Genomic DNA, 57671 nt, shown 5'->3' on the forward strand with positions numbered 1-57671 from the left:
ATCGAATTAAATAGATTGTAACGCGAAGCAGTCTCAGGTCCATATACACGTTGCAATTTAACCAATGTGTTGATCGGTACCATGTCACCTAATCTGTTTTTTACAAAGATTCCGTCCATGGAAGTTGGTTCGCTGCGGTCTTTTGCATCTGCTTGGACCATAACGCGGTAGTATTTTCCAAATCGATTGAAGTCTGATGCCTGTGCACTACCGAAGTAGGCCTGCATGGTCTGCAAGATGCTTTTGGTACTTACACCAAGTTGCTCGGCTTTGATATCATCCACCTGCAATTCATACTGCGGATAATCCGCTTTGAATGTCGTAAAGGCCATCATGATTTCAGGACGTTTCATCAGTTCACCGATAAAGCCTTGACCAATAGTGCTGAATTTACCAAGTTGTCCTCCGGTTCTATCCTGAAGAACCATATCAAGACCATCCACGTTACTAAATCCGGGAACCGTAGGGAAGGTAAATACGAAAAAATTTGCACCTTTGATATTTGCCAAACGTTGGTTCACATCGGCCATGATTGCATTAATATCCTTGATGTTACCGCGTTCTTCATGAGGTTTCAACAAAATAAATGCAACACCCGCGGAAGGACTGGTTGATTGTGTTAAGATATTAAAACCAGCCAAAATGTTTAGTGTCTTGGTAAAGTCAGCATGTTGGAGCTGTTTTTCAGCTTCAGCCAATGCACCCGAAGTACGATCCAAAGAGGCACCGGCAGGCATGGATAATGATACGGCGATAAAACCTTGATCTTCGGAAGGGATAAATCCGGTTGGTGTACGACGAATCATAAAAATCGTCAACAACAAGGTGATCCCCAATCCTGCAAAAGCTACCCATTTGTAACGGATCAAAAAGCGTAAACTGCCTAAGTAATTCTTTGTGAGTCGGTCAAAACCAACATTAAATCCTGTAAAGAAACGTTCTTTGAAATTAAGTTTCTTGGCGCCGTCGTGGCCATGGTGTGTAGGCTTTAAAAATAGAGCACAAAGCGCCGGACTTAAAGTCAAGGCATTGATGGCCGAAATTACAATGGCTATGGCCAGGGTAAAGGCAAATTGTCGATAGAAAACTCCCGTCGAACCTTCCATAAACCCAATAGGAAGAAACACTGCGGACATAACCAGGGTAATGGAGATGATAGCTCCAGTAATCTCACTCATGGCGGAGGTGGTCGCTAATTTGGGCGGAAGATTATTATGCTCCATTTTGGCGTGTACCGCCTCCACCACCACGATGGCATCATCCACGACGATACCGATTGCCAGTACGAGTGCAAATAATGTCAGCAGATTGATGGAGAAACCAAAAAGCTGCATAAAGAAAAATGTTCCTACAATCGCCACAGGCACAGCGATGGCCGGTATCAACGTGGATCTAAAATCCTGAAGGAATAGGAAAACAACTAAAAAGACCAGAATAAAAGCTTCGATCAAGGTATGTTTAACTTGATCAATAGATTGATCGAGCGCATCTTTGGTATTATATAAAACAAGATACTTCACACCCTTTGGAAAGCTTAAAGAAGCTTTTTCCATAAATTCCTGGATGGCAATCTGGATTTCATTCGCATTGGACCCAGCTAATTGCATGACGCCAATATTGAGCCCGGCTTTACCATTGATACGTGTATGGCTCGCGTAGGTGTATGACCCTAATTCAATGCGGGCGACATCTTTAAGTTTTAAGACCGAACCATCTGTATTTGATCGGATAATGATATTCTCGTAATCGCTGGCTTGGTTAAGCTTACCTTTATATTTGATGACAAATTCAAAGGCTTCGCGACTACTTTCGCCAAATTTTCCAGGAGCGGCTTCAACGTTTTTATCTTGGATAGCGGCCATCACTTCCTCCGGAGTTAATTTGTAGGCGGCCATTTGGTTTGGATTAAGCCATACGCGCATGGAATAATCTTTACTACCCCCAAAAGCCAGTGCTTGGCCCACTCCGGGGATACGTTTAAGTTCTGGAATAATATTGATCTGCGCATAATTGGTAATAAAGGTTTGATCATATTTACCCTCGTCCTCAGTATATAGATCCAATACCATGATCAAGCTATTTTGCTGTTTGGCGGTTGTAATCCCGGCCTGAACAACTTCGGCCGGGAGCTGGCTCGTGGCTTGTGCCACCCGGTTCTGTACATTGACAGCAGCCTGATCAGGATCAGTGCCCAGCTTAAAATATACCGTAATCATCAATGATCCGTCATTACTGGCGGTAGAGCTCATATAGCTCATGTTTTCGACCCCATTGATAGACTCTTCCAGCGAAGGAGCAACAGCACGAAGTACTGTTTCGGCATTTGCGCCTGGATATAATGCGGTGACCTGTACCGCAGGCGGGGCGATGTCCGGAAATTGCTGTAAGGGCAGCTTTAGGATACCGATTACTCCCAATATCACAAGTAATATGGAAATTACGGTAGCAAGTACAGGCCTTTCTATAAATTTCTTAAGCATAAGTTTGTCGTTATAATATTAATTGATGCTGTCTTTTGATAAAGGTTGTGGTGTGATTTTTTGGCCGTCTTGCAGTAAATCAATACCCTTATAAACAATGCGGTCTCCTGCATTTATTCCTTTACTTACAAGATAGTTTGAACCACTTTTTCCGATGACAGTAATAGGCTGCTGTACAACTTTATTTTCTTTTCCGACCGTATACACAAAGATCTTGTCTTGCATTTCAAGTGTAGCAAGTTGTGGCACCAATAGAGCCTGATCGTATTTCTTTTGTAGTCTGACACGGCCTGTATTTCCATTGCGTAACACTCCTTCGGGATTACTGAAAGTCGCACGTAACGTAATCGCACCAGTGTTTTTGTCAAACTGACCATCCACCATATCTATTTTTCCTTTTTGATCATAAATAGTCTGATCAGAAAGCACTAAGCTGATTGGGGGAAGGTTGTTTAATTTTTGTTGCAGGTTACTACCTTCCGTATTGTTTTTGAAGGCAATAAAATCATTTTCTCCCAATGAAAAATAGACGTGGAGATCTCTGACATTTGAAAGTGCTGTCAAGGGTTGTGTATCAGTTGGGCCTACTAAACTTCCTTGTTTGCGTTGCAGCCTTCCGATATATCCATCGGTTGAAGCGCGGATCAAGGTATAGCCCACATTGATTTTTGCGGTCTCTACAGCAGATATTGCCAATTGCACATTTGCCTTAGCAGCATTTCGCGCACTGATCGCTGTTTTTAATTGAAAATCAGTCAGGACTTTGGTATTTACCAACTTTGTTTTCTTTTCAACTTCCAGTTCTGCATTTTCCAATGCAGCTTTCGCAGCTAATAAGTTGGCCTTAGCTTGATTCAATTGCTCTTGGTAAGGGCGGTCATTAATTTTAAAAAGCGCCTGACCTTTACTGACCTTCGCACCCTCATCGACATAGATCTGTTCCAAAATGCCCTCAACCTGGGGTCTGATTTCAATATTGGCAGAAGCTTCGATTGTTGCCGGATATTCCTGATAGATGGTCTCCTGGCCATTTTCGATGCTGACAACAGGTAGGCTAACTAGTGGCGGATCATTAGGCTTGCTTGTTCCTGTCGAACAGCTGTATAACAAAATTGCACTAAGCACATATGCAGTCTTTACGATATTAATTCGTTTAACACTGTTAAGTGCAGGAATGTAAATCTTCTTAAGACTTGGTGATACATTTGTTTTCATGTGATATTAAAAATTGAAGTTTTGGTGTATTTAACGGTGTTAGATTTTTTAACGTTGTATTTTTTGATGCAAAAAAAATTAGTCAGTAAGTGAACGTGTAATTCCGTAGATCGCATCTTTTAGTACCTCCTGGTTGGTATTGTCTCCGTTACCTTGATTAACTAAATTGATGGATATGAGGCCATGTATAATAGACCAGTATGTGAAATATTTTCTACAGATCAAGTCTTCTGACGGACTTTTATCTTTCATGATCTCACGAATTACGTCACTGATCAATCTGCCATGAGATTCAGCACACTTATACGTTTTTTCAAACCCACAGCAAGCTGTACCTACCCCAAACATGAGTTGGTATAATTCGCGCTCTTCAAATGCAAAATCCCAGTAACTGAACCACATTGCTTCCAATTGTTTCTCCAAGTCGGTTTGAGTTGATTTGGCTTGTCTGACTTTTTTTGCAAGTAAGAGATAACCTTGGTTGGCAAGTTCGTTTAAAATTGCATCTTTGTTTGCAAAATACTCATAAATCATGGGGGCGGTATATTCGATGATATCCGCAATTTTGCGCATACTCAATGCCTGCCATCCCTCTTCTTTTACGATTTGAAGAGCGGCATCGAGAATATTTGTTCTATTCTCATCCTTAAGGCGTTGTATGCGTTCTTTACTACCCATGCTTAATGCATAAATGATTTAACAGTGTTAAACAAAATTCTAACTTTTTATTTTATTTAATGACATTTGAAAGTCATTAAATAAAAATGTCGCTTAAATATTCTCAAATAGCCCCTTTGTTGTGAATATTGCGGGCTATTAGGATCTGTTTTATCCGGCTTCTCTCTTTGTCCGACAATGGAATTGCCTTTTCTAGTATGGTCAGGATGTCTGAGCTTTTCTCTGTTTGTAATAGGAGATCCAAGAAACCTAAATAGGTACGGATCAGGTCGGTTTTGACACCAAAGAAGATGCGCGGATCTATGATGTAGATTTCTTGCACCAATGCGAGCAATGTTTCTTTTCTTTTTTTATCGTTGTCTGTTTGCCCGTAATCGGGTAGAAAACCTTTCTTTTCCAATTCACGGAGTTTGACAGCAACCGCATTTTCCCGAACGTATTTTTTCTGTTTGCGATCCAGAAAATCGCGCAATTCAGCTAACAGATTACGGTACACAACTTGTTTCTCTTTGCCAGTGAAGAGATTAAGGTCCGTTGAATTGCTAATATCTTCTTGTTCAAAATCGTCAAAAAAATCGGATGTTACATAAACCGAGTGATGAAAATCTATCGCATTATTGTTAAAGCTACTGAGTACTTTGGCAATTTCTCTTTTATCGCTATTGCGCAAATAATAGTAATAGCGGTCCCCGATCTGTTGGTTCCAACGAATGTAATTGACCTGAAACGTGTAGGAAGGTCCGTCTTCCGGACTATATAAAGTCCATGACAGTAGATCCGTTTCTTGAATCAGATGATCATATATTAATATTGTGCCGTTGATTCGTATGGTGTAATCTAAATCGCGGTTAAGGTATAGAAACCAGCCAAATTCCTGCGCCATGAAATCTATAAATTCTTTTGATTCTAAATGGGATGAATTTAGCCCGAAAACGCCCTCCAATCTCACTCGGGTACCTGTCTGTTGATTTTCTACCAGGATACTTTCGCTAACGTCATATTGTTCTTTGCTGTCTCTATCAATTTGGATGCGGTATGTTTTTAAGACTCCTTCTTCTTTTACAATTGTATTCCAGATCGCTCTTGTTGCAAACAATGAAAATGAAAATCTGCCTTTACCTTTCTTTCCTCTTGTATAGGAACTTCGCTTGATACTATTTTTCTTTACTGAATCCAGAAAATTACCAAATGAATAGGGTAGTGTATCGAAAATGATGCCCTCACCATTATCGTTGATGCTAATGCAGTTTATATAACCGAGTTCATTGCTATCAATTGCAATATCGACTTCGGTAGCTCTTGCGTCAAAGCCGTTCCATATATATTCAGCAATGACCAGTTTCGGATCTTTAGGTAAACCAGCGGATTCTATACTCAGGTTGGTTATCTGCGTGTTTTTTTTCATGGCTATAGCAATTCTTGTAATTAAAATTTAAGGTGTTAAAAATAACAGGTTTCACAAATAGATTGTTTACTTCGTATTAGCTCTTTTACTTCTAAACTTTTTTATCGAGTAAGTTAATGCATAAGAGATTCCGAAATAGATGATAAGGTTCAGAAGAAGATATATGCCGTTGAAATATGTTCTGTCCGGTGGTTCTGGGTAACGCTTTCCTCCCAAATATGTATAAAATGGAAAGGGGAAACCAATCGCATCGTTACCATCCGAGGGGCTGTCAAATCTCGAAAATAGAATGGTTATGATTACCGTTAAAATAAAAAAAATGAGCCAAGTTGCTCTGGAAAACTTTGGAAACATACGCGTAAAGACAATTGTTGTTATAAATAAAAATACAATATCTTATGAATATTTGATGCATGTACTTTTCAATAGGTTTTGGTCTATCTTTTTTCAACCTTTTGTAAACTGAATGAAGTGTGTTTTCAATTTCTTTTGCATAAGAAAACGATTATAATTTAAAAGCGTTAGTTTTGATTGAGAAAATAATAAAGGCATTATATTAAAAAGTAGATTATGCTTATAAAAACATTGAAAAGTCTTTTTTATAGAGATCTGAATAGATTGAAAACAGAAATTGCATCTTATGCACAAGAAGAGAATATCTGGATTGTTGATCATGGTATTGCGAATTCAGGGGGAAATTTATGTTTACATTTAATTGGCAATTTACAAACTTATATTGGAGCGGAGATCGGAAAAACAGGCTATATTAGAAATAGGGAGGCTGAGTTTACCCTGCGGGATATTCCAAGATCGGTACTTTTAGATGGTATAGACAATACCATTAGTGTTGTTGATCTGGCTTTGGATAAGCTTAATCAGGACGACCTTGCCGCAATATATCCCCTATTAGTGTTTGAGGAGAAGACAACAACGGAATATTTGTTGGTGCATTTAACGACACATTTAACCTACCATTTAGGGCAGATCAATTATCATCGTCGCCTGTTGGATCTATAATAAATATTTAACGATGGAATCGGATTTAAAAAAGACATTAAATAAAAATCTTGTTGGTAAAGGGCTCCGAAATACGAGCGTAGACTTGTCTGTTTTAAAATACTTTAGGCAATATGCCAAAACTTATGCCGAGATTCATAATGGCATTGTTGTACTAAGTGATTTAACGGCGAATTGGAGCTTTACCTTTATGGGGGCAATAGCGGAGCGTCTACACCTGTCTTCTCCTGATAGAAAAATGGAGATCAATAGTATTTGGGAAGACTTTCTCTTATCACGCGTACATCCTGAAGATCTGGCTGTCAAACATAGGCTTGAACTGCAGTTCCTTGATATGGTTAAGACCATAGGTCCCAAAGAACGTTTTCAATACCAGGCAAATAGTGTACTCCGTGTGGAGGGGAAAGATGGGAAGAATATGTTGATGTCACATCAGATCGTCTATTTGGATACCCCCGGTAAAGAGTTTCCCCAGCTGGCATTGTGCTGTTATACCTTATTGCCCGACAAAGAAGATCAACATGGGAACAATAACTATATCTTTAATCAGGTCAGCGGTGAGGTCTATTTACTCCATAAACAAGATGTCAAGGATGCCATGAGCCAACGTGAGAAGGAGGTATTGAAGTGTGTAAGAGGGGGGATGATCAGTAAGGACATTGCTGAAAAGTTAGGTCTGAGTATCAATACTATTAACCGGCATCGGCAAAACATTCTACAAAAACTGCGGGTTCGCAATCTGCACGAAGCGATCAGTGTATACGATAAAATGTATAAGCAAGAAGATGATTCTCAATAATATCAAGTCTGTAAAAAGCAACTCTTTTGACAGACTTGATCATTATGATCAATCGGAACTATTTTCTTTTAACCATTTTGTTCGACGCTGGTCGGGAAGATGCTTGATGCTAAAGTGTTCAAAATTAGCCTGGAAGCCATCACCATCAGGTGATGCACCCATCATCCCAATTAATACGGGGTGGTTGTCTTGTAGCCATGCATTTCTCATCATCGTATATTGCTTGTCATCAAAGGAATAAAAGAATTCTACTGCATCAAGTCTCCGGATAGCCTTTATCCATATAAAAGGGATTTCTTTTTCTACCGGTATAATGCTCCAATCACTGGTCCGATGTGTGACAACAGTGCTTAGGTTATACTTTCCATCGACAAATTCTATTCCTGCTTTTATATAATTTTCATGATCTATCCGTAGCATAAGACCTGCTTGATCAAAACGAGTTTTATAGTTAGCCGAAATCTTGACCTTCACTTCAAATTCACCACCACGCTCTGTGTAGAAGAAAGGTGCATCATCCACAGTAAATCCATAATGTGATATACGCCAGTAGTCACTTTTAGGTGTAACAAACATGGACAGCGCGTTGTTGCTGATTGTCCACTCGTTAGGTTCATTAAACCAGATCATCTTGTCCAATTTCTGCCCGGTCACCTGCATGGTAAAGAAAGGAAGCAATGAGGTAACAAAAAATGTTTTTATGTTTTTCATGATATTCTTTTTAGCAAAGGGTATATTCTGTATTCTGACGACAAAGATATCGTTGGTATACAGTATTTTTCAATACTGATTTATAACCATGATTTGAACTAAGATCTTTAAATGTAATTTATTTGCAATTTAATTGCATTTAATACTATTGCTACATAGTTGCAACAATAAAAAAACTTACCTTCGTTTATCTTTATTGCAATCACTAGCTTGTTGCATGCTGAATTCAGTAAATACAATATAATAAGATAAAAAGTCTAAAGACATGGAGTTTTGGGAACGTAATTTTGTGGAAAAAGGAGAGATGTGGGGCGGAAGTCCTGCTCATTCAGCGCTAATGGCAAAGGATTTCTTTCTATCGAAAAATATAAAAGAGATCCTAATTCCGGGATTTGGCTATGGGCGAAATGGTCATGTATTTCTCGAAAATGGAATCGCTGTTACGGGAATAGAGTTGTCCAATACAGCAATTAAACTTGCGCGAAAACATTTTGGACCTCAAACGATTATTTATCATGGGTCGGTCGTTGATATGCCATTTGACACCAAAAAATATGGTGGTATATTCTGTTACGCACTTATCCATCTTTTGGGAACTGAGGAGCGGGCTAAATTTATACGCGACTGTTACGAGCAGTTATCCGACGATGGTTACATGATCTTTACGACTGTGTCAAAACAGGCAAATATTTATAGGCAGGGGACTGCCATAGGCACAGATCGTTTTGAAATGTTTGGAGGTGTTAGCATGTTCTTTTATGACTTGGAGTCTATTCGTTCAGAGTTCGAAAAATATGGGTTGATTGAAATCAAGGAAGTAGAAGAGAATTATCCTTTTTATTTGATCATTTGTAAAAAATAGAATAAACAAGAAAATCATAGATGAAACTATTGTGATTTATTTAATTCACCTGTTGGAATGATTACGTTTGGGAGACGAAAACCTTTTACTTACAGGTTTATAAATCTGCCAGTATCATCAGCATTTAAAATCAAATTTATAAAAATGAAAAACGATAAAAATTTTGATGTCATCATTATTGGAGGAAGTTATGCCGGACTTTCGGCAGCAATGGCACTGGGACGATCACTACGTCAGGTGCTTATTATTGATAGTGGACTACCATGCAATAGACAGACACCGCATTCGCATAATTTTATAACTCATGATGGCGAAAAGCCATCGGTTATTGCTAAAAAAGCGAAAGAGGAGGTATTAAATTATCCAACAGTAAGATTCCAGAAAGGACTTGCTGTAAGTGGAAAGAAAACAAGCAATGGCTTTGAAATCAATACTGAAAATGGCGAACTATTTAGTGCAAAAAAGTTGATTTTTGCGACTGGGGTAGAAGATATCATGCCAGGTATCCAGGGCTTCTCGGCCTGTTGGGGGATTTCAGTTATCCATTGTCCATACTGCCATGGATATGAATTCAGGGGCAAGAAAACAGCAATTATGGCTAACGGTGACCGGGCTTTACATTTGGCATCTTTAGTCAATAATCTCTCTACCGATCTGACAATATTGACTTCTGGAGAAGCAAATTTTAGTGTGGAGCAGGCTGCAAAATTGAAGAAGCACGGTGTAACTGTCATAGATGAACCAATTAGTAAAATCCGGCACAAGAATGGCTGGGTGGAAAAAGTGATTTTCAAGGACAACAAAGCAATAGCATTTGATGCCGTATATGCAGCAATCCCTTTTAGGCAGCATTCAAGTATTCCTGTTGAGTTGGGCTGTGACTTGACTGAACAAGGGCATATTGTCGTTGACAATTTTCAGAAAACAACTATTAAAGGGGTTTTTGCATGTGGCGATAATACGAGTATGATGCGGTCCGTTTCCAATGCTGTAGCGGCGGGCAATTTAGCGGGAGCAATGGTCAATAAAGAATTAGTTGAAGAAAACTTCTAATATAAACTTGCAAGATCGTAGCCACAACAAATTTAATCTTAATTTCATTCGGAAGCGATCTGGGATGAACGCTTCCGAATGAAGAACTTTTTAAGAGCCATTGTGCTTAGCCCAACTTAAGCAGACATTTTTCTCATTAGAAGTTCGAACGGACCATGTTTAAATCTTTTGACCCAAAGTTTACTGAAATAGTAACTGCATGCAAAATAGAGAAGCGAAATAATAAATATGAGTATTGGGGATAGTGACTTGGATGGATTGATCTTGGCAAAGTATCCCTGATTTATCATAAATGAGAAGAAAACTAACCCGATTGTTAGATGGGAAATATAATGTGTCAATGTCATTTGTCCCGTTTTGGCCAAATCGTTTGCAAATTTGTGATGTCCAATAAATTTGCTGATATACATGAAAGAAGCAATTAACATTAACCCAAAGCCTATTGTACTGATTAAAAAGGGTAGAAAAGGGGGGAGATAATCTGCATTCAGAAAAAAATCAATCTCAGGAGTCATCAGATTTTTGGGAATACCTTGCAATAGTTGGATCAATAAGTACATGACTAGTCCGACAGCAAATGTTTTCCTTTGTATACTTAAATCCGTCCAGTCTAGTTTTGCCAGGTACATTCCGGTAATAAAATAACTCATCCAAGGGAAAACAGCATTCCAGCCATTATAGAAAGAGTTTCGTATAAAACCAGCTAAAGTCCACATATCTTTATATTCCAGTGTGTCAAAATTCCATCCTGTTTCATAGGGAATCCAAAGAAGTAGCAGGTGGAAGACGAGGGCAAAAATAATTGCGCCGTAGATATATTGTTTTTTATCGCGGAAAAGGAAAAATGAGGCAATGAACATATAAAACCCGTAAAAATGTAGAATATCCGCTGGCCACCAGATCGCGAGTACTAATCCCAAAACAAATAAAAATCCGGCCCGTTTAAGTACAATATATTTTTGGTTTAGCTGCTCTTCAGCGGTGCCAAATGCCTGTTTTTTTGTCATCAGGGTTAATCCCATACCTGCTAACATAACAAATATAGTGCTTGAGTTGCCGCTAAAGAGGGAGAGGAATTGTCCCTGCCAACTGGTATCGTTGTGGTCTCCAAATACCATGTTAAAATTCACGATGTACATCCCAAAGATTGCATACGCTCTTAGTAAGTCAAATCCTATAAATCTCGTTTTTTCTGCCATGATAATTGTTTTCAAAATGTTATGCAAATTTTGAAAGATGTGTTAACATGGCATTTGACTTAAGTCAAATAATCAGTATTTGATTTTTGCGCGGATTCTGCTTAAGGTTTCTAATGAAATGCCCAGGTAAGATGCGATATAGGTAAGGGGAACCTGTTGTATCATATTGGGTTGATCTCTCAGGAGCTGTGAATAACGTGTGGAAGCATCAAGTGTATGAAAATCAAAAAGTCTTTTTTCCAGCCACATGGTGTAATACTCGGTCATCAAGAGATCGAGTTCCATTAAAGCCGAAAATTGACCTTTTATACGCTGAAAAGAACTATTATCAATTGATGATACCCTAACATCTGTGACCGCTTGTATAAATTCTTGGCTGGGCTGCTGGGTTACATAACTGCTAAACGCAACGGCGAGGTCATTTTCAAAGAGCAGCTCAGTCGTTAGCTCTTTGTTCTCGTTCAGATAAAATTTTCTTGCGATACCAGATTCAATCCAAAAGCTATATCGGCAGACCTCACCCTGATAGAGCAGAAAATCACCCTTTTTATAAGTTTTTATTTTTGATACAGCCTCGAGTGCACTGAGGGTTTCCCCGTCGAGCTGTTCAATAATGCTGTTGATCTTAAGGAGATGTTCATCCATAGGTTCCTGATAAGTACAGCCACTACCTTGATTCTATTTAACCTGTTGAACAGCTCCGGTTCTACTTGCCGTTTCTCTGCCCCATAATGCAATAGATTCCAATAGAGGAATAAGTGTCCTGCCAAATTCCGTAAGTTCATAATCGACCTTTAATGGCGCTTTGTCCGTGTGTACTGTGCGCTTAACCAAACCGTCAGCTTCTAATTCCTTCAGCTGTAGGCTCAACGTACGCTCTGTAATCATTGGACATTCTTTTCTCAGTTCATTATAACGTTTTTTTTCAATTAAATGAATGAGGATAACTGCCTTCCATTTGCCTCCTATATATTTCATTGTCAGGCTTGTACTGCATGGGTATTGTTTGTTGTCTATCAAATACATCTGTTACTATCAAATTTGACCGTTATTGCAAATATATAATACTATCTTTATTTTTGCAACTATAAAAAATATAGTTAATTTAAAATTGTATGTTATGGCATTTTTAGAAACAGCAAAAGAACGTTATACAACAAAGAAGTATAATTCGACGGAAAGAATCACAGCGGACAAGATCGCTGAGCTAAAAGAAATACTTCGGTTGAGCCCTTCTTCCATCAATAGCCAACCCTGGAGGTTTTTCTTTATCTCAGAGGGGGAGACAAAAACGAAACTGGCTGAAGCATCTTATTGGAATGCGGAAAAAATTAATGAGGCGAGTCATTTGGTAGTCTTTAGTGCACTTCATGATGTGGAACGATTTGAAGAGCAGATCAACGGTATACTACCCGAAGGCTCGATAAATTATTACCATCGTTTTTTGAAACCACAGGGAGAGCAGCATGTGCAATCCTGGATGAAACAACAAGTGTATCTTTCTTTGGGATTTTTTCTCGCAGCATGTGCCGCGAATCATATTGATGCAACACCAATGGAGGGAATTGAAAATGATCGTTATGATCAAATCTTGGGGCTCGAGCAATACCATACATTATTTGCTGTTGCTATTGGCTATCGAAATGTGGAGGATTCAAATCAGCCTAGCATAACAGCCAAGTCGCGTTTGAATATGGCGGATATTATTCGGGCAATATAACTTGTTTGATCGTGATTGGGAGGCCTAAAAAGTGCAGTAGTACCAAAAGTTGAACGAATTAATGGAAATAGATTTTTTGCAGAGGAGCTCGGTATTCTAAATATTAAACACAGGTATAGCTATAGACTAATTCACAATTAGACTTTATCCCTTGCAGGTTCGCATTGATAAACCACATTTTTTTTGCAAAAAAAAATAATAATATGGCTCAAAACGTGTTACTAAAGAGGATGTTGGGATGATTTTTGTTGTGTACTTAAATTATGAGGCAAGAATTGGCAGACAAGATAGCAATGTATAGTAAACGATACGGACTGTTTATGCATCCGGACTATATTAGTTTCGCGCGTGATACCACGCGATTGTTGCTTCGCAATGAATGTCTACGTATGGGAGATATAAAAATTTATCAGGATTATGTCGCCTCCCACTATCCGGAAGATCTCCCTTGGGAAATGAAACAATATCAGGAAGCAGCCAAGGCACTGATAAGAATGGATAAGGTAGCTGCTATTGCCTGGGTCTCTGCACATCAGATTAATCTTTTCGAGTCAGATATTTTTATTGATGATGAAGACGCAATTTTACGTCCTATCCAATTCAAGAACGATGATATGCTGCGCTACAACTTTAATACTTTGGAAGAGTTGATTTATAATCATCAGATACCTGAAGATCTATTCCGCAAAAATCAGACTTATTTTTGGATAGATGCGCGTATTGATTTGCGATAACTTTTTTTTGTTTTTGAATTTTAATTCTGAAATACCTTGTGAGTAGTGAATTTGATTATAATAAGTGCAAGTGAAATTGATGACGCTGATTTGTTTGAATATCCGGCTCTTTTTTGAAAACTAACAATTATTTTGAATCTTCCAGTACCTTTCTTGCGTACTCCACCCATTCCGGATTTTGTATAGTTTGGTCAATATAATAATCAGGTTGTATTCCTTTATTGTCTATGGCCATATTGGGGATTCGGTAGCTTTTGCTGAGTGCATAACCTAACCTATATTCTTTACAGGGTGACTCTACAAAATACATATTCGATATATCCAGTACACCTGAAGTTGTTGTACCAAAGAGTTTTACTTTTTTACTTTGCTTAGCCTCAAGTAAAAATTGCTCCGCAGTACTTCCATTTCCACCATTAATGATGATAGCCACCTGCTTCGGATAGGGGAGTGTTGAGTAGCCGGAATCAATACGGACCAATTTTCGGTTTGGCATGAGATTGACAAATTCCCCCAAATGATTATTTAAACTATCATATGCAGCCCTGTAGAAAGGGACTTCTCTTGGATCAATACCGTATTCTTTATAGTTTTTGCAGAAATCCAACATCCGTTGGTTGTTTAATTTTGTGGAATAAAATGTTACTCCGATGGTACGAATGGGGTTTGTATATAGCAATGGAATAATTTCAGCATAACTGCCATCACTGCCACCACCGTTATTTCGAATATCAATAATTAAGTTTTCTATTTTTTCCAACTGCGGTCTATGGACAGCGATAAGGCTATCAATTGTTTGTTTTTGCCTACCGTTAAAGCTAGGAATACGTAACAGAATTGTTTTTGCATTAATCTTTTGAAGATAAGGTTTATCTGTTGAATATGATTTTACAAAATCAGCCTCTAAAGGAGTGTTTTCTACTATCGGATATATTTTTGTATATAAATAATTGCCCAGTTGGAACATATTTTTGCCAATGGGTAACGTAGACGATATTTTTTCCGGAGTTTTATCTCTAAGATAATAGATACCTTCTGATAATTCATTATTTAGGGTGAATTTAACGTCACCTGACATCCAATTATCTGCGGTAGAGCTGACTATAATCCCCTTATACCCCTCAGGATACTTTTTGATAGCTACTTTGTAGGGAGGAGAATCCCATATCCCTTCTAGATTTTGTTCTTTTTTTATAGTAAGGTAATTCTTGAACTCGTCTTCCGATATGCTCACAGTAGGGTGATTGCTCTTACTGATAAAACCAGCCTCTGAAACTAATGAATCAACATCTTTTCCATCAATTCGGTTTATTGACAAATGACCTTTGCGCACAAACTGTAACCATTCTGACAAGAGCTTTGTGCAGTCTAAGTTTGATTTAATTCCCGCTAGCTTCTGCTCTATTTTTACATTGTGCGCCTGATAAGCTTCCTGCCCTTTCTGATCTAAAGCATATTGAAAACCAGCATCATTTTCCTCAATAATTTTTTTGACCCATTTAAGGTTTTCAGCACAATTGCAGTTTTGCGCCTGTAGATTATAACTGAAAATGAAAATAAAAACAAAGGACAGATTAAGCTTAAACATATTATTTAGGATTTTTAATTAGCTGACGGATGACAATTATTTGGCCAAATTTATAGTTGCTTTGTTATGAGCTAGATATGCTTTATATAAATTTTGAAATGTCCGATGACGGGCATAACTGTTCATTTTCGGACAGTAAATGTAAAATTTTCTAAGGTACCTGGTAAAATGATATCTGGCTTCGAAACTAAGAGCAATTTTAAATCGAGATGAAACCACTTGGACTTTTTTCGTCGCTTACATGAGATACGTTACAACTGTTTTATTTTTATATTTCTAAAGGATACACCTCTTGACCAGTCCTGAAGGGCAAGTTTTCCACTAGTATGTTTACCGAACTCTGGAAAATCTTTGAAGGTACTGTGCTTCACCATGTCTTTCCATTTTTTTGAATTGAAGTCCATTTCCGCTGTAACTGTACCATTCAGATAGAATGTGATTTTACCATCTTTCTGTACAATGCTCGATTGGTTCCAATCATCTTTTGCTTTGGTATTGACAAAATTTTGCTGCGGTAAAAACATGTAGAGACAACCCGCACGTTTCAACGGTTTGTCAAAGTCGGGATGTGAGTCAGCAAGTAACTGATATTCTGGTCCTGAATGATAAGTTGCATTGATGTCGGGCCGTTCTTGTACGTTGACAAAAACACCACTATTGCCTTCTTTTTCAAGTTTCCATTCAAATTTAAATTCGTAATTTTTATAATCGCTGTTGGAAATAAGGTCATATTTTTGACTTTCGTTGTTTGGGTCACAGTAGATTGTGCCATTTCTTACCACCCAAGCGGTCGGTGCTTTTTTTTCATTGTTGTACGTATGCCAATTGTTCAATGTTGTACCATCGAATAAAAGTTGCCAACCCTCTTTTTGTTCTTTCTCAGTTAAGGTGTTTGGAGCACTCGCCTCATTTTTACACGAATAGAATAGGCAGCTGATAAAGACAGCAACAACAATTTTTTTGAATAGGTTTAAGTTTATCATTGTTTAAAGTTTGTCGTATATGAAAGTGTTCTTAAGAATTTGATGTACTAAAATAATTTTTAATGTTTACTTTCTTTTATAAATGCAGACAATTATGTGAATTTGTTACACGACATGCCCATGTGGTTTCTATTTTTCAGCAGGAATAATCAACATCATGGGGCCTTTTTCAGCATCTTTTCAGATAGATCAACACCTATAACAGATATTGCATCATTTTCAATCACATATCGACAATGCTATCCATATCCGCAGCCTAACCAGAACAGTTTTGTCTTTGAGATCCGTTAAATGTTTCTGAAATTCATGCCATTTGCCAGCGCGCAGTAAGCCCTTTTTGAGTGATGCATTTTGATGTATTCTTCAAACAATTTAGGGTTGTCGAATTTATTTTCTTGCATCTATTTTATATAAGCTTACTAGTTAGCCTTTATGATCCAATTTACATATTATTGCTGTTTTTTTTTATTTTTAATAGCTCATCTTACCAATCATTCTCATTTTGATAAAATAAGCCTATCATTTTGATAAGGTCTCATCAGTTTAATTTTTAGTCTTTTATTTTCAATGTGCTGTTTTGTAGTTGTTTATGTTTTCTTTGGGAATTATGGAATACCGTTTGGCCTATAGGGACAAAGCATATAATAATGGAAATGATTAAAAAAAAACAGAATCGTCAAAGAGCCCACCCACCTGAAGCAGAGCCATGGATCAGGGGTGACATAATATCCCTAACAGCGACAAGAAACAGTTTACAAATCTTTACTATTAATCCCTACAATAATGATAACACTCGTATTGATAATCACTGGACTGCTTGGCTTTTGGTTATTTTTTAAAATGGTGGATTTCTTCGAAAAAATTTAAGAAAACACAAGATAGAACAATGCTTACGTTAATGTTAGCCATGAAAGATTTAAAAGAAAATAAGGAGTATTCATCTCTAAACAAATGGTCTATGGACCGCATCGCGAAGGTTGTGATGATCATCTTGATACTTACTATGATCTATCAACTGTATCTCGGTTAAATTTTGAAAAAAGTAACATGCAAAAATTAAATCAATACCGGGTAGGTATGTACCTTATACTTCACTATAGGGAAATTCGTTCGGAAATTAACCTTCTGATTCGTAAACATAATTTTGCCGGAGCATTACAGGCAGTGGTCAACCACCTTCGCGTATTGAGCGCTGATCGTAATATCGATAAATTGTGCCGGCATATCCATTTTCTGGGAACATTATATAGCCGAGGTAACCATTACGTCAAATATATGATGGAGAATTTATTTGTACGATCCTTGACGGGACTCAAGCGGATCTACTCGGCAGAAGAATGGACAAGGATTGAATACCGTCTTCCCTTGTCTTTTCTGGAAATTCAAAAAAGACAGCAACAGACAATATATTAATAATAAGACAAATGACAGCATTATTTATAGTGGCGCTATTGGTTTTTGGATACATTTGTTACGTACTCCTCAGACCCGAAAAATTTTAACAGTACTAAAAAACACCGTAGACGAATTCAGTTTTATCCAAAAGTGCGACAGATTTCTGATGGAAAGAAGAAGATTTCGAATAAGGTAGACAATAAAATCTTTCAAACAACAATTACACAACTGAAATGAATACAGAAATTTTTGGAATCGTTGCAATGTTTATCATCACATTGCTGCTTGGATTTCCACTCGGCAGGTATATTGCCAAAGTATATGCGGGTCAGAAAACGGGGCTCGATCCTATTTTTCAACCCTTGGAACGTTTATTTTATAAAATTAGCGGTATAAATCCGACCGTACAGATGACTTGGAAGCAGCATTTGGTCGCTCTTTTAACCATAAATTTTGTTTGGTTCCTATTGAGTATGGCCGTATTGATGAATATGGGGCATTTACCTTTGAATCCCGATGGCAACCCAAGTATGTCGGCTGATCTTGCTTTCAATACATCAATATCTTTTTTGGTCAACTGTAACCTACAGCACTATTCTGGCGAAACTGGGGTGAGTTACTTTGGACAGATCTGGCTGATGTTTCTTCAATTTGTTACGGCAGGTATTGGAATGGCGGCAGCTGCGGTCATTTTTAAGGCATTTAGAGATAAGACCACAACGCAGCTCGGCAATTTTTATGAGTTTTTTCTCAAGTCATGTACGCGGATACTACTTCCAATTTGTCTGCTCATTGCAGCAATTTTTGTCTTTCAGGGAATGCCGATGACGATGGAAGGGAAGGACAACATGATCAATATGCAAGGAGATACTGTGCAGGTGAGCAGGGGACCAGTTGCCGCATTTGTACCCATTAAACATCTTGGGACAAACGGAGGTGGATTTTTTGGTGCAAATAGCACACATCCATTGGAAAACCCTAACTATCTAACAAACATGGTAGAGATGGTCGCTCAGTTTCTAATCCCTATGGCTATGATTTTTGCCTTTGGTTTCTTTATCCGCAAGCGCAAGTTTGCATGGATGATGTTCGCTGTAATGACCATAGGTTTCCTGATCCTGACAATTCCAAATATTAGGATGGAAATCGCCGGAAATCCAGCAGTGGCACATATGGGAATTGACACCTCTCTTGGTGCCATGGAAGGTAAGGAAGTTCGCATTGGATCTGCTGCGTCTGGTTTCTGGAGTATTGTAACGACCATGATTTCAACAGGGTCGGTGAATTCTATGCACGATAGCTATATGCCATTGTCAGGTATGAACGAGCTTATTGCGATGATGGTCAATGCATTTTATGGTGGTGTTGGAGCGGGAATCCTTAACTTCTTTATTTTTATCATATTAGCTGTATTTATCAGTGGATTGATGGTTGGCCGTACCCCCGAATTTATGGGCAAAAAGGTGGAAGCCCGTGAGATGAAGATAGCCATGATCGTGGCACTGGCCCATCCTTTTCTTATTCTTGTCGGCACAGCATTGGCGACCGCTTTTCCGGCGCAGGGAGCATCTACATTAAACAATCCGGGATTCCACGGTTTTAGCGAGATATTGTATGAGTATACCTCTTCGGCTGCAAATAATGGAAGTGGCTTCGAAGGGCTGGGAGACAACACCCTATGGTGGAATATTTCTACAGGTATCGTGCTGTTGCTCGGGCGTTTTATTCCGATCATCGGCCCAGTGGCGATAGCCGGACTTTTGGCCGAGAAGAAATTCATCCCGGAAGGTGAAGGTACACTGAAGACCGATACAAGTACATTTGGGATGATGGTATTTGCGGTGATCGTTATTATAGCAGCACTATCCTTCTTTCCGGCATTGGCATTAGGGCCGATCGCTGAATATTTTTCCATGCAATAATTAAAATAATAAAATTTTAGAAATGAGCAATCAACAAACATTGTTTCAGAAAGAACTTGTACAACAAGCGTTAAAGCAATCTTTTGTGAAACTAAATCCTAAGGTAATGTTCCGCAATCCAGTGATGTTCACGGTGGAAATTGGAACGCTGATTATGGCCGCAGTTTGTGTTTGGATAATAACCGGGGAAACCTCTCAGGGTGGGCTCGGTTATAATTTCACTGTATTTGTCATTCTGTTCCTGACCTTGCTTTTTGGGAATTTTGCGGAAGCGATAGCCGAAGCCCGGGGAAAAGCACAGGCGGACAGTCTTCGTAAAACCCGTGAGGAGACGCCTGCTAAACTACAGGATGGCCGGGTAGTTTCTTCTGCACAATTAAAGAAAAATGATGTGTTTGTGTGTCAAGCAGGGGACATCATACCCCTTGATGGAGAAATTATAGAAGGGTTGGCGACGATAGACGAAAGTGCCATTACCGGGGAATCTGCCCCTGTCATCCGTGAGGCCGGTGGGGACAAAAGTTCCGTTACCGGAGGTACGAAAGTCTTATCCGACAAAATTGTCGTGCAGGTTACGACTGAGCCGGGTGAAAGCTTTCTGGATAAAATGATCGCTTTGGTTGAAGGTGCCAGTCGCCAGAAAACACCGAATGAAATTGCGTTGACGATACTATTAGCGGGGTTCACACTGGTTTTTATTATCGTTACTGTGACCCTCAAGCCATTTGCTGACTATGCCAATGTAGGTATCACGATCGCTTCTTTTATATCGCTTTTTGTCTGTTTGATACCAACGACTATTGGTGGTCTCCTGTCAGCTATCGGTATAGCGGGAATGGATAGAGCATTGCGTGCGAATGTCATCACAAAAAGCGGTAAGGCCGTGGAAACGGCGGGCGATATTGATGTATTGCTTCTTGATAAAACGGGTACGATTACGATAGGAAACCGGAAGGCGACCAATTTTTATCCTGCAAATATGGTTGAAATGGACAGTTTGGTACGTGCTGCTGTTTTAAGTTCTATGGCTGACGAAACGCCTGAAGGAAAATCCATTGTTGAATTGGCGGCAGTAAAACCAGCGAATTACGGCGTTCAGGAACCTGTATTTATCAAGTTCACCGCCGAAACACGCAGCTCTGGGATAGACTTTGACGGTACACGTATCCGCAAGGGAGCGACAGATGCGATACGTAATATCGTTACCAAAGCGGGGAATTCGTTTCCCATTGAGACAGACGAACGGGTGAAGGCCATTTCACAAAATGGGGGAACACCATTGGTCGTGGCCGAAAACGAACAGGTACTCGGTGTGATCGAATTGCAGGATGTGATTAAACCCGGTATTCAGGAGCGCTTTGAAAGACTGCGTAAAATGGGAATTAAGACAGTGATGGTAACTGGCGATAACCCGCTAACCGCAAAATATATCGCTGACAAAGCAGGTGTGGATGATTTCATTGCCGAAGCCAAACCCGAAGATAAAATGAATTATATCAAGAAGGAACAGGGCGATGGTCGATTGGTTGCCATGATGGGGGACGGTACCAATGATGCGCCGGCTCTCGCACAGGCAGATGTTGGCGTAGCAATGAATAGTGGTACACAAGCCGCCAAAGAAGCAGGCAACATGGTAGACCTGGATAATGACCCTACGAAATTAATTGAGGTAGTGGAAATTGGCAAACAATTACTGATGACCCGTGGTACGCTGACGACTTTCAGTATTGCCAATGACGTGGCCAAATACTTTGCCATTATACCAGCATTGTTTATTACGGCAATTCCAGCCCTACAAGGCCTAAATATCATGCATTTGAACAGCCCTCAGAGCGCGATTCTATCCGCAGTGATTTTCAATGCAATCATTATTCCTTTATTGATCCCATTGGCGTTGAAAGGGGTCGCCTATAAACCTATTGGTGCAAGTGCGCTGTTGCGGAGAAACTTACTCGTATTTGGGGTGGGAGGCGTTCTCGTACCTTTTATCGGAATTAAAGTGATCGATCTGCTGGTTGCACTATTTATCTAATATCTTTTAATAAAAATAAAATGAAAACACATATCTATCCAGCTATCAAGATTACCCTAGCGCTCTTGGTACTTCTCGCTATCATTTATCCAGCTGTTGTCTGGGTGATCGCACAGCTGGCACCCAATCATGGAAAGGGAGCGGTTATAAGCTATCATAATCAGAATTATTATAAAAATATCGGTCAGTCTTTTACTGACGAAACCTATTTCTGGTCCCGACCATCAGCCGTTGCATACAATGCTGCAGGATCGGGAGGAAGCAACAAAGGCCCTTCCAATCCTGAATATCTGACAGAGGTAAAAGCGCGTATTGATACCTTTTTAAAAGAAAATCCGGGGGTGTCAAAAGCGCAGGTTCCTGTAGACCTTGTCACAGCAAGCGGTAGTGGACTGGATCCCGATATATCCGTGGCTGCAGCAAAAGTACAGGTTGCGCGTATCGCCAAAGCAAGAGCCATAGATGTAGGTAGTGTACAGTCCTTAGTAGATGCACATGTGCAAAAGCCACTTTGGGGTATGTTCGGACCAGAAAAAATAAATGTACTTGAATTGAATATTGCCTTGGATCAGATGACTGAAAAATAAATGCGAAAGCCTGACGATACGAAGATCATAAAAGACGATAAAATAATTAGATAGATGAAGAAAATAACCCTGTTGACCTGCCTTATGTTCGGGTCGACGATATCCATATTTGCCCAGGAAGATACAACAAAAAATAAGACAGTGTCATTCAGCGGGTATGTTGAGGCCTATTATATGCGTGATTTTAATAATCCGATTGCCAACACACGCCCTGCTTTTGTTTACAGCCACAATAGAAATAATGAAGTAAATATTAATGTGGCATTGTTAAAAGCAACTTATGGTACTGAAAATACGCGAGCTAATGTCGCCTTGGCAACAGGTACCTACATGAATGCCAATTATGCGGCTGAGCCGGGCGTATTGAAGAACATCTATGAGGCCAATGTTGGTGTACGCATTTCGAAAAAACACAATTTATGGATTGATGCCGGTATTTTTTCCTCCCACTTGGGATTCGAAAGCGCCATCGGAAAAGATAACTGGACATTGACAAGGAGTCTTTTTGCCGATAACTCGCCATATTTTGAAACAGGCGCAAAAATATCATACACGTCCGCATCGGGGAAGTTATTTCTTAGCGGGCTTGTGTTAAACGGTTGGCAACGTATACAGCGAGTCGATGGCAATAGTTTGCCTGCCTTTGGACATCAGCTAGTCTATAAGCCAACCGATAATTTAACCATTAACAGTGGATCTTTTATTGGTAGTGACAAAGCCGATAGTGTCAGGCAGATGCGCTATTTTCATAATTTATATGCCATTTATCAGCTCAATAGACAGTTTGGCTTTACAGTCGGTTTTGACATTGGGGCAGAGCAAAAGGAAAAAGGAAGCGGCAGCTATAATGTATGGTATACTCCGGTGCTGATTGCACGTTATATAGGTTCGGATAAATTTAGTCTTACCGCTAGGGGCGAATATTATCAAGATAAAAAAGGAGTCATTGTTTCTACTGACGCGAAAAATGGTTTCCGGACATTTGGCTATTCACTCAATGCTGATTATTCCATCCTCCCGAATGTACTCTGGCGGATGGAATTACGTAATCTGACAAATAAGGACGCAATTTTCCTAGACCGGAAAAATAATCTTGTAAAAAATAGCACAACTGCCGTGATGGCGCTAGCTGTTAGTTTCTAATTAAAAACAAACCTTGCTGTTGTGCGTTGATTCAACAGCAAGGTAAGCGAAATGACACGCAAAAAATGGAAGAAAGAAAAAACGCGGAACATTTTCTGGATCTGATCAGGAAATCCAGACGGGGTAGATTCAAACTCTATATCGGTATGAGTGCCGGTGTGGGGAAAACCTATCGTATGTTGCAGGACGCGCATAACTTACTGCATAGCGGGATTGACGTACGCATTGGTTACATCGAAACACATAATCGAAAGGAGACGCATGAGTTGCTGGAGGGAATTCCATTTATTGCTAGGCGCAGCCTTTTCTACAAGGGAAAACAATTGGAAGAACTTGATGTAAGTGCTGTGCTGAACATTCATCCCGAAGTGGTCATTATTGATGAACTGGCACATACAAATATCGAGGGAAGTAAAAACACGAAACGCTGGCAGGACGTCCTCGAGATTCTCGATGCTGGTATAAATGTAATCAGTGCTGTCAATATTCAACACATTGAGAGCTTAAATGAGGAGGTAAAGGCGATTACGGGAGTGGAAGTGAAAGAGCGCGTACCAGATAGCGTGGTGGATTCTGCTGATGAAGTTGTCAATATAGACCTTACTGCCGAAGAACTTATCAACCGTTTAAAAGATGGTAAAATCTACGAGTCGTCAAAAATTCAGGCCGCATTACAGAATTTTTTCAAGAATGAGCATATTCTTCAGCTGCGGGAAATGGCTTTAAAGGAAGTGGCATCTCAGGTGCAGCGTAAAGTAGAAATAGAAGTACAGCCACAGCGATGGGTACGCAAAGAACGCTTCCTTGCCTGCATTAGTTCCAACGAGATCAAAGCCAAAAATGTAATCCGAAAGACTGCTCGTCTCGCTGGTTATTATAACAGTAGCTGGTTAGTATTATACGTTCAGGTGCCTGCAGAACGTGCTGATAGGATAGCCCTGAACAAGCAGCGGCATTTAATCAATAATTTTAAATTGGCAACAGAATTGGGCGGAGAAATTGTAAAGATTGAAGCACGTCGGGTTGCTGATGAAATATTGGCCTTATGTGAACAGCGACATATTACCACGGTGTGTATCGGAAAGCCGAGACTGTCACTGTTTAGAATTTTACTGTCAACCGACACATTCCGTAGACTGTTGGCACAATTGTCAAAGAAGGATATTGACCTCATTATATTGTCTTAAAATAGTGATAATAGCGTATACTATATCATGAACATAAGTTAATTGACAAACAACGATGAAAATAAAAACGAAACTTACTTTTGGAGTAGGCTCCCTGTTTCTCATGATCTTGCTGCTCGCTGCATTGAGCGGCTGGTATGTGTACAGGTTAAAGAAAGATACCGGAAATATATTGACAGCCAATTATAATACATTGCTTTACGCGAAAAATATGTTATTGGCACTTGAGGATATCCCCAAGAAAAATGACGCGCTTTCTAGCTTCGAAAACAACCTGAATCAGCAAAGGAAGAATGTTACTGAACCCGGAGAGCAACAGACCACCGACGCCATTGTTAAGCATTTTGGGCAGCTTAAAAGTAACCCGCAGGATATGATGGTCATTTCAGCGATCAGGAAGGATATCACGCAGCTAATGCAGCAAAATATGGCAGCAATTTCAGCTAAGAGCCTAGTGGCGGATCGCACTGCTGAACAGGCTATCCTGATCATTTCATTTGCTGGGGCACTTTGTTTTATTATTGCTTTTATATTGCTTATCAATCTACCATCCAATATTGCGGATCCAATTGCTAAATTGACAGGAAGTATTCGACAGATTGCTGGTCAGAATTATAAAGAACGTCTGCACCTACAGAGCACAGGAGAATTTGCAGAACTAGTTAGATCCTTCAATACGATGGCAGAAAAGCTTGAGGAGTATTCAGAAAGTAAGCTGGAAAAGATCTTAAAGGAGAAGAAACGCATTGAGGCTCTTGTCGACAATATGCATGATCCTGTTATTGGACTTGATGAACATGGACAGGTAATTTTTGCAAACGAAGAAGCGATCAATATCACAACCTTGAAAAAGGAGCAGCTGGTCGGAAGGTTTGCGCCGCTCGTTGCCGAAGAAAATGATCTGATAAGGGATATTTTTAAAGACCTATCACTTCCGCCGGATAAACGGGAAAAACACCCCATCAAAATTTATGCAAATGAAAGGGAAAGCTATTTTGAAAAGGATATTATAGATATCAATGTATTACCGACGGGCGAAGCTAATTCAACATTTATCGGCCAGGTGGTGATCTTAAAAAATATCACTACTTTCAAAGAACTCGACCTGGCAAAGACAAATTTTATTGGTACGGTTTCGCATGAATTTAAGACGCCCATCGCGGCGATTCAAATGGGAATCCAGCTATTGGAAAATGAACAGATCGGGCACCTAAACCCTGAGCAGATCGGACTGCTCAAAGGGATAAAAGATGATTCTGACCGCTTGCTTAAGATCACCGGGGAACTACTAAACATGACCCAAGTGGAGAGTGGCGCTATTCAGATCAGCTTACATACAACTGATGTAAGGCCTATTATTGACTATGCCGTGATGGCAAATCAGTTTGCTGCAGATCAAAAGCAGGTAAAATTTGTTTTGGAAATAGATCCCACCATAAATACGGTTGTAGCGGACAATGAAAAAACAGCTTGGGTATTGACGAATTTTCTTTCTAATGCCGTACGTTATTCCTATGAAGATGCCAGTATTCAGATCCGTGTTGAAAAAATTGAATCGGCGATCCGGTTTTCGGTCACCGACCATGGACAAGGTATTGAACCTAAATACTTAGACAAGATCTTCGAACGTTATTTTCGTGTTCCGGGATCCAAAAAGGGGGGAACTGGGCTAGGTTTGAGTATCAGTAAAGAATTTATTGAGGCACAAGGTGGTGTAATAGGGGTAAAGAGTGAATACGGTGCCGGAAGTTCATTTTACTTTATATTGAGAGCACGCGGCTCAAATAATCCATAACGAATAGTATGGGGCATTTTCAATAAAAGGGCTTCATCATACGTATTGACTTACCAGCTGTAGTTTTATTGTCTGTAAATGATTTGAAAGACAAATTCGATAAGGCAATACGGAGTATTAGGTAGTGCCTGGAAACTACCTGTAATACTCCGTATCCGGTAAAGACAAGCTATTAATTATTGACCAGTGCCATGGCACCATCACTATAACGAGCGCCCACATTCGGGTATTTCCGAAGTATTTCTTCGATGGTATTTAAATCCGAATCAGACAATTGTACATCGATGGCTCCTGCATTTTCTTCCAGGTACTTTCTTTTTTTCGTCCCCGGAATCGGAATAATGTCATTTCCCTGAGCGAGTACCCAAGCCAGTGCCAATTGTATCGGTGAGCATTGTTTATCTTGGGCCAATAATGCAAACTCAGCAATTAATCGCGCATTATTCGCTGCATGTTCACCCTGATTGCGGGGAAGTGTTCTCCTGAAATCATCTGCCGATAGACTATCTAAATTTAAGGTGTTGGAAAATAAACCTCGGGCCAATGGCGAATAAGGAATCAAGCTAATCCCCAGATTACGTACAGTCTGCAGAATTTCTTTTTCTACATCACGTGTTAGTAGAGAATACTCACTCTGAAGAGCTGCAATAGGATGGACAGCATTGGCTTTAATAATTGAAGCCGGTGATGCTTCGCTTAGTCCCAGGTACCTTACTTTGCCTTCCTTTACTAATTCGGCCATTGCGCCCACAGTATCCTCGATAGGTATGTTCGGGTCTACCCGATGAGCATAATACAAGTCTATGGTATCGATGCGAAGACGTCTTAGGCTATTTTCTACAGCTATTTTTATCCAAGCTGGCGAACCGTCAAAGTAAGTATTTGCAGTACCGCTCGGTCCAGCGGTTCCATCTTTAAAGCGAAAGCCAAATTTGGTCGCAATAAATACTTTGTCACGATTGGGAACGAGAACTTTTGAAATTAATTCTTCGTTGGCGCCATTACCGTACATGTCCGCTGTATCCCAGAAATTTACACCGAGATCCAATGCTTTTTCAAGCGTGGCGATACTCTCTTTTTCATCAGTGGGTCCATAGGCAAAACTCATTCCCATACAACCCAATCCAATAGCAGATAACTGTTCGTCTGTTGTTCCAAGATTTCTATATTTCATGACTGTTATATTTTGTTCGATACAAAAGTAATGAAGGTATTTCGTGCCTTACTTAAGACAATCAAACAGATAATTATACTATTCAAACAGTCGTTGCGCGCAATTGGTTTGGTGACATTCCAGTATGTTTTCTGAAAAAATTTGTAAAGTAAGAGGGGTATTCAAAGCCTAAACTATAGGCAATATCTGAGATATTCCAGTTTGTATGTAAAAGCAATGTCCGGGCTTCCTGGGCAATACGGCCGGCGATATGTGCACTAGTCGTTTTACCTGTTGTTTCCTTAACCGAACGGTTGAGGTGATTGATATGTACTGAAAGCGCGTGGGCATAATCGCCCGGACTTTTCAATTGCAAACCCGTATGAACTGTATTTACTGGAAACTGGCGTTCTAGAAGTTCCAAAAAAAGGCTGGATACCCGGATAGATGCGTTGGTATATGAACCAAACTCCTGAGCAGGGATCGATTTCATTGTTTCATGGATCAATAAATGCAGATAACTACGAAGGATATCATCTTTATGGGCATAGTCTGAATTCATCTCCGACATCATTTTTTTGAAAATTGTTGAGATTTCATCCAGTTGTTCAGCATTTGGAAAGTAAATAGGGTTGCTCCCTATTTTGAAAAGAGGCGAATCCTTTAAGCTCTCTATGCGTTCACTATGCTGGATAAACTCTTCTGTAAATACGCAATACCATCCAGATTGTGCTGCTGACTCCGGTTCCCAAGCGTAAGGTACGACGGGATTGGCAAACAACATGGCAGGGCGGTCGATCTGTATCCATTTATCAGCGTAATATAATTTGCCGCGGCCTATAATCAGTGAAGTTTTATAAAAGTCACGACGATTATAGGGGGAGACCAAGGTACAGGATTCTCTGCTAAATACATTGAAATGTCCTATACCTGTATTATTGAGCGGTAAATCTAAGTTTGCATAGCCCGGGTGCCTTTTGTAGAAATCTGTTACGCTTTCAGCTGAGTTCATAGTACTAAATTATAAAATTCGTTTTACAATGCATGGTCATTTACAGTTCAATTTTTTACTCCGTATCGATGATAATTCCTTTGTAACTCGGGTAAGTATGGGGATCGGCGACCACACTTACCGTTAACCTCCAATACAGTTTCAATTTTATTGTTTGTCATTTATCTTTTATTGTATTATTGTACGCTAGAGAATCTTTCGTTAGATCAACACATCTACTATCACGGAGCCAATGTTCTAGTTTGATTAGGAGAGGGGTAACAATCGTTATTGCCCCAGCATTTTCTCGAAGATCGAAGATACTTTGGAAGGTTTAAGGGGGAAATGGAATATGCAATCACATAACGTGATATGAGGCTATAGGTTTTTATTGAGAACTTTTATTAACTTCGGGGATTTCTACTGAACAGAAATAATAGATAAACTACGCAAATCACATTATTTTTCTGAAAAGAAGTGAGTGCCCAACGACAAGCTACCATGATTAAGATATACCATAATAAACAATGCAGCAAGAGTTGCGCAGCGTTGGACTTTCTGCAAGAGCACACTATAGATCTGCAGGTACAGGAGTATCTTGAAGAAGTGCCCAGTAAGGCAGAGCTCATTGAAATATTGTCACAACTCGGACTTCAGCCACTAGCGCTTATCCGTAAGAATGAAGCTTTATTCCTCGAAAAATTTCAACAGCTTCAATTGACAGACGAGGAGTGGGTTGAGGTGATGCTGCAAAACCCTATATTGATAGAACGGCCCATCGTTATTAAAGACGGCAAAGCGGTTATCGGCCGTCCATTGGAAAGAGTAATCGATCTCTTTTCACCACGATCATCCTAATGGCTCGATAATTGCATTATTTTTTCCATGAAACAGCTACTAAATATACTCGCAGCGATGCTGGATATCTTCAAATTATTTACCTAGATGAAGTGTCGTTAGCCATCTTTTCTAGAAGAACTGAAATATACCCTTTAAGGTCTTTCGTGAGATGCATCTCTTTGTCTGAAAAATGATGATCTTTCAATATAAATTGATGCTCAACATCCTGACGAAGTAAAATTGTTCGTCCCTTCGACAACTGGTAAATTTTTGTATTAATGATAGCAATATCATTGTTAGGCTGAGTGAAAGCGACGAAATTGACACAATAGTCATTTCCAAAAAAACAGCGAGCACATTTTTGTCCAAGTGTTTATGCCTACGGTTCATCTGGAATACAATAATGTCTGATGTATACTGAAACTTACCCCGATTATCTTCCTTCAAATATGGAGTATTCGGCTACAAATATGGTCGGGCTCCAGACTAATATGGATTTCAAGATAAAAAGCAAATATTTATTTCCAGATTTACAGCAGTAAATTGAAATCTCAAGCTCATAAAAGTGATAATGAGTAGTTAAACTCACTGTGGGAAGCCTTTTGGGGCTGCGATAAAATATAAATAGGAATCATTAGTTAAAAATAATATTATAAAATTATGTTTAAATTTTTCAAAGAATTATTGAGTGCAACCAAGGAGGGCGTAAGGGAAGCGAAAGAGGAACTCGCACAGGAAGCGGAATTGGATAAAGCCAAAAAACAGCAAATTAACGATAAGCATATGTTGAAAGATATTTCTTATGAAGAGCAATTTGGTACGGCATTGGGAGCGGCATTCCGCGTTATCGTCTTTGGCGATTGGTTTACCGTATTTGGCAGTGCCGGGGACGATAGAACTTATCCGGTTCATCTCTATCAGTTCGGGACTTATCCTAAACAGGCAGAGTACCGTAACGAACTGGTGAAACTATTGAACAGAGACTTCGCCATTGCAGATACTGAAAGCTGCCTGCAGCTATTAGCAGCATATTTTAATTTGCTCGGAATGAAGACAGGGGGGACTGTCCTGGAAGGTCGGGAAGATCAAATAGACAGCGGAAACTGGGATATTAGCAAACCTGGTGTGGATGCACTTGTCATTACTGTGAGTAGTCATATCACGACTGCTGCAACAGATGTAGGGTATCTGCAAAAATCAGCCGCTTTGGATATACTGAAAAACCTTTCTTCTTACGCAAGATTGAACTTTAAAGATTGGCACACATTCTCCGAAAAATTTTTAGAAGGAGAACATTATGTTGGGCTGAGCAATAAAATCGGGAAATCTTATTTGAAAAGATATATTGGCTATTTAAGGGAAAAAATAGGCAGCCCTTGGAATAATATAGATTGGAACATCCAATCAGTCCAAGATCGTGTGCTGTCAGCTATAGCTTGGACATTTCAGGCTAAATCGTATGATAGTTCCCGGGAATTTGACGCCGATGTTGCGGAGTATCAACGTAATATTTTAGCTGATCGGGCGCAATGGGACGCTAATGAAATTGTGGTGGATGCTCCCGAAATTGAGCTGTGTTATATGTGTTGGATCAAAGATATGGAAGATTTGAATCCAAATGAAACACTATTGGATGATGAAGAAGAGGCTTTTGATGACGATAACGAAGACAGCGGGTACTACCAAGTGGAGATCTGTGCCCGCCTTCGCGCATCCAATGAGAAGAATTTTACCGCACTGGATCTATTGTATCAAATGGAGAAACAATTGATAGGCAAGGAATTGGGGGATCACATATTCTTTGAAGGGCTTGATCGTGTCAAGAATCATCCAGGAGATACACCCTTGTATTATATCAGCTTTGGAAGCTAGTCTTTTTATCTTGAGAAACGGAAGTGGGTATCATCCCAAACGGAAGCTTTGATCTCGTTTATTTACCCGTTAGCCATGGAATTCTGCATATCGAATTAAATTTGGTAATTTTGTGCTGCTAATTAATTACCTTATTATCTATTTAGACGTTTTTTTTGATGTCCGGAGAGAAACACAAATGTCGTTTAACAAAGAGAAGAATGTATTTATACCTTATATTGTTGGCAGGTTTAGTACTATTTATTGTACTTTATAGCTTAATTTTCAGGAAGTATACTGCTGGATTTAAACCTGAAAACCATCAGATCAGTTATGAAGCTTCAGCTGATTTAGTGAGCGCAAAGATCAAAAAGATTTCGTCCCGCCCTTTCCTGTTTGGCATGGAAGATAATCTTGTCAGTGATGAAGATTTCTATTTTGATGATATAAACTTTTATGCTATCGATAATAAACAACAAAGAAAAGCGGTTTTCCCGCTGACGGACATAATCGAACTGAGTAAGACTTCAATAACAATCACCAATGATAGGGTCTGGCAAGTCATTATTCAGGGAGCTGACAATCACAAGATCGTATTTAAGTTTACCCATAACTATACCCTATGGAATAAAGATTTTTATAAATTTTATAAGAAAATAGAGCAAGTAAACCCTGCTGCGGTAAAATCAAAATGGAGTCTCTGGACAATGTAATGAGGATCAGCTATCATGAAAACAAGGATGTGTTGAGAGTTGTTATATTGGTAAAAAGTCATGAATAAAGTATCATCATCGTTTTTGATCTCAGCAGCACTCATCGCACAGACCGCGTGTCAGTCCCCGTCAGATCAACATAGAAATATGCGTGATAATTCAGCTGATCTGAAATCAGCAGAAAAAGCAGTTTCTTTTAACGATGGCCGTCTGGTAAAACATATGGAAATAAAGTCAGGACATACTGATACTATTTTTATTTTCGTTCATCGAGCAGATTCTGTTCGGATAAAAATCAAAACTCCCTCAGATACGGCTAATATTCGGATTAGCCAGCTATTTTCTCCAAATGGAAAAGCCGACGGACCGTTTGGGAAAGAATTGATCCATCGTTTTATTGATAGCGGACAATACTATATTACTGTCAATGAAAATAGGATGGTTGGCAATCGGTATTCAGGTCCCTACGAAGTGGCGATTGTTCCAAATTGAGAATGTCCCTATCAATTTGATAAGGCCGTTTCTTTTTTATATTTTTTTAAATAAAATTATCTTTCTGTATATCAGTTTATTAATTCGTTTTTTATTGTTTTGGAATATTGTTTGGTTCATCCGGTTTACAGTGATAACATGTATACATAAAAAACGATACAATGGAAGTAAGAAAAAAAATGGATGAAGGACAGACGGTGGATTTTATTGCCGCCGTAATCCCTGAGTTGAATCTAAGATTAAGAAAATCGGAACTTAAAGGAGACTACAAAAATATTATAAAAATGATCTCACAGTTTGCGGAAGATGTCATTTATGCCAAGGATTGGCATCGTTTTGAATGGATTATGCAGGTCATGGCTTATGTACATGATCGGGGAACATCCGAACTTCAGTTTGTGATAAACGGATTACTTCCAAACACCTTCTCCAGGTTAAAAAAAGCATGCAACACGATTGAATGGAACTACCTTGAAGCCCGCTTGCCACTTTCAATACAACGGCTTGTTTTGCCCGAAGATACCTGCGATAAAGAAAAAAACAAGCATGCTGAATATCGCTCCTATGAAAACAACTGATGTATCAATTCGACAAACTATTCCGGCCGACTGTAAATATGCGGTTCGGATCTCTCAGGAAATGGAGGCTTCAGCGCGTGCGCGCGGTATCGGAATTGGACGAAGAAGCCCCGAGTCTATCGTTCATAAAATGTCGGAAGGAAATGCCGTTATCGCTTTGACCAAAGCTGGAGAATGGGTTGGTTACATCTATCTAGAGGTGTATGGACATGCCAGTTTTGTTTCTCATTGTGGCTTGATTGTAGCTCCAGACTGGCGCAGACTTGGGATCGCAACCCAAATGAAGGAGTGTATATTTTGGTTAACACGGAAAAAGTATCCAGAGGCAAAGATATTTGGTATCACAACGACATTGGCGACTATGCGGATCAATTCAAAACTCGGGATGCGGCCGGTAACTTTCTCTGAAATAACACAGGATGCATCGTTTTGGCATAAATGTGAGCAATGTGTGAATTATCAGAATTTAAAAAATACAGGATTTAGAAACTGCTATTGTACGGCGATGATGTTTGAACCGGATATAGCATTAAACGCAAGTAAATGATGAATATAAAACAGGCTCAGGAAATAATTGTTTCGGTAGTACCATCGGTGCAGACGGAAATCTTGCGACCCGAAAATGTTGGAAATCCACTTACGATAATCGGGATTCTTACCGCTTATATTGAGAAAATGATCGCACAGGAGTGCGAAGATGAATTGGGCAAGGCCCTGCATCTGATGGAATATATGCACGAAAAAGGAGAGTGGAGGCTTCAAAATGCGGTGGAAAATATATTTGTTTTTTCATTGCACAGTATTTTGAATGCCTGTCCCGAATCACGCCGTGGTAGAGTGACCGGCAAGATTCCTATTGGAATTTATACGGCCTATGTCAATCAAATATATAGATCAGGCAACTAGGCCTGATCTATATGGCCCAAACAAGGTGAGAGGACTATAATCACTTCGCAGCAATGGACCTAATCTATCAGTACAATTCTCCCATTTATAGATTTCCAATGGGCCTGCTGCAATAATTTATCTATTGAATTATTGACAATTATATCAATTTGAGCACCAGTCTTTGAAAAGCCAAAGGCTCTTGCGGCGGCACGTACAAGATCCTCCCGCAATAAACTGAGGTTGGTATCCATGATCTCGATGAGCGCTATCTCTATTTCTTGGGGAGCAATATCTTCTATTGCCCTTTTTTCCAGACTATTGTCTCTATAGTGGGTCAGGTCGGTAGCCAATTGTCCCTGATCCCAATAAAAACTTTGATGTGAAATTTCCTCCCTTATATCCGGTAGATTTTTTATAAGCTCACTTAGATATTGGGTAAGTTTTCCGGAGGATCTTGGGAGATCCCATAGGCGTAGAACTTTGCGAAACAGATGATTTTGACCAATTGGAGATTCTGTACGGATGATTTTCAGGATCTGATTGCTCAATGTTGCGCGATGTGTTGCATCATAAATTGATTCCGCACTAGCTGTTGCCATTGAACTGATATTGGCACTTAGATAGGGTTTCATTTTACTTGAAACAATCGCATCATCGGATATCACTGAAATATTTGTCTTTGGTTGTGGTTGTGAGGCGTCAATGATGATTGGCTCTTGTATCTTCGCGTCATTTAAGATACGTTGAATTTCCGCTTGGATGTCAGCCAGTATTTTTTCTTTGTTTTTTATCCAGTCTAAGGTCCAGATGCGATAAATATTCCATCCTAAGGATTGCAGAACATCGGGAATAAGCAGCTCTCTATCATTTGTCGTTTTTGTATTGAAATAGTTTTTTCCATCGACCAAAACTCCCAAAATATACTTTTGCGTATGCATAGGATCAACAATTCCAATATCAACACGGTAGCCAGAGGTTCCAATATTTGTTTTTACTTTTATTCCATTTCGATCTAAATGGCCGGCAATAGACTGGATGAGCGTATGTTTGTCTTTATCTTGGGCAACAGTTTCCGTTGTTTGCAATATACCTCTTTCCGCAAAGTTCAAAAAGGCTTTCAGTCCTTGCACACCAGCTGAACTGGTACGGTTCAAGTCGATCTGGTCCCCCTTTAACGAAGAGAAAACACGCATTTCGTATCGGGCCCGGGTTACTGCGACATTTAGCCTTCGCCAGCCACCCTCACGATTCAAAGGACCGAAATTCATGGAAACTTTCCCTTCTTCATCTGGACCATAGCCAATTGAAAATAAAATGAAATCACGTTCGTCACCCTGAACATTCTCCAGGTTTTTAATAAAAATCGGTTCCTCTCCCTGCAGTGCAGTTTCCTCTAAAGTGGGGTATTGGGAGAATAAAAGCTGTAGCAAATCTTCTATTAGATTCTGCTGTGTTTGACTAAATGTAACCACACCTAATGAACGATGGGGATGATGTTCCAAATGATGTTTTATGTATTGAATAACAGCTTCAGCTTCGTTCTGATTTGTTCTTGTTTTCCCTTTGTCATAATGGCCGTTGATAAATTGATAACTTACCTTCCTGTCCTGATCGTCATGAGAAGGAAATGTCAGCAATTTGTTTTCATAAAAGTTGGAGTTACTGAAAGAAATCAGGCTTTCATGTTTACTGCGGTAATGCCGCAGCAGGTATTTGGACGGAATGGACAAGGCCAGGGTATCATCAAGGATACTTTCGAGATCCTCCAATTCAAGATTGTCTTCATCGAATTTGTTACTGGCAAAGAAACTGGTTGGTGGCATTTGTTTGGGATCCCCAACAATAATGGCCTGCTTTGCCCGTGCAAGAGCACTGATTGCCTCAGATGTCGGTAATTGTGAAGCCTCATCAAAAATAACAAGATCAAAATGATCGGTATTTACGTCGAAATATTGGGCGACCGAGATTGGACTCATCAACATACAGGGTTTTAACCGGGGAAGTAAAGTCGAAATTTGGTCAAATAAACGGCGGATACTGACCCCACGCCCCCGGTTACGGATGGCTCGTTGCAAAATACCGATTTCCGAACTATGGACCGCTTCGTGGGAGAGATTCGGAATTTTGTTGCTTAGCGCCAAAACCAATTGATCCCGCACCAGTCGGGTAAATTCTTGATAAAGTGCCTTATATTGTCCGATCTGTGCTTCATACACAGCTGCGTCAAAACCATTTAAAATAGTGTACTGATCCAACGATTTTATGAAGTAATTGAGATGCAGTACACTTTCCATATCTCTGCTTAATTCATTTTTATCAATCTTGTTTGATTCAAGGAGGTCAATCAACCAGGATAATCCAAGTTTTATTCCCTGATCTTTATAATAATTGTAGCGGATCCAGTCTTCAAGGCTATCTAAATGTTGTTTTATCTGGTTTAATTCTTCAATGTCGGGAATATATGTTAAGAATGTCGAAATTTCCTGATGTTTATCCGCATACTGCTGTAGGGTAAGGACAGTGGCAGGGATCTTAAGCTTTAAATCCACATCCGTGAGGATGTGGGTGAGCCAGGATTGGAAATTTTCAATTTTGAGATATTGCGCCAGATGATTTAGTTCTTCCAGCTCATGCTGGTTCTGTGATAATGTGTTTAAGTCAAACTGGTTACCGACAAGATAATAGCTCGTCGCTTCGTTTATGGGATGAAACTGCGGCTCGCTTAAATTTTTAGTAACGAGATCAAAGGAATTTTTCTGATTAAAGAATTGATCAACTTGTTGTTCGGAGGTGATTTTATTTGTGGCAAAACCATTTAAAAAGTTTTTTACTTTGCGCTGTTTCAGCCACTTGAGCAGAAACCAAGAATGCTTTGACTGATTCCAGACAGATTCAATAGGATTACAGTCTGTGGTGAATATTCGATTGCCGAAATCTGTGATAAGCACTTGTTTTAATGCTTGCTTTTGGGTTTGCAATTCAATCCAATGATCAAGTAAATTCTTTTTACGTGGGTCAAAGTGCACATTCACGAGGGTCTGATGCGCTTGAAAATGAGCTGTTTTTTCGAGAAGTGAGTATAGAGAAGCTTTGTTTACGATCCAGTTGTCTGAAAGGTTCAGCTGTAGATCCGATTGGGCTTTGTTCGCATGAATAGATGCCTGAATGTATTCGTCGATAGATTTTTCGATCTGATTTTTATAGGCAAAGTTCTGATCTTTCAACGGGATCAAACGCAACGGGTGCGTGTCAATCGCGGGTAAATTAGCTGTTAATTGTCCAAACGGGATTGCCCAGTCCTGCCAGTCATTCCAGGTCTTTTTATCGATAACATCCAGTTGCAAAGGTAGCAGCCATGCTGTGTTGATTGCAATATGATTGCTGTCTAGATAAGAGACAGAATCATACAAGCTCCAACCTACTGCGAAGGGCTGATGCAGGGCGTCTACGTAGCGACTTAATGCCGCTTTGCGCTGATCGATACGTTGGGCTTCTTCCTGAAAATCAATATGACTTTGATATTTGGGGGTTTCCAGGCTCTGCTCCAATTGCTTTAACACATCTGATTTTTTGGATTTATTGGAGTGTAACTCCAGGCAAAAGGAGCCCAGTCCAATTTTTTCCAACCGACGATGGACCACATCCAGTGCCGCCTTTTTAGCGGCCACAAAAAGTACCTTTTTGTCATTCGCCAAAGCATCTGCGATAATATTGGTGATGGTCTGGGATTTACCGGTACCGGGAGGCCCATGTAAGACAAAGCTTTTATTTGCGTTCGAGTGACGGATAGCTTCCAATTGCGAATTGTCGGTTGGTATCGGTAATGTCAACTGTGAAGATGGCATAGTTTCCAGGTTCTCCGAATCGCCGCTGATATCCAGCATTTCTGAAAGCCTTCCGTCAATCAGGCTCTTTACAATTGTACTTTTTTCAATTTCTTCAGCATATCTGGATAGATCTTGCCATAAAATCAATTTGTTAAAAGAAAAGTTTCCTAAAACGACCTGCTCCAGGATATCCCAGCCTTCCAGATTTAGAATAGACTTTCTTAAAATGGCGAGTACTTTCTGCACATCTACTCCCGATTCATCCATCGGTAGTGTCTCCAATGTACTGAGATTAAGTTTGAATTCCTGCTTGAGATATTCCAATAAGGTAATATTGATCATAGCCTCTTCCTCACGGCTTCGGAGCGTAAATTTCGTATTAACGGATCGACGGGATAATTCTACCGGAATCAATAGGATAGGAGCGAGTCTGGCCTGCTGTTTGGTTTTGGGTTCAAACCATTTCAATAGGCCAACACCCAGATACAATGTACTTTTTCCATTTTCTTCTTCGGCTAATTTCGCATTACGGTACAAGTGTGTTAAAATGATATCTAGGTCATCCTGATGGTAATGGGTCAGCAAGCGGTTATAGCGAAATGCGTCATCTGCGAGTTTAAATAATGGCTCGGAGAAGTGTAAAGGTGCTGAATATAGATTATAACGGCGTAAGAGCTGTTGGTTGTTATTGGGATGAATTGACAGTGATTTCCCGTTCGAAAGATGATCTTCCAGATGGTCTATTTTCAGATCCACAATTTGCAGCATGCTTTTGGTGAACCGTAGATTCAATAGATTATTTCTGAGCGAGAGATCGAGCAATTTCCTTTCCCATATTTTTTGTTTGGTTAGCTCTTTAGCGTCACTAAGAGCTAGGTCCAGCTTGTTGTCATCTAGGGTAAAACGATCGATAGCCTGTTGTTTAGGTAAGCTTGAAGAATGTTCTATACTTGCGTTGTGCAACTCTTCTTTTCCTGAAAAAGGTAGGGGAAGAATACCATGTGAACGGGCATGTTTGATATCGAGAGATAAGATAAAATTGTTTGCATGCAAGAGCTGTGTTTCGGCGTAGTTCATAGCCTCGCCCATGGTATACGCATTTCCACGGCACAGATGAGTAGACTCAATTAAAGCAATATCATCAATCCCATGAACGGTCCGTTTTGAAATCGCGGCCTGGTCATAATTGATTACCGCATCTAACCGTTGGTCACTGAGCCAAACACCAATAAATGCATGACCATGCGTAACAATAAGAATCGGATTCAGATCGATTGCTTCCAGGCAGGCCGCAAATAATAGAGAGATATCAATACAGTTTCCGAATTTGGTTTCATAAATCTGATCGACCAGACGAATCCGCTGACCTTCAGTTTCGAAGCTCGGGGGCATGGCACTGTAGGTAATATTGATATTTAAAATTGCTTGGTATATCGCCGTTACTTCCTGTAGGACACGTTCCTTGCTATTGGATTGATAGCCCAAAAAGGCCGGCTTTAATCTATTTTTTTCAAGAATCTTGACCGCCTCTGCTTTAATGGTATAGATTATAGGGTGATTGGGTAAAACATAAGATGCTAACAACTCTGGATATTTACTTAATCCGCCAAAATAATCCATCGGTAACACCTTTACGGCAAACTTTTGCTGATGTAATATTTCATTTTTCGAAGAGATAGTACAGGTAATGGTGTCTAGATCTTTCTCCACGAGATTCCGGAGATATGGAATATGGTAGTCGAAAGCTAAATTTTCCAGCGTTACTGGAATTCCCTCCGAAAATTTATCTATATGAAATGCATAAGGGCTGAACAGCCCGATTTCAGAAGTCATCTCAATTTTAATGTGCTCGATATCTCTCGTGACCGCAGTGATTTTAATTTTTTCCACCAAGGACAGGTTATGGAAACAGAAGCTATAATTAAAGTGGGAAGCCTTCTCTATTGCAACTTGAAAACACGCATTCGTTTCGATCATTTTAAAAAAATATATTAGTTTAAAGATATTGAAAATTTATTTACTCCCAATTGCTTTATGCACGAATTCGAAATGTCGTTTTAAGTGTAATTTGGCAAAAAAGATAAAAGGGGCATTTTTAATTTTGTTTCCCCAGCCCGCTGGAAATTATCAATCCTATGTCCGTTCCTGAAATTTAGTCTTTATCAATCAGGTTGCATTAAGGATGGTAAAATATTGAAGCTGCGAAAACTGGGCATGGAGGTCAATGAGCAGGAGGTCAAAGAGGCTACCGATGTTGAGATACAGGCAATCTTCGAGATTGATTAAGCAGACGTGCTATGTAGGCATTCTTGTTAGTCAAAAAGTTTTCAAAAGGAGATATTGCTCTTTGTAAGATAAATAAAAAAATGCCAATGTGATAAACATTGGCATTACCTTTACGTCCTATAAAGTTTCAGGGATGTTATTCAACTTCACCTTTATATTTGATTGTACCATCGACATATAAATCTGATTTTTTTGCATCATATTTATAAATATCCTTTTGGTACAGGTTGTCTTCCGTTTTATCCAAAATAATGGTTGTTTTATTGTCATCTGGCAAAAATAGCTCCATTTTCGATTTATCATCGTTTATGACGACAAATGCACTGATGACAGCATCCCCCTCTTTGGAATCAACAGGATTTAGCCGCGTTCCGACATTGAACACCTGGATACATCCCTGCTTAACCTCACTCCAGGTTTGACCTGCACCCACAAGACAGCCATGTTCATCTTTATCACCGCCAATAGATGGCGTTTCTTCTTTGGTCTTATCTTCTGTGCTCTCTGTAGATTTTGATTGCTGTGTATTGTTACATCCGGCAAATAGGATCACACCCAGTGCTAGAATCGCTATTTTTTTCATTTGAATCGGTTTTTCTATATATTCTAATTCTGCTGTGCAATAAATATACCATATTTGTCAAATTGTACTTTTTATCAAAAAAAATAAACGTTGCATAAATATTGTCATAGGGCAAGTTAATTTAGTGCGCTGTTTATTAATATTGTCTTTCAATTGATATGCCGCTATTCACTTGCGACGATCAGATCTGCCGAACGTAGCAGAAAATTTAAATAATAAATAGAAAAAACAATGATCAATAGATAGAACGTATTTAACCTAAAAATATAAAATATGGAAGCTGCAGACTCAAACAGGAATACCCTAGTCTCGGTTGTTTTGGTGGAAAGGCCAATCGAGGATGTCTGGGAACATTGGACCGGTGCCGGATCCATAAAACAATGGAACATTCCATTTGACGATTGGCATTGTCCAGCCGTGACAAACGATTTCAGGGAAGGAGGGAACTTTAATTTTCGAATGGAGCGAATGGAAGACGGAGAGGGTTTTGACTATCGTGGCGTGTATGACCGAATTGTCCCATTCGAATATATTGAAAGTACCAGTGCAGGGAGAAACTGCATTGTCGAATTTCAGGCAATAGATAACAATACAATTCTAAGGGAAACATTTGAACCGGACACAAAAACTCCTTTAGACCTTCAGCAAAAATTCACAGACTCTGTTCTGATCAGCTTTAAAAAATTTGTGGAAAGCAGATAAATTTTTCATCTAAATAAGCCAAACTATTTAATATTGAATTATGGATATATTGAACAATCATTCAGGCTATTCTCCAGCGAATGGAATACAACTATATTATGAGATCTATGGAACCGGAAAACCGCTGATACTTATTCATGGCGGCGGTTCTTCTGGTTTTTTTGATTTTGAGGAAACAGTGAAACGGCTGCAGGATCATTACCAATTGATTCTGTTGGATATGCAAAATCACGGAAGATCGGCACATAGAAAAGTTCCCGAAACATTTGAACAGGATGCAAAAGACATTGTAGCAGTATTGGATCATCTCGCCATAGATAAAGCTTCATTTTTTGGTTTCAGTAACGGTGCGACCACTATTTTGAAACTCGCTTCTCTTTTTCCAGATCGGGTAGACCGATTGATCGCAGCCTCCGGTAATACAAAGAGGGCGGGGTTGTTAGATGGTTTTTTTGAGGGAATGTCGGCTTCAACGATTGAGGTGATGCCGCCCTCTCTGAAAGAAAACTTTTTGAAGTTAAATTCTGATCCCGAAGATTTTAGAAATATGTATGAAAAAGACAGCCAACGAATGATCAATTTTCGCGATTTTGAAGCCGGAGCTTTAGAAAATATATCATGTCCGGTATTTCTCATAGGAGGGGATCAGGATGTGGTTAAGGGAGAGCATTTAGCGGAAATGCAAAAACAAATCCCAAATGCCCGTCTCATGATCTTACCTGCCAATCATGGAAACTATATGATGAAAGATTTCAGCGGTGAGACTGATGAAGGATTAATTGATTTTACCATTTTTCAGGTTCGAAAATTCCTCGAAGCTCAATAGCACCCTTTTGTGGCGGTTATGTATACATCAGCGATCCGATTTTAGGACAGGTGATTGCTAGACTTAATGGCGCATACTTCGTTCAAGACTTCGTATACGTTGTTTATTTTTGCCATCTACACGTGAAGCAACCGCCCAAATAGCAGCCGGTAACCAGCCCAGAATAGTGAGCTGAAGGATTAAACAAATAATTCCCCTGAAAATTTTCCCTCTTAAAAAGAAGGATAACCAAGGTAGTAACACTGCGATCAAGATCATAACAGTTGATTTATAAAAGAGTAATATCTTATGTTAAAATAATCTATGTTTATCTGGCTATAGATAGCTTAGATGTTCAAAGCAAAAATCGACAATAATAAGAAAGAAAGCAAATAAGATTGGTGAAAATTGCTGCTACTTGCTTCAAGATGAATCCTGTTACCAAAATCGCCGCTGTTGGTTTGCTGAACCATTATTTGGCAAATCGCTAAAAATGTTAAGAAATCTTAAAGTTTTCTGTTTCCAATCTTCATTTGAAAATTTAGTGGAGGAGTGGCACCAATGTTGATGTTCCCCTGTCGAATATTTTTAGATGCAGTTTACAATTGAATAAATGACGGAACAAATGAAAGATAGCAAAAACATAATTGAGATTTTGGACAGTAAATATAAGGCTTATTTAGAAGATGAAGGAAAATGGCTCAATGAAGGGTTCAGAAATATTTTTACCGAAGGTGAAGCCAACAGAGAAAATCTAAAAACACCAGTTTACCTGATGTTACCCGAAGAAATTAGGGAATATGTGGATCAATTGTTATTAGATCATTTAAGTTAACAGGGAAGGAGGCTAACTTACAGCAGGTTTTTCTAAATATTTAAGGTATCCTTCTTCCATTCGGGGTTTGACGAGATTTCGTATACCGAATCTTTTGATAGTTTGATAAATCTGCTGTTTTTCTTTTCTGCTCAGCACATCCAGCATAGTCAGCATCTCTTTGCCTTGCATGGTTTCTAGTTCGAGTCTCGTTCCCATGCAGATACTCGTTGTTATCCGGATATTGACAATTTGCACAAATGGAACAAAAACCAATAAATCCAAGTCCGTTAATGCTTTTTTTATTAGCAGGCTACCAGATATTCACTTGAAATAAAAACCCTGTCTATCTGTTTTTGCCCGAATGGCTTTTTTCTTGTTTTTCAAAATCCAAAAGCCGGTAAGAATACAGGTAAGTTTCAATGGAATTGCTACCATGGAATATGACAAAGAGGCAATATCGATGCCTAATGGTGCTAGACCAATGAGCACTTAAATAACGGCGATAGTGACTCTTTTCTATTTTGGTGGATATAAATCTTTTCAGATTGAACCTCATTAACCATAAGCGCTTTATCATTTTGATGAATATAAAGGTGTAAAGTAATCCATGTTTGCTGCTTTTACAATTCATCCGAAAAGATTTTATACTTGATCATACATCAAATTGTGTCAAACAGACTGCTGATCACGTAAATATGAACAAATGAAATTTTATCCGTCGATTGAAGAATGCAACACGACTGAACTCTTCCCGTCTTCGTTTAATGACTTTAATCGGCGGTGGTAACATACTGGACTGTCTGACATCTCAAATCTGGATGATGAGGTGAATTTCTTTTACGAGTATTTTTGCCTGTATAAATCAAAATATTTACTAAAATGAATTATCAAATTAAAAAAGCTAGCCTCGAAGACCTGGAACAGACCGCAGAACTGTTTAACCTTTATCGGATTTTTTATCGCCAGGAATCGGATCTGGAAAAAGGGAAAGTCTTTTTAAAAGAGCGGTTTCTGAATAGCGAATCGGATATTTTTCTAGCGATGGTGGACGGTAAAGCGGTAGGATTTGTACAATTATATAAACTGTTTCACTACACCAAATTGGAAATGCAGTGGCTGCTGAGCGACCTGTTTGTTCATCAGGATTATCGTGGTAAAGGACTCTCTGTCGCACTGATAGACCGAAGTAAACAATGGTGTACGGAAACCGGTGCCTGTGGTTTGATGTTAGAAACGGAAAAAACAAACGACATCGGCAATACGCTATATCCACGTTGCGGATTTGAATACGATGGAGCCCACAACTATTATCATTGGTGGAGTAAAAAGTAAACTATATTTTGTCTAGTCCTTAGAATCATCCGATTATCTGGACTAGACTTCTTTATGAATTTACAATTAAGCTAGTATTTGGTGCCGGTGATGATTGAGGTGGGTTACATAATCTGCCATCAAAAACGCTAATGTGAGATCATTACATTTTCGTGTTGTCAGATCTCTCGCAATCAGCGTCCTGAATAGGAATAAAAGCTGCTTGTTGAGTGATAACCATAAGTCCGTGAGTTGTTTGGTTTCCGACTGCTGATAATTTGCGTTTTCGCAAAAATCATCCTGTGCGTAAAAAATCTGCGGATTTTCTTCAGATTGTGCTCTTATAAACCGGAGATAGTTTGTCATGGCACTATCGATCAAGTGCCCTAAAATTTCCTTCTTGCTCCATTTTTCCGGAACTGACTTCTCGTTAAATGCGACTGTATTAATTGCCGAAAGTTCAGCTGGAAAAGTATCAATGAGAACTTCAAATTCATGTATAAAATCGTTCATTTTTATTGAATATTAATATGATGGTAGATTTGTGTTAAGTGATGACATGGCTTGTCACTGAAAAAATTACCGCAAGTCGTATTTAGAGATAAACTGTTATTGCTAATTTATAAATAAAAATTCACGGACAGAAATCAATTCGTTTTTAAATCCATTTTATGGTTTGGATGAATAATTATATATGCGTCCCTTTCTTCGGATAACGGTCGATGTTTTGTAAAACCAGTTTGCACGGATTGTAAATATTATTGTTAACCTAACGCTGTACTCCTTATATTTGATTATCTTTTGCCGCAGGTTTAAGATTGAAAATGAAAAGATAATTTTGAGCAATTTTCCCCATGAAGCTATTTAGTTCAATACATAAAAGTATCCTTTTTTCACTACTTTTATCGACGCTGTTACATTCTTGCCAATCTCAGGATCCGGATGTTGTACTCTTGGATAAATTGGATAAGACGTTTGATGTTTCAAAGTTTTATGCACCAAAAATAAAAAAAACAGAGTCTATATTAGCTTCTGATGTGAAGAACATGGACAAGAAAGCAATAAAAGAGGTTTTTGAAACCGCCATGTTCAAAAAAGATACCATGGCAATTTTTGATAGCGAAGGAAGTTTGCCGACGCCATTTTATCTGGAGTCTACCTCTAGCTGGGGAACAAGAAAATTAAAACCGAAGAAATATTATGGCTATCGCTATACAACGGTGTCCTATAACGAGGAGAAGGATACCTTGGCCATGCTGAATGGTGTCGCTTTTCCCTCGCTGGCTATGGGGGAAAATAGCGATGGTAAATTCGTTTATTTATATGCGGGCAAAACCTCAAAAAATATGGCTGATTTCCGAAATATTCAGAATTTTCTACAAAAAAAATACACTGTCCTCAACATAGCAGAAGAAGCTGGTTCAGGGGTAAAAGGCTGGGAAAGTCCGGATTTTTATTATTTCTTAACGAAGAAAGATCGAACGGAGGAGGAAATTTTCTCGTTTGGTGAATCCGAAGATGACAAGCCCACCACGACAGCTATTTCAGAAATACTTTTGGAAATTTTTAGTAAAGAATATATTCAGGATATGCGGAAAGAGCAGGTTTATCTGAAGGATTATATTCCTGTTGCTAAATGATAAGTGATTCGATTGAGCGGCAGGGCTATGACGTTTTTTGAAATTGTTTATATTTACATCTTTGTTTTTCGGAAAAATCAATAAAACTAATCTTATTATTTGTATGCCCGATACAGCAGTTTCTACTTCCGCGTATGCCGACACCAAACCGCATTATGCTGTGCTTGATGGCCTGCGTGGCGTTGCCGCCATCACGGTAGTGTGTTTTCATATTTTCGAAGCTTTTGCCACCAGTCACTTGGATCAACGTATTAACCACGGTTACCTGGCGGTCGATTTTTTCTTTATGTTATCTGGATTTGTCGTCGGTTATGCGTACGATGATCGTTGGGGAACGATGACGACAATGGATTTTATCAAACGCCGGATTATACGATTACATCCCATGGTTATTATGGGGGCGATCATTGGTGCTGTCCTATTCTATTTACAGGGTTGTTCGGTCTGGGATGTATCGAAGGTGACTGTTTCGGCTTTATTACTAGCGACAGTATTAAATGCACTGCTGATCCCTGCTCTCCCCGGACATGAAGTAAGGGGATTAGGTGAGATGTTTCCGCTGAATGGTCCGAGTTGGTCCTTGTTTTTTGAATATATTGGTAATCTCCTTTATGTTTTGATCATCCGTAAATTTTCAACAAAAGCACTTGGCGGACTGGTGGTTGCTGCTGGCTGTGGATTAGCCATATTTGCGATCTGGGGTCCTTTGGGTGATATTTGTGCAGGATTTTCACTGACCGGAACAGAATTTACAGCGGGATCCTTACGTCTTTTATTTTCCTTTACTGCAGGACTGTTTTTATCGCGCGTATTTAAGCCTTTTCGGATTAAAGGTGCATTTTGGATCTGTAGTATTATCCTTGTTTCACTTTTGGCGATTCCTCGTATCGGGGGAGTTGAACATCTCTGGATGAATGGACTCTATGATACGCTGTGCTGTGTGCTGGTTTTTCCACTGCTAGTTGTTCTGGGGGCTTCCGGAAAAGGAGGCAGTTTTACAAACAAACTGTCTAAATTCCTGGGAGATATCTCTTACCCTTTGTATATGGTGCACTATCCTTTTATCTATTTGTATTACGCTTGGGTGAAAAATGAAAACCTCAGCTTTGAGCAATCATTGCCCGGTGCTGCAGCGGTCGTGATCGGTAGTATTGTGCTCGCTTATAGCTGTTTAAAGTTGTGCGATATCCCTGTACGAAAATATCTGACCCAGCGATTTTTAAAATCAAAGGCAAAGAATTAGAATTAAGTGCAGAATAGGTAAACGATTATTTTTGAAATGCTCCAATCGTAATGCGATTTGCTTCTGATCTTGCCTTTCCGCTCAAATCCAATACGCCATTGATTGCTTGACTAATAAAATTTCCTTTATCAAGGGCAGGAGATGAATCCCTTAATTCAAAATCTGCTTGTGTCGTTGATATAAACCCCGGATCCTGGCCAAAGATCGCATGCGTATCGCCAATAAGGGTTGATTTCCAGGTTTGTTGATCCCGGATGACTTTCCCATTCCATATCCACTGATCTTCTCCGGTACTGAAGTATAAATTGTAGTCAATCGCATTGGATTTACCTGTATTGGTATATTTATGAATAAATACACCATTGGGTTTGGCAACAATAATATTATTTTGGATGATATTGTCTATACAGTTCTCAACAAGTCGTATTTCACCTTCAATTTCATCAAAATAGCCCCTGTCGATATTGTTATGAAATAAGGTATTATTCACAACATAACAGTTCAGCGTACCACCACCGGTGTAATTTAGATATCCACCCAGGCTGATCCCCGCGAGTGAATTGTTATAGACCTCGTTATTTCTGACAATACAGTCACGTGTAGGAAAGTTGTCGGTTTCACTGACTAGGCCGATTCCGCGCCCACAGCGATAGACACTGTTTCTTTCAACAATGATATCCCGGGCGCCATCGATGTAAATTCCAATGGCCCCGTTATGCTCAGCAAATGCAGGGATAGGACCAGTTCGACCATCAATATCATAAACTTCGTTTTGGCTGATCAGTCCGTTACGTACATAGTTCAGGTTTGCTGTAGCATTGGCGGCATATCCTCCGGCTGCAACAATGCCAATATTTTCACCATTGTATACCTTGTTCCCTCTAATCGTAAAGCCATCCACGTAGCCATTGATGGTGAGGTTTTCGGAATAGCCGGTATTGCAGTCATGGATCGTATTATCCTCCACAATAATATCCTGTAAGGCCTCGGCAGTATTGCCGATGACCAGAATACCATGCCCACTTCTGCCATCCTGTGGGCTGGCATTGTTCTCGATATGATGAACCCTATTATTTCGTATGGTTATGTTTTTAGAACCTTGATCGATAATAATCCCGTTCACGTCATTGCCCTTGGCTTTTGTTTTAAAATTGCGGATTTCAAAACCCTCGAATTGAATAAATCGGGCATTTCTGATCGTGACCAATGCTTCTGTGCCCGAAATGGACAGTCCTTCACCATCAATAGCCACAGCTTCGTTGGGATAGGACTTTATCGTAATGAGTTTGGCTGAACTTCCTGATTTTGAAATCAATAGTTTTTCATGGTAAGCACCTTCACGTACAAAAATAGTGTCACCTGCTGATATTGCATCCAAAGCGTGTGCGATAGTACGAAAGGGCTGGCTCTCCGTACCCTTGTTCTGGTCATTACCTGTAACCGAAACGTACCTGCTTTTTTGAGGGGCTGAGTCGGTCTGTATATGATCGACATCATAAGCATGACCGCATGCCGCGCACAAAAGCAAACCTTGTAATAGCGAATAGGTCAACGAAAATAGGCGCTTAAAAATCATATAAAGTCATTTGAAATTTGAATAAGCTGTCCAAAGTGTATAGGCTTTCATAGCTTTATGACCTCATTTGGATCTTGTCATCTCTGAGAATGCACAATTGAAAAGAGTGGTTGGGGATATGGATAAAATTAAAGAAAATGGGTGTCCGATCAGTTTTTTCGGACACCCCTTAGGTTATTCAGATATGATCTTTCGGACACTATTATTTTTCTTGTCGATGACATAGACTGTACCATTTTTATCTACAGCCACACCTTCAGGCACATTAAATGAGGCGGCCTCGCCGACGGCGTTTGTAAAACCTGCGATGTTAGATCCCGCAAATGTACTTACCTGGAATGTCTTGCCATCCACCAAGCGGATGCTCTGATCCGGAGATCCACTATCGGCCCCGGCGGTACCATTTCCAGCTACATATACATTGCCTTGGCTGTCGGCCGCAATCCCCCAAGGGAGTGCAAATTCAGCCTCCGTACTGAGTCCATTTTTATAACCATATTTACCAGAACCGGCAATCATGGTATGCTTCCATGTTTTGGGATCGTATTTTCTGATTTGATTGTCGCCATGGATACAGATGTATAGACTGCCATCCGGACCGCAGGCCATTCCTGCCGGAAAATTCAATCCATCGATGACTGTCGTTACTGCTGTACCATCTGTATTTAACTGATAAATAGGAGCCGGGGAGGTAACAGAATTATAATATAGTTTTTTTGACGTTTGGTCATAAGCAATGAACCAAGGCTCCCTTGCGGCCCAGGCGACAAGCTTTGCTGTACCATCGGGTGTTATCTTACGGATATCCCAGTTTCCGGGATCGACACAATACAGATTACCCTGTTCATCAATGGTCAATCCATACGGAAGGCTAAACCGTGCTTCACCTCCTTTCCCGTCTGCAAAACCGGCATTACTTGGAGATCCGGCTAAAGTACTGACGTTTCCGGCGGGATCAATTTTACGGATACAGTGGTTACCGGGGTCAGTGACATAGACATTTAACGCATCATCTACAGCGATACCGCCATTGCGGTACCAGGATTCGCCTCCAAAATTGAACTTCGCATCAGTACCTTTTCCGTTGAGGAAGCCTGCTGCGCCATTGCCCGCCAAGGTGCTGACCGTTCTTTTGTAGATATAGCTGTAGCTATCTTTGGATGTTCCTGTTTTTCCGCCGATAGACACTTCAAGAGGTCCGCTACCAGCTCTTTTAGGGATTATGGCCATGATCTGGCTACCATTTGAGCCAATGACTTTTAACGGTATACCGTTGAGTTTAACAGAAATTGCGGTCGTGTCCGTTGTAAAGTTCTCCCCATTGATCAGCACTTCTGTTCCATAGACGCCTTGCTTTGGAAGGAAATCCGTGACAACAATGGCCGCATTCGGATCATGTGCTGCACTCATATGATCTTTCTTACATGAACATATTCCCACCAATATCACAAAGGAGAGCAGGGGGAAGAATAAATACTTTCTATATATTAATTTCATCTGTCAATAATTTTATTTTCCATCCGTTAGATGGGAGCTATTCTATTTAAAATTTACATTTACTGCTGTGATAAAAATGAAATTTCAACTAGGAGCGGTTCATAAATAATAAAATTTACCCAATTACCAGCCGGGATTTTGAACAAGGGCTGTATTCTTGTCCAGATCATCTTGGAAAATCGGAAATAGATACATTTTGTCATCCCAGAATCTGTTTTGCAATAAATTTCTTTTATAGAAATCCTGATAGAAAAATCCTTGATTGTTATCGTTTGACGTTATATTCATCCGGTATATCGCTCGGGAGGCTGGGTTTCCCATCATCAGTCGACGAATAAGGGTGAAATAACGATCACCTTCAAATGCTAGCTCAATTTGTCGCTCGCGAAGAATCCATTTACGTTGTTCATCTTTATTGCCTACCACCTGTGGATAGACAGTTTCCAATTTAGGTAAACCGGCCCGTTGACGGACAAGGTTTAGATAAGACAGAATATCAGGATGGCTCGGATTAACTTCATTGAGCGATTCGGCATAATTTAAATAGATTTCAGCCAAACGGATATGGATATATGGACGATATACAGCGCGATCCTGGCGAATATTACTGGCTGGACTAACATTTTTTTGTGCGAGATATCCTGTTTTATCGGCACTATTTGAATTCTGTACCAGTCCGGCTTTTCCTGAATAATAAAACTCGGCTCTTCCGCGTCCATCCTTGTTGCCATCTGAGGAAAAGAAGTTGCGGTCATCGGCTGTTGGTGCGGGTAGGATAGGCTTACCATTATAGAGGATATTGACGTAAAATCGCGCTTCCCGGTTTACATACATATTTGAATTGCCAGCGATGTAACCTCTATTGACGCCATCGCGGCTTTTGCCCCAGTCGGCAGGATCATCCGTTGCGACGAAACCATCCTCCCGATAACCAGAAGTGGGATCGTCAATAGTCTTGCCATTACGCATCAGGTGGGCATCCACCACATTTTGTGTGGCATTCATCATCGCAATTCCACCGGGTTCAGGTGCACTTCGTTTCTCATGTCCCCATTGCCAGGTGTCCGCTTTGTGCGTGGAAAAAATAATCTCACTATTCCAGTTGGTTAAAAAGAGGTTACGGAAAGACAGGTAAGGATCGAATTTTGAATCTCCTTCATCCAGATTGGTAAAGAGCTTATAGGCATTTAAGTCAATAACAGCTTTTGCAGCGTCAGCGGCCAATTGCCATTTATTGGCGTCGTTCTGCAACGGGGCAAGGGTTTTCCCATCCTTGTTTTTGAAGTTTGCAAATCGTGGGTTCCCATTCCATAAGGGGCTCGCCGCCCATAGTGCCACCTGTGATTTTATGGCCAGACAGGTTCCTTTGCTTGGTCGGCCATAATTGGAGGAGGCGGACCATACCACAGGAAGGTCTGCTGCGGCAAGATCCATCATGCTATTGATGTAATCGACGCATTCCTGAAATGAATTGCGGGGATATATGTTGAAATCCTCGTTCAAACCCAATGTCCCTTTCAACAATACCGCTGGGCCATATTGACGCAGCAATTTCCAATAGTACCAGCCCCGCAAAAACCTTACCTCGGCTTTGTATTGTACTTTAAGTTCTGTGCTCAATGCACCTTCAGGAACCTTGTCGATGTTTTCCTCAAAAATAAATGACTGCCTAATGGCGGTGTAAGGGTTATTCCAATAATGCTGCCAGTACATGCTTTGTGCATTCCAGTTCCCGACAGCCATTTGTCGAACGTTCACAACAGGTATATTACAGGAGCTTTCATCGCTGGCACCAAGGGTCGTAAAATCGTCTACCGGCGTTTCGATATAACTATAGATCTGGTTTAAGTAAGATTCTGCATTGGCCCGGGTCTCCCAAACCATGTCTGAAGTGAGGAGGTTATCCGGTTTTTTGTCCAAATAAGTACAGCTTTGCATATTTTGGCATAAGGCTAGCGCTAATAGACCTGATGCAATATATTTTGGTGATATCTGTTTCATGGTTATTGTATAGATTTAGATTAAAACTGTGCCCGAACGCCGAAGGTGATCATACGATTTAACGGATATTTGGCACCGTTGCTCCCCAATTCGGGATCCCAGATTTTGAATTTGCTAAACGTCAGGAGGTTTTGGCCCGATGAATACACATAAAGTGACGTGAAACCAAGTTTGTCCAATCCTTTTGCTTTAACAGTATAGCCCAAAGAAGCCTGTTTCATGCGTATATAAGCCCCATCTTTTAACCAGTGTGTACTGTTGATATAGTTGTTGTCACTACCACTGGCCATTGTCAGGCGCGGGTAGTAAGCATCCTGACGTGGATTTTCTGCGGTCCAACGGTCTTCAACAATGGACATGGTATTATTGGGGTAGATTCCCAGACCCGAAAAAGGGAGTACGCCGACCCCATTGACCCCCATGCCTTTTCCGGGAATTTCACTGCCGTTAGCCATAATGCCTACATCAGCAACTCCTTGAAAGAATAGGGAAAGGTCAAAGTTTTTATACGAAGCCGAAAAGCCGGCACCATATAACCATGAAGGAAACCAGGATTTTCCAAGGTAGGTCCGGTCATATGCATCAATGATATTATCGTCTTCAGCATTTAAGTTTTTGTAACGGATATCTCCCGGAGATACGGGGTTAAATTTTTGCTGAGGGGCAGACTCGACCTCTTCTTTGCTCGTAAAGTAGCCCATGGCAATATGCCCCTGATATTCGCCATAGCGTGTTCCTGTCTTGGATTGATAACCGTAGCGTCTGACGGGTTCATCCGCATATACTATTTTATTGCGGCTATAGGTGACATTACCAAAAAGGCGTAGCCCAACATCCCCAAAGTTATCGTTGTATTCAATACTGGCATCCATCCCCTTATTGTCCATCTCACCGATATTGGCATAAACAAGAAGACTATTATAACCGGCGATAGAAGAAATGGATTGTCTCTCGATAAGAATGTTTTTTCGACGCTCGGCGAAACCATCAAAGATCAGGTTGAGCTTGTTCCATAATCCGATTTCAAGACCAATGCCGGTTTTATAGGATTTTTCCCAGGTGAGATTCTCGACACCTAATATTCTCTCCGTTTTTCCGCCGACCAAATTTCCATTGAGACCAAAACCTGTAGAGCCGCCACCACCGATCTGCGTTAAGTAAGGGAAGCGATTTTCAGCATTACCAATGTTATCGTTACCGACAACACCATAGGATCCCCTGATTTTTAGTAAGTTAAATGTCTTTTTCAAAGGCTCAAAAAATTCTTCATTGGAAATCACCCAGCCAGCCGAAATGGAAGGAAATAGGCCAAATTTCTGGCCCTTCTCGAAATTTTCAGATCCTGTATAACCTGCGTTAACTTCTACAAGATATTTATCACGGAATCCATAGTTAATCCTTCCGGCCAGACTTTGATTGCGGTAGGGGATGGATCCAATAACGTCACCGGCCAAACTGACCAAACGGTTACGCATATTATAAAGAAACATCCCGCCGATTTTGTGATCGTTGAAAGTACGGTCATAGTTTAAATTACCTTCAAGATACATGACGCGTTGGCCAAAAGATTCTTTACTATAGTCCAAAAATTGCTGACCAACTCTGCTTTGATTAAAAATGAGTTCCCCCTCAGGTGTCCTTCCTGTGGCCTGCCATAAATCATTTCTCCCTGAACGACGGTTGTTGAATTCACCATAACTGTCAAAGGAGAACCGGGCATAGGCAGATAATCCTTCCGTAATTGCGTCTAATTTTTGATTAATGGTCAATACCGACTGTACGATAGGTTTAAATTCGCTGGAATAACCATTATTTTGTACTTCATTTAATGGGTTTGCGCCACCACCACTCAGTGGTCCTGCCCATTTACCGTCCGGATATTGAATTGGGTAGGCAACGGGTGTAGTCGCATATGCCAGATACCATAAATCACCGGCAGCAATACCAGGGTAGCGGGAGTTAACCAGCATCCCTGTTAAGTTGAGCTGAACGGAGGTGGTTTTTGATAAATTGACATCTACATTACTGCGGAAATCATAGCGCTTGAAATCGAGATTCGGATTGTAATTGTTTAAATTACGGACTTTATAAGGACCGGTTTGATTATAATACGATCCTGAAATATAATATTTCATCGATTCACCACCGCCGGTAATGTTGATGTTGGCATTGGTGAGCATGGAATTCTTCTTATAGACTTCATCAATCCAGTTCACATTGGGATACATATAGGGATCCAGTCCACTGGCTGTTTTTTGGATCAATTCGTCTGTATAGACGGGACTAAGTCCCATATTTCTTCGCGCTTCATTCTGCAGTTCCATATATTTTATTCCATCCAGCATCTGTGGCGTTTTTGTAAAACCTGAGAAGCCTGTTTCTGCCTTAAAGGAAATCTTTGGTTTACCGGCAACACCTCTTTTCGTGGTAATAATCAAAACACCGTTGGCGCCCTTAGCTCCATACATGGCCGTGGATGAAGCATCTTTCAATAAGGAAATACTGGAGATGTCTTCGGGATCAATATTATTGAATGAACCACCGAAACCACCATTGACATCATCACGTTGTACACCATCGATGATAATTAGTGGAGACGAATTACCAGCGTAGGTCCCGATTCCACGGATTGTAAAGGTCGAATTGTCATAACCGGGTTCACCACTGGACTGCACAGAAATAATACCAGCGACTTTACCTGCTAAAGCATTCGATAAATTGGGTACAGGCGTCCGCATATCCGCCATATTTACTGAACTTACAGCACCCGTGACATTGATTTTTTTCTGTGTACCATAACCTACGACAACAACATCATCCAGATTGTTATTGGCGAGTGCCAAGGTTATATTTAGATTGTCTTTGTTATCCGCATCTCGTTCAATACTTTCATAGCCCACATAGGTAAATGTCAGGATCACCTGACCGGATCCGGATGGAGGGGCAATGGTAAAATTTCCCTTGCCGTCGGTTGTCGTTGTGATCTGGGTATTTTTGATACGTACTGTTACACCGGCTAAAGGGTTTCCCTGTTGATCTTTGACTGAACCATTAATGGCTTTTTGATTTTCGGTAACCTCTGCGGTACGAGCTGCCCCCGTCGATTCTTTTGGACGTATTATTAAGGTCTTCTTGATGACTTCAAACTCCAGCGCCTGATTTCGGAATAATGCCGTCAGCGCTTCGCTCAGCGTGGCATTTTCCAGGTTAAGGGTGACAGGGCTTGCTTTCTTGATCAGTTTTGAATCGTAAAGCAGATCAAGCTGCGCCTGTTTGCTGATTTCTGCAAGAACTAGGTCGACCTTACTATTTTTAAAATGTAGGTTCATTTTTTGGCTATAAACCGGGGTTTTAGCCTGAACAACGCTAAAAAATGCGAGCAGTAGATAGAACTTCATAATCAATAGGGTCTTAATTAAGAACATATGCTGTTCTTTTCCCGGTATTATTTTCATAATTTTGTTTAGAATTAAAAGGTTAATTAATTTTTGACAGAAAATTTTTAAACTCTATTCGTAGCCGGGATGTGACAGCATCCTGGCTTAAGTTTTCTATTTATCTTTTGCTGACGTAGATCCTCCTTTCCACAATTTTAAATTTAATTGATTTTGTTAGTTCGAGAAGTGATAAGATCTCTTCAATATTTTCTCTCCTGGAGATTTTCATTTTGAGATTTACATCATCCCATTCCTTTCCCTCAAATATCACTTCGGCATCGTACCATTGCGCTACATCCGCCATAATGGTTTTGATATTTTCATCTTTGTAAATAAAATAGTTGTTCTTCCAAGCGATTTCGGATTCAGCATCAAATTGATCAATCTCAACACCTGAGGTAGATATCTTTGCACGCTCTCCGGGTTTGAGCATGGTCTGGCCTGTTTTTGAAGTCAAACGTACTGATCCCTGTAACAGAGCAACTTTTGCAAAATGGAGGTTATCCCTATCAGATACATTGAATTTTGTGCCCAGTACCCGAATTCCAAATCCATTTCCTGCTACGATAAAAGGTTTGTGTTTTGATTCAGCAACTTCGAAGTAAGCTTCTCCTTTGACCTGAACGAGGCGACGGTCAGCAGCAAAATGTTCGGGGAAAATTAGGCTACTCTCGGCGTTGAGCCATACTTTGGTACCATCTTCTAAATTGATCTGATATTTACCACCTTTCGGCGTTTCTAAAGTTATAAGTTGAGATTCTATAGTTCTTTTGCCGGTCGTTGCAAGATAACTGATAACACCTTCCTGATCTATTTTGAACAACAACTTTCCAAAGGGAATTGTGTCTCCAATCTTTTTTTTCTGCAGATCCAGACTATTGCCGTCAGAGTTTTTCAGAGAAGCTTTTTCTACACCTGGATTTAGGTATGTATGTTGATTTGCAACTTGTAAATCGGCCTTCCCAACCTTCAAAAAATAATATCCGGCAATGCTGGAAACAGCCAATAACAAAGAGGCTGCATAGGGGAGGTAACGACGGAAAGTGCTTATTTTTTTTGAATTGCCCGCTTCTGCCTGAATAAGTTGTTCTACGTTGTACTTAATCTGTGTTTCTATATTTTCTGCAGGACCGAATTTATCTTCGTCCCAAGTCGTATCATGATATGCATCCAAGAGCCTATCGTCTACTTCAAGTAATTCATCTTCGGAGGATTGTTTGCGTAAAATCTTCTTAATTAAGTCTATAATTTCAGGTTTTTTCATGAAATCTATAATTGATTCGTTCTTATAGAGTTCATTTTTTCATTTAGCCCCCAAAAGGAATTGCACTTTTTTAAAAAAAGAAAATATAAAAGAGCCTTTTATTAGATTGTCCTGGTTGTAATGTACTGTATTTCAATCTCTTGTTAGAGAAAGAAAATCTGAAAAAAGATGTGCATATTCTGCATACCTTGTTTTAATCGTTTCAACGCAATAGAAATTTGGTTTTCTACTGTTTTTACGGAAATATTTAGCTTCTCAGCAATCTCCTTATGGCTTAACTGTTCCATTCTGCTGAGGTAAAAGATTTCCTTACATTTGTCAGGAAGCTGGTTGATCATTTGATCCAGGTAATCCAGCAGTTCACTGTACTCCAATTTTAACAAGGGGTTGAAGGAATCAATATAGTTCTCATCTAAGTCTTTGAGTTCAACGTGATCCATTTTCTTTTTAACATTTCGGAACACTTCGTAACGAATGCAACCAAATAGATAAGTTTTGATGGAATATTTGAGATTTATTTTCTCCCTGTTTCGCCATATATTGATAAATACATTTTGGACAAGTTCCTGACATACTTCGGGATCCTGCATCGTGACAGACGCCGTTTTGAACAGTGGTTGCCAAAAGCGATGCATCAGGTGTTGTAGCGCCCGTTCCTCACCTTGACAAAC

General features: G+C 39.9%; 50 protein-coding genes (2 of these 50 running past the window's edge). 27 read left to right on the forward strand and 23 right to left on the reverse strand.

The features are described from left to right. The 4 genes from ABTV71_RS10345 to ABTV71_RS10360 all read right to left on the reverse strand — a co-directional run. Positions 1-2480 carry the 5' portion of an efflux RND transporter permease subunit gene (locus tag ABTV71_RS10345; protein WP_433903119.1) on the reverse strand. It extends 709 nt beyond the left edge of the window, so the window shows 2480 of its 3189 coding nt (coding positions 1-2480); it begins with the start codon at positions 2478-2480; the stop codon falls past the left edge of the window. Positions 2481-2498: 18 nt separating this feature from the next. Further along, on the reverse strand, positions 2499-3695 hold the full coding sequence (locus tag ABTV71_RS10350; RefSeq protein WP_121121690.1) for an efflux RND transporter periplasmic adaptor subunit: 1197 nt from the start codon (positions 3693-3695) through the stop codon (positions 2499-2501). 78 nt (positions 3696-3773) lie between these two features. Then, positions 3774-4373 (reverse strand): TetR/AcrR family transcriptional regulator, encoded by a 600-nt coding sequence (locus ABTV71_RS10355; RefSeq protein WP_108632157.1) that lies wholly within the window; start codon positions 4371-4373, stop codon positions 3774-3776. A gap of 103 nt (positions 4374-4476) precedes the next feature. Beyond that, entirely contained in the window at positions 4477-5778 is a 1302-nt protein-coding gene (locus ABTV71_RS10360; protein ID WP_433903120.1) for an ATP-binding protein, read from the reverse strand. Positions 5779-6348: 570 nt separating this feature from the next. Here ABTV71_RS10360 and ABTV71_RS10365 point away from each other — a divergent pair. Both ABTV71_RS10365 and ABTV71_RS10370 read left to right on the forward strand, forming a co-directional pair. Beyond that, positions 6349-6795 (forward strand): DUF1572 family protein, encoded by a 447-nt coding sequence (locus ABTV71_RS10365; RefSeq protein WP_433903121.1) that lies wholly within the window; start codon positions 6349-6351, stop codon positions 6793-6795. 13 nt (positions 6796-6808) lie between these two features. Next, on the forward strand, positions 6809-7594 hold the full coding sequence (locus tag ABTV71_RS10370) for a helix-turn-helix domain-containing protein (RefSeq protein ID WP_433903122.1): 786 nt from the start codon (positions 6809-6811) through the stop codon (positions 7592-7594). A gap of 48 nt (positions 7595-7642) precedes the next feature. Here ABTV71_RS10370 and ABTV71_RS10375 read toward each other — a convergent pair whose 3' ends face one another. Next, a complete protein-coding gene (locus ABTV71_RS10375; protein WP_433903123.1) occupies positions 7643-8305 on the reverse strand; it encodes a DUF1349 domain-containing protein in 663 nt (220 codons plus the stop codon). A gap of 265 nt (positions 8306-8570) precedes the next feature. Between ABTV71_RS10375 and ABTV71_RS10380 the strand changes: the two genes are divergently transcribed. After that, positions 8571-9167, forward strand: coding sequence for a class I SAM-dependent methyltransferase (locus ABTV71_RS10380; protein WP_433903124.1), 597 nt, complete (start codon positions 8571-8573; stop codon positions 9165-9167). Between the two features lie 144 nt (positions 9168-9311). Further along, positions 9312-10220 carry an NAD(P)/FAD-dependent oxidoreductase gene (locus tag ABTV71_RS10385; RefSeq protein WP_433903125.1) on the forward strand — a complete coding sequence of 303 codons (909 nt, stop codon included), beginning with the start codon at positions 9312-9314 and terminating at the stop codon, positions 10218-10220. Between the two features lie 116 nt (positions 10221-10336). Here the strand turns inward: ABTV71_RS10385 and ABTV71_RS10390 are convergent, their stop codons facing one another. From ABTV71_RS10390 to ABTV71_RS10400, 3 genes are all read right to left on the reverse strand, one after another. Then, positions 10337-11419 (reverse strand): DUF418 domain-containing protein, encoded by a 1083-nt coding sequence (locus ABTV71_RS10390; RefSeq protein WP_433903126.1) that lies wholly within the window; start codon positions 11417-11419, stop codon positions 10337-10339. A 72-nt stretch (positions 11420-11491) separates the two neighbouring features. Next, a complete protein-coding gene (locus tag ABTV71_RS10395) occupies positions 11492-12064 on the reverse strand; it encodes a Crp/Fnr family transcriptional regulator (RefSeq protein WP_121121706.1) in 573 nt (190 codons plus the stop codon). 33 nt (positions 12065-12097) lie between these two features. Continuing rightward, a complete protein-coding gene (locus ABTV71_RS10400; RefSeq protein ID WP_220700015.1) occupies positions 12098-12397 on the reverse strand; it encodes a winged helix-turn-helix transcriptional regulator in 300 nt (99 codons plus the stop codon). Positions 12398-12539: 142 nt separating this feature from the next. On the opposite strand from ABTV71_RS10400, the gene ABTV71_RS10405 reads away from it, so the two are divergent. Together ABTV71_RS10405 and ABTV71_RS10410 are read left to right on the forward strand one after the other, a co-directional pair. Continuing rightward, positions 12540-13139, forward strand: coding sequence for a nitroreductase family protein (locus ABTV71_RS10405; protein ID WP_433903127.1), 600 nt, complete (start codon positions 12540-12542; stop codon positions 13137-13139). A 263-nt stretch (positions 13140-13402) separates the two neighbouring features. After that, complete coding sequence (locus ABTV71_RS10410) at positions 13403-13873, forward strand: hypothetical protein (RefSeq protein ID WP_121121711.1); 471 nt, start codon at positions 13403-13405, stop codon at positions 13871-13873. A gap of 127 nt (positions 13874-14000) precedes the next feature. On the opposite strand, the gene ABTV71_RS10415 is transcribed toward ABTV71_RS10410, so the two are convergent. Then, entirely contained in the window at positions 14001-15461 is a 1461-nt protein-coding gene (locus ABTV71_RS10415) for a S41 family peptidase (protein ID WP_433903128.1), read from the reverse strand. Between the two features lie 251 nt (positions 15462-15712). Further along, entirely contained in the window at positions 15713-16444 is a 732-nt protein-coding gene (locus tag ABTV71_RS10420) for a 3-keto-disaccharide hydrolase (protein ID WP_433903129.1), read from the reverse strand. Positions 16445-17491: 1047 nt separating this feature from the next. Here ABTV71_RS10420 and ABTV71_RS10425 point away from each other — a divergent pair. The 8 genes from ABTV71_RS10425 to ABTV71_RS10460 all read left to right on the forward strand — a co-directional run bounded on the left by ABTV71_RS10425 (position 17492) and on the right by ABTV71_RS10460 (position 26505). After that, a complete protein-coding gene (locus ABTV71_RS10425) occupies positions 17492-17857 on the forward strand; it encodes a DUF7674 family protein (protein ID WP_433903130.1) in 366 nt (121 codons plus the stop codon). A gap of 11 nt (positions 17858-17868) precedes the next feature. Then, positions 17869-17946 (forward strand): potassium-transporting ATPase subunit F, encoded by a 78-nt coding sequence (locus tag ABTV71_RS10430; RefSeq protein ID WP_104383366.1) that lies wholly within the window; start codon positions 17869-17871, stop codon positions 17944-17946. 126 nt (positions 17947-18072) lie between these two features. Then, positions 18073-19761: a potassium-transporting ATPase subunit KdpA gene (kdpA, locus tag ABTV71_RS10435; protein WP_121121718.1), complete on the forward strand. Its 1689-nt coding sequence runs from the start codon at positions 18073-18075 to the stop codon at positions 19759-19761. A gap of 22 nt (positions 19762-19783) precedes the next feature. Next, a complete protein-coding gene (gene kdpB, locus ABTV71_RS10440; RefSeq protein ID WP_121121720.1) occupies positions 19784-21793 on the forward strand; it encodes a potassium-transporting ATPase subunit KdpB in 2010 nt (669 codons plus the stop codon). A 20-nt stretch (positions 21794-21813) separates the two neighbouring features. Further along, complete coding sequence (locus ABTV71_RS10445) at positions 21814-22380, forward strand: K(+)-transporting ATPase subunit C (protein WP_433903131.1); 567 nt, start codon at positions 21814-21816, stop codon at positions 22378-22380. 54 nt (positions 22381-22434) lie between these two features. After that, complete coding sequence (locus ABTV71_RS10450; RefSeq protein WP_433903132.1) at positions 22435-23523, forward strand: porin; 1089 nt, start codon at positions 22435-22437, stop codon at positions 23521-23523. A gap of 65 nt (positions 23524-23588) precedes the next feature. Further along, positions 23589-24710, forward strand: coding sequence for a sensor protein KdpD (locus ABTV71_RS10455; protein ID WP_433903133.1), 1122 nt, complete (start codon positions 23589-23591; stop codon positions 24708-24710). Between the two features lie 55 nt (positions 24711-24765). Then, positions 24766-26505 carry an ATP-binding protein gene (locus tag ABTV71_RS10460; protein WP_121121726.1) on the forward strand — a complete coding sequence of 580 codons (1740 nt, stop codon included), beginning with the start codon at positions 24766-24768 and terminating at the stop codon, positions 26503-26505. A gap of 172 nt (positions 26506-26677) precedes the next feature. Here the strand turns inward: ABTV71_RS10460 and ABTV71_RS10465 are convergent, their stop codons facing one another. Together ABTV71_RS10465 and ABTV71_RS10470 are read right to left on the reverse strand one after the other, a co-directional pair. Beyond that, the gene (locus tag ABTV71_RS10465) at positions 26678-27679 is read right to left on the reverse strand and encodes an aldo/keto reductase (protein WP_121121728.1); all 1002 of its coding nucleotides are present in this window, start codon (positions 27677-27679) and stop codon (positions 26678-26680) included. A gap of 82 nt (positions 27680-27761) precedes the next feature. Continuing rightward, complete coding sequence (locus ABTV71_RS10470; RefSeq protein ID WP_433903134.1) at positions 27762-28670, reverse strand: helix-turn-helix domain-containing protein; 909 nt, start codon at positions 28668-28670, stop codon at positions 27762-27764. Positions 28671-29150: 480 nt separating this feature from the next. Between ABTV71_RS10470 and arsC the strand changes: the two genes are divergently transcribed. From arsC to ABTV71_RS10505, 7 genes are all read left to right on the forward strand, one after another. Further along, complete coding sequence (gene arsC / locus ABTV71_RS10475; protein WP_121121732.1) at positions 29151-29507, forward strand: arsenate reductase (glutaredoxin); 357 nt, start codon at positions 29151-29153, stop codon at positions 29505-29507. Between the two features lie 642 nt (positions 29508-30149). Further along, positions 30150-31361, forward strand: a complete 1212-nt coding sequence (locus tag ABTV71_RS10480) for a DUF1266 domain-containing protein (RefSeq protein ID WP_433903135.1) — start codon at positions 30150-30152, stop codon at positions 31359-31361. A 200-nt stretch (positions 31362-31561) separates the two neighbouring features. Further along, entirely contained in the window at positions 31562-32053 is a 492-nt protein-coding gene (locus tag ABTV71_RS10485; RefSeq protein WP_433903136.1) for a hypothetical protein, read from the forward strand. Positions 32054-32113: 60 nt separating this feature from the next. Further along, positions 32114-32545, forward strand: a complete 432-nt coding sequence (locus ABTV71_RS10490) for a hypothetical protein (RefSeq protein WP_121121740.1) — start codon at positions 32114-32116, stop codon at positions 32543-32545. A 161-nt stretch (positions 32546-32706) separates the two neighbouring features. Next, positions 32707-33123 (forward strand): hypothetical protein, encoded by a 417-nt coding sequence (locus ABTV71_RS10495; protein WP_433903137.1) that lies wholly within the window; start codon positions 32707-32709, stop codon positions 33121-33123. Continuing rightward, entirely contained in the window at positions 33110-33670 is a 561-nt protein-coding gene (locus ABTV71_RS10500; RefSeq protein ID WP_433903138.1) for a GNAT family N-acetyltransferase, read from the forward strand. Before ABTV71_RS10495 ends, ABTV71_RS10500 begins: the two co-directional genes overlap by 14 nt. Further along, positions 33667-34029: a DUF7674 family protein gene (locus ABTV71_RS10505; RefSeq protein ID WP_121121744.1), complete on the forward strand. Its 363-nt coding sequence runs from the start codon at positions 33667-33669 to the stop codon at positions 34027-34029. The genes ABTV71_RS10500 and ABTV71_RS10505 overlap by 4 nt, the downstream gene beginning before the upstream one ends. 59 nt (positions 34030-34088) lie before the next feature. Here ABTV71_RS10505 and ABTV71_RS10510 read toward each other — a convergent pair whose 3' ends face one another. Together ABTV71_RS10510 and ABTV71_RS10515 are read right to left on the reverse strand one after the other, a co-directional pair. Continuing rightward, the gene (locus tag ABTV71_RS10510) at positions 34089-39728 is read right to left on the reverse strand and encodes a DUF3320 domain-containing protein (RefSeq protein ID WP_433903139.1); all 5640 of its coding nucleotides are present in this window, start codon (positions 39726-39728) and stop codon (positions 34089-34091) included. Between the two features lie 532 nt (positions 39729-40260). Further along, the gene (locus ABTV71_RS10515; RefSeq protein ID WP_121121748.1) at positions 40261-40707 is read right to left on the reverse strand and encodes a hypothetical protein; all 447 of its coding nucleotides are present in this window, start codon (positions 40705-40707) and stop codon (positions 40261-40263) included. Positions 40708-40980: 273 nt separating this feature from the next. On the opposite strand from ABTV71_RS10515, the gene ABTV71_RS10520 reads away from it, so the two are divergent. Then, entirely contained in the window at positions 40981-41409 is a 429-nt protein-coding gene (locus ABTV71_RS10520; protein WP_433903140.1) for an SRPBCC domain-containing protein, read from the forward strand. A gap of 40 nt (positions 41410-41449) precedes the next feature. Beyond that, positions 41450-42235, forward strand: coding sequence for an alpha/beta fold hydrolase (locus tag ABTV71_RS10525; protein ID WP_183078599.1), 786 nt, complete (start codon positions 41450-41452; stop codon positions 42233-42235). Positions 42236-42298: 63 nt separating this feature from the next. Here ABTV71_RS10525 and ABTV71_RS10530 read toward each other — a convergent pair whose 3' ends face one another. Beyond that, positions 42299-42493: a YqaE/Pmp3 family membrane protein gene (locus ABTV71_RS10530; protein WP_121121752.1), complete on the reverse strand. Its 195-nt coding sequence runs from the start codon at positions 42491-42493 to the stop codon at positions 42299-42301. Between the two features lie 346 nt (positions 42494-42839). Between ABTV71_RS10530 and ABTV71_RS10535 the strand changes: the two genes are divergently transcribed. Continuing rightward, on the forward strand, positions 42840-43049 hold the full coding sequence (locus tag ABTV71_RS10535; RefSeq protein ID WP_147430289.1) for a hypothetical protein: 210 nt from the start codon (positions 42840-42842) through the stop codon (positions 43047-43049). Positions 43050-43061: 12 nt separating this feature from the next. Here the strand turns inward: ABTV71_RS10535 and ABTV71_RS10540 are convergent, their stop codons facing one another. Beyond that, complete coding sequence (locus tag ABTV71_RS10540) at positions 43062-43247, reverse strand: hypothetical protein (RefSeq protein ID WP_433903141.1); 186 nt, start codon at positions 43245-43247, stop codon at positions 43062-43064. 663 nt (positions 43248-43910) lie between these two features. On the opposite strand from ABTV71_RS10540, the gene ABTV71_RS10545 reads away from it, so the two are divergent. Further along, positions 43911-44363 carry a GNAT family N-acetyltransferase gene (locus tag ABTV71_RS10545; RefSeq protein WP_108632123.1) on the forward strand — a complete coding sequence of 151 codons (453 nt, stop codon included), beginning with the start codon at positions 43911-43913 and terminating at the stop codon, positions 44361-44363. Between the two features lie 66 nt (positions 44364-44429). On the opposite strand, the gene ABTV71_RS10550 is transcribed toward ABTV71_RS10545, so the two are convergent. Further along, positions 44430-44855, reverse strand: coding sequence for a DinB family protein (locus ABTV71_RS10550; RefSeq protein ID WP_121121756.1), 426 nt, complete (start codon positions 44853-44855; stop codon positions 44430-44432). A 341-nt stretch (positions 44856-45196) separates the two neighbouring features. On the opposite strand from ABTV71_RS10550, the gene ABTV71_RS10555 reads away from it, so the two are divergent. Together ABTV71_RS10555 and ABTV71_RS10560 are read left to right on the forward strand one after the other, a co-directional pair. Next, positions 45197-45982 (forward strand): hypothetical protein, encoded by a 786-nt coding sequence (locus ABTV71_RS10555; RefSeq protein ID WP_433903142.1) that lies wholly within the window; start codon positions 45197-45199, stop codon positions 45980-45982. Between the two features lie 103 nt (positions 45983-46085). Continuing rightward, on the forward strand, positions 46086-47225 hold the full coding sequence (locus ABTV71_RS10560; protein WP_433903143.1) for an acyltransferase family protein: 1140 nt from the start codon (positions 46086-46088) through the stop codon (positions 47223-47225). 25 nt (positions 47226-47250) lie between these two features. On the opposite strand, the gene ABTV71_RS10565 is transcribed toward ABTV71_RS10560, so the two are convergent. From ABTV71_RS10565 to ABTV71_RS10590, 6 genes are all read right to left on the reverse strand, one after another. Further along, positions 47251-48801, reverse strand: a complete 1551-nt coding sequence (locus tag ABTV71_RS10565) for a DUF1565 domain-containing protein (protein WP_433903144.1) — start codon at positions 48799-48801, stop codon at positions 47251-47253. Positions 48802-48975: 174 nt separating this feature from the next. Next, a complete protein-coding gene (locus ABTV71_RS10570; RefSeq protein WP_433903145.1) occupies positions 48976-50298 on the reverse strand; it encodes an IPT/TIG domain-containing protein in 1323 nt (440 codons plus the stop codon). A 123-nt stretch (positions 50299-50421) separates the two neighbouring features. Further along, complete coding sequence (locus ABTV71_RS10575) at positions 50422-52299, reverse strand: RagB/SusD family nutrient uptake outer membrane protein (protein ID WP_433903146.1); 1878 nt, start codon at positions 52297-52299, stop codon at positions 50422-50424. A gap of 20 nt (positions 52300-52319) precedes the next feature. After that, entirely contained in the window at positions 52320-55754 is a 3435-nt protein-coding gene (locus ABTV71_RS10580; RefSeq protein ID WP_433903147.1) for a TonB-dependent receptor, read from the reverse strand. Between the two features lie 100 nt (positions 55755-55854). Beyond that, positions 55855-57000 (reverse strand): FecR family protein, encoded by a 1146-nt coding sequence (locus ABTV71_RS10585; RefSeq protein WP_433903148.1) that lies wholly within the window; start codon positions 56998-57000, stop codon positions 55855-55857. A 143-nt stretch (positions 57001-57143) separates the two neighbouring features. Next, positions 57144-57671 carry the 3' portion of an RNA polymerase sigma factor gene (locus tag ABTV71_RS10590; protein ID WP_433903149.1) on the reverse strand. The gene runs 42 nt beyond the window's last position, so 528 of the gene's 570 nt are visible here — the last part of the coding sequence; its start codon lies off the right edge, out of view; it ends in the stop codon at positions 57144-57146.

It is taken from the genome of Sphingobacterium puteale, assembly GCF_050986225.1.
GTDB classification, from domain to species: Bacteria; Bacteroidota; Bacteroidia; order Sphingobacteriales; family Sphingobacteriaceae; genus Sphingobacterium; species Sphingobacterium puteale.

Coding starts and splice junctions, on each gene's coding strand:
- ABTV71_RS10350 (WP_121121690.1), bottom strand. CDS start 3,695: ATGAAAACAAATGTATCACCAAGTCTTAAGAAGATTTACATTCCTGCA.
- ABTV71_RS10355 (WP_108632157.1), bottom strand. CDS start 4,373: ATGGGTAGTAAAGAACGCATACAACGCCTTAAGGATGAGAATAGAACA.
- ABTV71_RS10360 (WP_433903120.1), bottom strand. CDS start 5,778: ATGAAAAAAAACACGCAGATAACCAACCTGAGTATAGAATCCGCTGGT.
- ABTV71_RS10365 (WP_433903121.1), top strand. CDS start 6,349: ATGCTTATAAAAACATTGAAAAGTCTTTTTTATAGAGATCTGAATAGA.
- ABTV71_RS10370 (WP_433903122.1), top strand. CDS start 6,809: ATGGAATCGGATTTAAAAAAGACATTAAATAAAAATCTTGTTGGTAAA.
- ABTV71_RS10375 (WP_433903123.1), bottom strand. CDS start 8,305: ATGAAAAACATAAAAACATTTTTTGTTACCTCATTGCTTCCTTTCTTT.
- ABTV71_RS10380 (WP_433903124.1), top strand. CDS start 8,571: ATGGAGTTTTGGGAACGTAATTTTGTGGAAAAAGGAGAGATGTGGGGC.
- ABTV71_RS10385 (WP_433903125.1), top strand. CDS start 9,312: ATGAAAAACGATAAAAATTTTGATGTCATCATTATTGGAGGAAGTTAT.
- ABTV71_RS10390 (WP_433903126.1), bottom strand. CDS start 11,419: ATGGCAGAAAAAACGAGATTTATAGGATTTGACTTACTAAGAGCGTAT.
- ABTV71_RS10395 (WP_121121706.1), bottom strand. CDS start 12,064: ATGGATGAACATCTCCTTAAGATCAACAGCATTATTGAACAGCTCGAC.
- ABTV71_RS10400 (WP_220700015.1), bottom strand. CDS start 12,397: ATGAAATATATAGGAGGCAAATGGAAGGCAGTTATCCTCATTCATTTA.
- ABTV71_RS10405 (WP_433903127.1), top strand. CDS start 12,540: ATGGCATTTTTAGAAACAGCAAAAGAACGTTATACAACAAAGAAGTAT.
- ABTV71_RS10410 (WP_121121711.1), top strand. CDS start 13,403: ATGAGGCAAGAATTGGCAGACAAGATAGCAATGTATAGTAAACGATAC.
- ABTV71_RS10415 (WP_433903128.1), bottom strand. CDS start 15,461: ATGTTTAAGCTTAATCTGTCCTTTGTTTTTATTTTCATTTTCAGTTAT.
- ABTV71_RS10420 (WP_433903129.1), bottom strand. CDS start 16,444: ATGATAAACTTAAACCTATTCAAAAAAATTGTTGTTGCTGTCTTTATC.
- ABTV71_RS10425 (WP_433903130.1), top strand. CDS start 17,492: ATGCAAAAATTAAATCAATACCGGGTAGGTATGTACCTTATACTTCAC.
- ABTV71_RS10430 (WP_104383366.1), top strand. CDS start 17,869: ATGACAGCATTATTTATAGTGGCGCTATTGGTTTTTGGATACATTTGT.
- kdpA (WP_121121718.1), top strand. CDS start 18,073: ATGAATACAGAAATTTTTGGAATCGTTGCAATGTTTATCATCACATTG.
- kdpB (WP_121121720.1), top strand. CDS start 19,784: ATGAGCAATCAACAAACATTGTTTCAGAAAGAACTTGTACAACAAGCG.
- ABTV71_RS10445 (WP_433903131.1), top strand. CDS start 21,814: ATGAAAACACATATCTATCCAGCTATCAAGATTACCCTAGCGCTCTTG.
- ABTV71_RS10450 (WP_433903132.1), top strand. CDS start 22,435: ATGAAGAAAATAACCCTGTTGACCTGCCTTATGTTCGGGTCGACGATA.
- ABTV71_RS10455 (WP_433903133.1), top strand. CDS start 23,589: ATGGAAGAAAGAAAAAACGCGGAACATTTTCTGGATCTGATCAGGAAA.
- ABTV71_RS10460 (WP_121121726.1), top strand. CDS start 24,766: ATGAAAATAAAAACGAAACTTACTTTTGGAGTAGGCTCCCTGTTTCTC.
- ABTV71_RS10465 (WP_121121728.1), bottom strand. CDS start 27,679: ATGAAATATAGAAATCTTGGAACAACAGACGAACAGTTATCTGCTATT.
- ABTV71_RS10470 (WP_433903134.1), bottom strand. CDS start 28,670: ATGAACTCAGCTGAAAGCGTAACAGATTTCTACAAAAGGCACCCGGGC.
- arsC (WP_121121732.1), top strand. CDS start 29,151: ATGATTAAGATATACCATAATAAACAATGCAGCAAGAGTTGCGCAGCG.
- ABTV71_RS10480 (WP_433903135.1), top strand. CDS start 30,150: ATGTTTAAATTTTTCAAAGAATTATTGAGTGCAACCAAGGAGGGCGTA.
- ABTV71_RS10485 (WP_433903136.1), top strand. CDS start 31,562: ATGTATTTATACCTTATATTGTTGGCAGGTTTAGTACTATTTATTGTA.
- ABTV71_RS10490 (WP_121121740.1), top strand. CDS start 32,114: ATGAATAAAGTATCATCATCGTTTTTGATCTCAGCAGCACTCATCGCA.
- ABTV71_RS10495 (WP_433903137.1), top strand. CDS start 32,707: ATGGAAGTAAGAAAAAAAATGGATGAAGGACAGACGGTGGATTTTATT.
- ABTV71_RS10500 (WP_433903138.1), top strand. CDS start 33,110: ATGAAAACAACTGATGTATCAATTCGACAAACTATTCCGGCCGACTGT.
- ABTV71_RS10505 (WP_121121744.1), top strand. CDS start 33,667: ATGATGAATATAAAACAGGCTCAGGAAATAATTGTTTCGGTAGTACCA.
- ABTV71_RS10515 (WP_121121748.1), bottom strand. CDS start 40,707: ATGAAAAAAATAGCGATTCTAGCACTGGGTGTGATCCTATTTGCCGGA.
- ABTV71_RS10520 (WP_433903140.1), top strand. CDS start 40,981: ATGGAAGCTGCAGACTCAAACAGGAATACCCTAGTCTCGGTTGTTTTG.
- ABTV71_RS10525 (WP_183078599.1), top strand. CDS start 41,450: ATGGATATATTGAACAATCATTCAGGCTATTCTCCAGCGAATGGAATA.
- ABTV71_RS10530 (WP_121121752.1), bottom strand. CDS start 42,493: ATGATCTTGATCGCAGTGTTACTACCTTGGTTATCCTTCTTTTTAAGA.
- ABTV71_RS10535 (WP_147430289.1), top strand. CDS start 42,840: ATGAAAGATAGCAAAAACATAATTGAGATTTTGGACAGTAAATATAAG.
- ABTV71_RS10540 (WP_433903141.1), bottom strand. CDS start 43,247: ATGGGAACGAGACTCGAACTAGAAACCATGCAAGGCAAAGAGATGCTG.
- ABTV71_RS10545 (WP_108632123.1), top strand. CDS start 43,911: ATGAATTATCAAATTAAAAAAGCTAGCCTCGAAGACCTGGAACAGACC.
- ABTV71_RS10550 (WP_121121756.1), bottom strand. CDS start 44,855: ATGAACGATTTTATACATGAATTTGAAGTTCTCATTGATACTTTTCCA.
- ABTV71_RS10555 (WP_433903142.1), top strand. CDS start 45,197: ATGAAGCTATTTAGTTCAATACATAAAAGTATCCTTTTTTCACTACTT.
- ABTV71_RS10560 (WP_433903143.1), top strand. CDS start 46,086: ATGCCCGATACAGCAGTTTCTACTTCCGCGTATGCCGACACCAAACCG.
- ABTV71_RS10565 (WP_433903144.1), bottom strand. CDS start 48,801: ATGATTTTTAAGCGCCTATTTTCGTTGACCTATTCGCTATTACAAGGT.
- ABTV71_RS10570 (WP_433903145.1), bottom strand. CDS start 50,298: ATGAAATTAATATATAGAAAGTATTTATTCTTCCCCCTGCTCTCCTTT.
- ABTV71_RS10575 (WP_433903146.1), bottom strand. CDS start 52,299: ATGAAACAGATATCACCAAAATATATTGCATCAGGTCTATTAGCGCTA.
- ABTV71_RS10580 (WP_433903147.1), bottom strand. CDS start 55,754: ATGAAAATAATACCGGGAAAAGAACAGCATATGTTCTTAATTAAGACC.
- ABTV71_RS10585 (WP_433903148.1), bottom strand. CDS start 57,000: ATGAAAAAACCTGAAATTATAGACTTAATTAAGAAGATTTTACGCAAA.